This window comes from Luteirhabdus pelagi, assembly GCF_016827595.1.
Taxonomy (GTDB): Bacteria; Bacteroidota; Bacteroidia; order Flavobacteriales; family Flavobacteriaceae; genus Luteirhabdus; species Luteirhabdus pelagi.
On the sequence record NZ_JAECMS010000006.1, the window covers coordinates 1 to 57,671 of the forward strand.

The 57,671-nt window shown below is 36.2% G+C and carries 38 protein-coding genes (1 of these 38 running past the window's edge); 21 read left to right on the top strand and 17 right to left on the bottom strand.

Going from position 1 to position 57,671, the window contains the following annotated elements:
• Positions 1-101 precede the first annotated feature (101 nt).
• From I4Q58_RS13975 to I4Q58_RS14030, 12 genes are all read left to right on the top strand, one after another.
• Positions 102-488 (top strand): hypothetical protein, encoded by a 387-nt coding sequence (locus I4Q58_RS13975; RefSeq protein ID WP_203296524.1) that lies wholly within the window; start codon positions 102-104, stop codon positions 486-488.
• A 150-nt stretch (positions 489-638) separates the two neighbouring features.
• Positions 639-1,055: a hypothetical protein gene (locus tag I4Q58_RS13980; RefSeq protein WP_203296525.1), complete on the top strand. Its 417-nt coding sequence runs from the start codon at positions 639-641 to the stop codon at positions 1,053-1,055.
• 2 nt (positions 1,056-1,057) lie between these two features.
• Positions 1,058-1,459 (top strand): hypothetical protein, encoded by a 402-nt coding sequence (locus tag I4Q58_RS13985; RefSeq protein WP_203296526.1) that lies wholly within the window; start codon positions 1,058-1,060, stop codon positions 1,457-1,459.
• Positions 1,460-1,606: 147 nt separating this feature from the next.
• The gene (locus I4Q58_RS13990; protein WP_203296527.1) at positions 1,607-1,759 is read left to right on the top strand and encodes a hypothetical protein; all 153 of its coding nucleotides are present in this window, start codon (positions 1,607-1,609) and stop codon (positions 1,757-1,759) included.
• The gene (locus tag I4Q58_RS13995) at positions 1,760-2,131 is read left to right on the top strand and encodes a hypothetical protein (protein WP_203296528.1); all 372 of its coding nucleotides are present in this window, start codon (positions 1,760-1,762) and stop codon (positions 2,129-2,131) included.
• 155 nt (positions 2,132-2,286) lie between these two features.
• Positions 2,287-3,018: a YqjF family protein gene (locus I4Q58_RS14000; RefSeq protein ID WP_203296529.1), complete on the top strand. Its 732-nt coding sequence runs from the start codon at positions 2,287-2,289 to the stop codon at positions 3,016-3,018.
• A 227-nt stretch (positions 3,019-3,245) separates the two neighbouring features.
• Positions 3,246-3,956 carry a hypothetical protein gene (locus tag I4Q58_RS14005; protein ID WP_203296530.1) on the top strand — a complete coding sequence of 237 codons (711 nt, stop codon included), beginning with the start codon at positions 3,246-3,248 and terminating at the stop codon, positions 3,954-3,956.
• A 152-nt stretch (positions 3,957-4,108) separates the two neighbouring features.
• Entirely contained in the window at positions 4,109-5,545 is a 1,437-nt protein-coding gene (locus I4Q58_RS14010) for an AAA family ATPase (RefSeq protein WP_203296531.1), read from the top strand.
• Positions 5,545-6,381: an HNH endonuclease gene (locus tag I4Q58_RS14015; RefSeq protein WP_203296532.1), complete on the top strand. Its 837-nt coding sequence runs from the start codon at positions 5,545-5,547 to the stop codon at positions 6,379-6,381. Before I4Q58_RS14010 ends, I4Q58_RS14015 begins: the two co-directional genes overlap by 1 nt.
• 148 nt (positions 6,382-6,529) lie before the next feature.
• Positions 6,530-7,390, top strand: a complete 861-nt coding sequence (locus I4Q58_RS14020) for an FRG domain-containing protein (RefSeq protein ID WP_203296533.1) — start codon at positions 6,530-6,532, stop codon at positions 7,388-7,390.
• Between the two features lie 149 nt (positions 7,391-7,539).
• Positions 7,540-9,264: a hypothetical protein gene (locus I4Q58_RS14025; RefSeq protein WP_203296534.1), complete on the top strand. Its 1,725-nt coding sequence runs from the start codon at positions 7,540-7,542 to the stop codon at positions 9,262-9,264.
• Positions 9,265-9,932: 668 nt separating this feature from the next.
• Positions 9,933-11,174 (top strand): hypothetical protein, encoded by a 1,242-nt coding sequence (locus tag I4Q58_RS14030; RefSeq protein ID WP_203296535.1) that lies wholly within the window; start codon positions 9,933-9,935, stop codon positions 11,172-11,174.
• 39 nt (positions 11,175-11,213) lie between these two features.
• On the opposite strand, the gene I4Q58_RS14035 is transcribed toward I4Q58_RS14030, so the two are convergent.
• The 7 genes from I4Q58_RS14035 to I4Q58_RS14065 all read right to left on the bottom strand — a co-directional run bounded on the left by I4Q58_RS14035 (position 11,214) and on the right by I4Q58_RS14065 (position 31,984).
• Positions 11,214-12,179, bottom strand: coding sequence for an IS110 family RNA-guided transposase (locus I4Q58_RS14035; RefSeq protein WP_203296536.1), 966 nt, complete (start codon positions 12,177-12,179; stop codon positions 11,214-11,216).
• Positions 12,180-12,553: 374 nt separating this feature from the next.
• Positions 12,554-13,465 carry a hypothetical protein gene (locus tag I4Q58_RS14040; RefSeq protein ID WP_203296537.1) on the bottom strand — a complete coding sequence of 304 codons (912 nt, stop codon included), beginning with the start codon at positions 13,463-13,465 and terminating at the stop codon, positions 12,554-12,556.
• 120 nt (positions 13,466-13,585) lie between these two features.
• Positions 13,586-19,804, bottom strand: coding sequence for an Ig-like domain-containing protein (locus tag I4Q58_RS14045; protein WP_203296538.1), 6,219 nt, complete (start codon positions 19,802-19,804; stop codon positions 13,586-13,588).
• Positions 19,805-19,812: 8 nt separating this feature from the next.
• Positions 19,813-25,863 carry a hypothetical protein gene (locus I4Q58_RS14050; RefSeq protein WP_203296539.1) on the bottom strand — a complete coding sequence of 2,017 codons (6,051 nt, stop codon included), beginning with the start codon at positions 25,861-25,863 and terminating at the stop codon, positions 19,813-19,815.
• A gap of 80 nt (positions 25,864-25,943) precedes the next feature.
• A complete protein-coding gene (locus I4Q58_RS14055) occupies positions 25,944-26,612 on the bottom strand; it encodes a hypothetical protein (protein WP_203296540.1) in 669 nt (222 codons plus the stop codon).
• Positions 26,613-26,624: 12 nt separating this feature from the next.
• Positions 26,625-29,834 carry a hypothetical protein gene (locus tag I4Q58_RS14060; protein ID WP_203296541.1) on the bottom strand — a complete coding sequence of 1,070 codons (3,210 nt, stop codon included), beginning with the start codon at positions 29,832-29,834 and terminating at the stop codon, positions 26,625-26,627.
• Entirely contained in the window at positions 29,834-31,984 is a 2,151-nt protein-coding gene (locus tag I4Q58_RS14065; protein ID WP_203296542.1) for a hypothetical protein, read from the bottom strand. Before I4Q58_RS14065 ends, I4Q58_RS14060 begins: the two co-directional genes overlap by 1 nt.
• A gap of 505 nt (positions 31,985-32,489) precedes the next feature.
• On the opposite strand from I4Q58_RS14065, the gene I4Q58_RS14070 reads away from it, so the two are divergent.
• Complete coding sequence (locus tag I4Q58_RS14070; protein ID WP_203296543.1) at positions 32,490-33,851, top strand: T9SS type A sorting domain-containing protein; 1,362 nt, start codon at positions 32,490-32,492, stop codon at positions 33,849-33,851.
• 86 nt (positions 33,852-33,937) lie between these two features.
• On the opposite strand, the gene I4Q58_RS14075 is transcribed toward I4Q58_RS14070, so the two are convergent.
• From I4Q58_RS14075 to I4Q58_RS14095, 5 genes are all read right to left on the bottom strand, one after another.
• Positions 33,938-37,192, bottom strand: coding sequence for a P-loop NTPase fold protein (locus I4Q58_RS14075; protein ID WP_203296544.1), 3,255 nt, complete (start codon positions 37,190-37,192; stop codon positions 33,938-33,940).
• A 20-nt stretch (positions 37,193-37,212) separates the two neighbouring features.
• Positions 37,213-38,043 (bottom strand): OmpA family protein, encoded by an 831-nt coding sequence (locus I4Q58_RS14080; RefSeq protein ID WP_203296545.1) that lies wholly within the window; start codon positions 38,041-38,043, stop codon positions 37,213-37,215.
• 14 nt (positions 38,044-38,057) lie between these two features.
• On the bottom strand, positions 38,058-40,928 hold the full coding sequence (locus tag I4Q58_RS14085; protein WP_203296546.1) for a patatin-like phospholipase family protein: 2,871 nt from the start codon (positions 40,926-40,928) through the stop codon (positions 38,058-38,060).
• A gap of 402 nt (positions 40,929-41,330) precedes the next feature.
• Entirely contained in the window at positions 41,331-41,576 is a 246-nt protein-coding gene (locus I4Q58_RS14090) for a helix-turn-helix domain-containing protein (protein ID WP_203296547.1), read from the bottom strand.
• 32 nt (positions 41,577-41,608) lie between these two features.
• A complete protein-coding gene (locus tag I4Q58_RS14095) occupies positions 41,609-41,857 on the bottom strand; it encodes a helix-turn-helix domain-containing protein (RefSeq protein WP_203296548.1) in 249 nt (82 codons plus the stop codon).
• 479 nt (positions 41,858-42,336) lie between these two features.
• Here I4Q58_RS14095 and I4Q58_RS14100 point away from each other — a divergent pair, with 479 nt between their 5' ends.
• The 3 genes from I4Q58_RS14100 (at position 42,337) to I4Q58_RS14110 (ending at position 49,031) form a co-directional block, all read left to right on the top strand.
• The gene (locus tag I4Q58_RS14100) at positions 42,337-45,375 is read left to right on the top strand and encodes a SusC/RagA family TonB-linked outer membrane protein (RefSeq protein ID WP_203296549.1); all 3,039 of its coding nucleotides are present in this window, start codon (positions 42,337-42,339) and stop codon (positions 45,373-45,375) included.
• Positions 45,376-45,385: 10 nt separating this feature from the next.
• A complete protein-coding gene (locus I4Q58_RS14105; protein WP_203296550.1) occupies positions 45,386-46,786 on the top strand; it encodes a RagB/SusD family nutrient uptake outer membrane protein in 1,401 nt (466 codons plus the stop codon).
• Between the two features lie 208 nt (positions 46,787-46,994).
• The gene (locus I4Q58_RS14110) at positions 46,995-49,031 is read left to right on the top strand and encodes a zinc-dependent metalloprotease (RefSeq protein ID WP_203296551.1); all 2,037 of its coding nucleotides are present in this window, start codon (positions 46,995-46,997) and stop codon (positions 49,029-49,031) included.
• A 44-nt stretch (positions 49,032-49,075) separates the two neighbouring features.
• Here the strand turns inward: I4Q58_RS14110 and I4Q58_RS14115 are convergent, their stop codons facing one another.
• The 5 genes from I4Q58_RS14115 to I4Q58_RS14135 all read right to left on the bottom strand — a co-directional run bounded on the left by I4Q58_RS14115 (position 49,076) and on the right by I4Q58_RS14135 (position 52,440).
• Positions 49,076-49,336 (bottom strand): DUF6520 family protein, encoded by a 261-nt coding sequence (locus I4Q58_RS14115; RefSeq protein WP_203296552.1) that lies wholly within the window; start codon positions 49,334-49,336, stop codon positions 49,076-49,078.
• A 99-nt stretch (positions 49,337-49,435) separates the two neighbouring features.
• The gene (locus I4Q58_RS14120; protein ID WP_203296553.1) at positions 49,436-50,500 is read right to left on the bottom strand and encodes a hypothetical protein; all 1,065 of its coding nucleotides are present in this window, start codon (positions 50,498-50,500) and stop codon (positions 49,436-49,438) included.
• On the bottom strand, positions 50,490-50,945 hold the full coding sequence (locus tag I4Q58_RS14125; RefSeq protein WP_203296554.1) for a MauE/DoxX family redox-associated membrane protein: 456 nt from the start codon (positions 50,943-50,945) through the stop codon (positions 50,490-50,492). The genes I4Q58_RS14120 and I4Q58_RS14125 overlap by 11 nt, the downstream gene beginning before the upstream one ends.
• Before the next feature lie 100 nt (positions 50,946-51,045).
• Entirely contained in the window at positions 51,046-51,999 is a 954-nt protein-coding gene (locus I4Q58_RS14130; protein ID WP_203296555.1) for a helix-turn-helix domain-containing protein, read from the bottom strand.
• A 66-nt stretch (positions 52,000-52,065) separates the two neighbouring features.
• Positions 52,066-52,440, bottom strand: coding sequence for a DUF7793 family protein (locus I4Q58_RS14135; protein ID WP_203296556.1), 375 nt, complete (start codon positions 52,438-52,440; stop codon positions 52,066-52,068).
• A gap of 192 nt (positions 52,441-52,632) precedes the next feature.
• On the opposite strand from I4Q58_RS14135, the gene I4Q58_RS14140 reads away from it, so the two are divergent.
• The 5 genes from I4Q58_RS14140 to I4Q58_RS14160 all read left to right on the top strand — a co-directional run.
• Positions 52,633-55,035 (top strand): bifunctional aminotransferase class I/II-fold pyridoxal phosphate-dependent enzyme/GNAT family N-acetyltransferase, encoded by a 2,403-nt coding sequence (locus I4Q58_RS14140; RefSeq protein WP_203296557.1) that lies wholly within the window; start codon positions 52,633-52,635, stop codon positions 55,033-55,035.
• Positions 55,036-55,060: 25 nt separating this feature from the next.
• On the top strand, positions 55,061-55,900 hold the full coding sequence (locus I4Q58_RS14145) for an RteC domain-containing protein (RefSeq protein ID WP_203296558.1): 840 nt from the start codon (positions 55,061-55,063) through the stop codon (positions 55,898-55,900).
• A 273-nt stretch (positions 55,901-56,173) separates the two neighbouring features.
• Positions 56,174-56,458, top strand: coding sequence for a helix-turn-helix domain-containing protein (locus I4Q58_RS14150; protein ID WP_203296559.1), 285 nt, complete (start codon positions 56,174-56,176; stop codon positions 56,456-56,458).
• Between the two features lie 3 nt (positions 56,459-56,461).
• On the top strand, positions 56,462-57,214 hold the full coding sequence (locus I4Q58_RS14155) for a hypothetical protein (RefSeq protein ID WP_203296560.1): 753 nt from the start codon (positions 56,462-56,464) through the stop codon (positions 57,212-57,214).
• Positions 57,198-57,671: the 5' portion of a P-loop NTPase family protein gene (locus I4Q58_RS14160; protein ID WP_203296561.1), read on the top strand. The gene runs 189 nt beyond the window's last position; 474 of the gene's 663 nt are visible here — the first part of the coding sequence; its start codon is at positions 57,198-57,200; the stop codon falls past the right edge of the window. The genes I4Q58_RS14155 and I4Q58_RS14160 overlap by 17 nt, the downstream gene beginning before the upstream one ends.

The window sequence follows — 57,671 nt, forward strand, 5'->3', positions numbered from 1 at the left end:
ATTAAGGGTCCGTATTGTGGTAATTGAATTTTAACTAAATTTATCCAACGGGCAACGACATGTTATACAAATCCGTTGGCAACAATGTCGGAAAATCGATAATGAGAACAAAACTGAACATAGAAATCATAATTTTGATTGGAATTTTAATTCAAGCCTGTGACCCGACTTATCCTGTTTCAATAAAAAATGACAGCGAAACTGGAATCATTGTTGACGCAAAACTGACTAACAATTTTTATCCAGGATTGACTACAACATATATTACGGATGAAAATGATCGACTTCAGTTTAAAGTGGAGTCTGGACAGGAATTTCAATGCGGAATGACAATTGGCGGATTAAAAGATGATTTACCATTTTCGGATTTAAAAATCTTTACGCAGAAAGACACCATAATTGCTAAAAACAGAAATGAAGTGCTAAATTTATTTGACAGAAATTGGATTGGAAATTTAAAAACACCTTATACTCTGACAGTTGAATAAAACACAGTTGCCAACAATGTATAACAGCAATTGCGGCAGTTGGTTACCTGAATGAAAAATATGTCTGAAAACAACTAACTTGTCCAACTAATAAAAAACCTAGCCGAAATCACCGCAACTGACGGTTATACGGTACCGTTGCCCACAATTATGAGAACAATGCTAACCGAGAATGATATTGTCGAAAAATTAGCTGATTATCTAAAAACTAACGGTTATGTAATTGAACAAAAACTAACTACAAATCAAACTGGAATTGATCTGATAGCGGAAAATAATTCTGAAAAACTATATATTGAGGCTAAAGGGGAAACCAGCTCATTAAAGACATCAAATAGATATGGCAAACCGTTCAACCGAAATCAAGTAAAATCTCATATTGGTGTAGCTTTATTAGCCACAATGAGAGTGATTACATCAAAACCAGCAGGAAATAGAACTAAAGTCGGAATTGCCTTACCAGATAATGAAGAACAACGAAGAGTGATAAGTCAAATAATCGATGCATTAAAACAATTAGAAATAAAAATTTATTGGGTTACCAATGATACAATTACAATAGAATAAATATGATAGTAGAATATCTTGGAAAAATATTATTAGTTGAGTCAGTAAAAGAATCGGTTAAAGCAGTATCAAAGGAAATAGTTAAAGGCAAAATTAACCAAGCTCGGCGCGAACGAATCTCATCAGCTCTAATTGCAATTCAACAAGCATCAATTGAAACGAGAAAATTTATTGATAATAAGGGTTATCGAAGAAACACGGATTTATCAAAATTGTGGAATGATGCACTCAAAAAATCGCTTGATGCTGACTTAAAAGACTTGCCTCGATATTTACATAACAAAGCAAAATTTTGGGGTAAGCCAGAGGATTGGCGGAAAGAAAAAGCATCAATGGAATTAGTGCCCAAACTTTCATATCTGAATGACCAATGTGATATGCTATTAATCGAATTGGAAAAATAACTGTGGGCAACAATGTATATAGCCCATAGCTGGGATACTTGCTTAACTAAACTTGAATTCCTACAGAACAAATCCAAAACTAAACTGAATAATCCGTAACTTGAAACACGCTACGGGCCATATACGTTACCGTTGTGCACAATTAATATGAATAAAATTTCTGCTGAAATAAAAGAGCTTGAAGCAAAAAATGATTTGAATGAGTTAGGAAGCTATTTGACTAGATTAGCTAAAACTGATAAAAATCCAATTAGATATGAGAGCGAGTTTAAAAAGCATCTTTATTCAAACGATTGGTAATTGAGAAAAACCGCAATTTTTTGTCTATTATTTTCGCTTAAAATTGACAAACCGGAATACAGAAAAAAAGCAATCGATTTTATCAACGATTCGGATGAGGATGAGGAAGTAAAAAGATGGGCGATTTCTGGGCTTGGTCAAACCTATCAGAATAGCAAAGATCAAGAGTTAACAAAATTACTATTTAAAAAGTTTAATGATCTCAATGAGGATGAAAGCCTAATGAATGGAATTCTCAGTGCAATTTTAATGATAAATGGAATTGATAATCGACAACAATTATTGAGAACAAATAAGATAAATTGTTCAGCAAGTTTATTAATGGAATCATTTGAAAAGGAATTTGAATTAATAAAACAACGAGTGAATTAACTGTGCACAACACCGTATAACGCTCATAGCGTTGAGTTGGTTAAGTTTATTTAAATTCCTACGAAAAACTAGCTCTCCTGCCCTAACTGAAAAATACGTAAATTGAAAGCCAACGCTACGAGAAGCGTTATACAAGACCGTAGCCAATTTTGACAATGAAAATCAGGAAAATACTTGATACAACTTCTCATAGACCATGGGAATTACCTGATGGGGATTGGAAATTCTATCAAGAATGGAATCAAGCAATATTTCTACATTGGAAAGTTGATTTGGATAAGTTAAATCAATTTGTTCCCCGGGAGTTGGAAATTGATCTATTCCGTGGGGAACCTTGGGTCTCGGTCGTCGCATTCACTATGGAGAATATCCGGCCCAGAAGATTGCCCGCCTTTTATCCCATATCAAACTTCGAGGAAATAAATATTCGGACTTACGTTAAGTCGAATGGAAAAACGGGTGTTTACTTTCTGAGCATTGAGGGAGGGAAAAGAGTTTCCTGTAAAATTGCAAAGAGTATTTCGGAGCTACCGTATAGATTTTCAAGAATGAAGAGAAATGAGGGAAGTTATTACTCAAGCAACAAGGAGTATGGTGATGGATTAGGTTTAGAATTTGAATTGGGACCAGATTTAGATGCAAAAACTGAACTCGATAAATGGCTGACTGAGAGATACGCACTCTTTCAAGACTCCGGAGAATCAATTAATGAATTTGAAATCCACCACCTTGAATGGCCGATTAAAACTATTGAATTGAAAAAAATGGAGATAAGCTATCCTAGGTTTGATCAATTGATTCAAGGAAAACCTCAATTGACTCATTATTCTGATGGAGTCCAGGTTATAGCATGGAATATGAAAAAAACTGGCTGCAACAACGTATAATGTGTATTTGGCGCATTTGATTATGCTTGTGAAAATTCCGACAACCGTTCAAACAGCTTATCTGAAAATTCCGTAAATTGATCAAGCGCCAAATGCGGGGCGTTATACAAGACTGTTGGCGGTAATTTGAAATGAGTAAATGTCTTAACATAAGAAGATTTAGTAGAAATGTCTTTGAATTTTTATCAGAGACTTTTTCTTATGGACTTACATTTTCCGAATTAGGTATGACTGACCATTTAGTACTGAACATTGCACGTTACAGGAGAGTAACAGGAGATAATACTGTAGATATCTTCAAATTACCTTGGACAATAGAATCAGTATACGGTAATGATTTGGATTTATTCATCGAGAAATCAAACGGAACATTCGATTGGTATTCGTTACAAGCCAAAATAATGGGAACTAACGGAGCTTTTAAAGATATCAAGAACCCAACAGGTGGAAATTTAGCTCAATGGAATAAATTAAAAGTGCACGAAAGACTATTTGGAAGCAAAACATTCTATCTACTCTATTGTGGAAATCCGCAATTAAATAGAATAACTCAGAGCCCAACAAGAAGTGATTGCATAGGAATTCCAAACGTAGAAGAATACGGATTGACTATTGTGGAAACTGATATCATCAAAAACTTAAGAGAAAGAATTTTAAGTCCTTATGGACAGTTATTCTTTAATAATGTATTTCCGAACGACACAGATTCTATTCGAAAATTATTTTGCTGTTTAGGAAAGACAGTAAAATCAAAAAAACAATTTAAGTTCAATGAAATAAATACAAAAAATTATCAAAGAATATATTGGGAAGACCAGCAGGAATCGAGTGATAATCAGAAAAACCTGGAAAGTGAAGATTTTATTGAAACATCTGAAAATGGAGAATCAAAATATAGGATAATAATAAAAACTACCGCAAACAATGGTTATAAGTAATTGCTTGTCCTCGCCTACTTCTAAAAATCCGCGAGGATTTTCAGTTTGGTACGTACTTGCAAAGTTTAGTGCTAAACAACGCAACTACTCATAGCCGATACCGTTACCCAACATATCAAGAATCATAACAGATCAATAAAAGAAAAAGCAAAATGATTTTTTATTCTAGTATAATTAACGCACGAAAACATCGAGCTAAAATAAATTATTTTGTATTTACGAAAGATAGTTGGAATGATTACTGGGATTTTAAAACTTTATACTACTTAGAATATATTGATAACAATGGTGATAAATTCAATATAGGCAGCGTGAAAATACTTGATAAAAATCAAGGAATAACAGAGTTGCCTGAATTTTTTGAAGAACTTGAAGATAATTTCGCATCCTTAGGCCAAGAACTAAATTATTATCAGACTTTAAAAAAGTATTTTCCTGAATATTTCGAAGACATACTTTCGGCATTAAATGATTTGGCTTTTAATCCACCAATATTAGAAGATTTTGAAGATGAAAGAGGTTTAGGAGTTTCATTGACAAGGAATAGTGAAGCTGCAAAAAATCTAAAACAAGCACAAAAAATAATAAATGGAATAGATTATAAGTCTAACTTTAATTTTTCTTACAGTTGCTTATTAGTCGGAGCAGATAGAGAACATAATATAAATTTTAATTTTGATATCGAAAGTACTCTGCCAAATAGAATTATTTCAATAATCGGTAAAAATGGTACAGGAAAAACACAATATCTTGCTAAATTCGCTCTAGATTTAAGTGGCCAACAAAAATATTTAAAACAAGCAGGAAGTTTTGAGCCTCATAGACCACTTTTTAGCAAAATTATTGCCGTTTCTTATAGTGCATTTGATAAATTTACTAGACCAGCAAAAAATAAATCTTTTAGCTATAAATATTTAGGTTTAAAAGACCAAAAAGGTTTTATCAATCAAAAGAGACTCGCCGAAAACTATCAGGAGGCCATTGAACTAATTGAAAAAAGAAATAGAGAAGATGATTGGTACAATATATTAGAGCATATAATCCCTAAGGAGATTTTAGATGTGTTTTATAACGAATTATTTATTCAGCACGATTACAACTTAATTATTCAAGAAGGAAAAGCTTTATTAAGTTCAGGTCAAAGTATTATTATTTATGTTATCACTGGGATAATTGCGAACATTAATAATGAATCATTAGTTATTTTTGATGAACCTGAAATGCATCTTCATCCAAATGCAATAGCTAATTTAATTAGACTATTACACGCTCTACTTGACAAGTATAATTCATTCGCCATTTTAGCTACTCATTCACCAATAATAATTCAAGAAGTACCTTCAAAATTTGTTAGAATTTTAGAACGAGAAGGAAATATAACAACAACTCGTACCTTAGATATAGAAAGTTTTGGTGAAAATCTAACTACTATAACCACTGATGTATTTGACACAAATGAGATTAACGGAACATATAAACAATTTTTTAAGTCAATTTCAAAAATTTATACTTATGAAGAAGCACTAGATTTGTTTGAACACAAACTAAGTCTAAACGCTAAAATATTTCTAAATAGCTTTTATAAGTAATGCAAAACCTCACACATCTTGATATAGATTACTTTGATTGGTATAAAGAAATCATTAAATCAAAAAAAGAAAATGAATTTTTCATTAAGCAAGATTCTTTAGACTCAATCGAAAACAGATATAAAGAATATATGGAAAATTTTGATAGTTCAAACCTAATATTGATTAAGGATTCTATTTATTCAAAAAACCATCCTGAGCTTACAAGTTGTTATAAAAGTAAAACAAAAAAAGTATCAGAACTTATAACTAAAATTAAGGATGCTCAAACTACTGAAACCAAATCAAAATGTCAATATTGCGGAATAAACAGACCGAAAACTATGGATCACTATTTACCTATTTCATTATATCCAGAGTACGCAGTTCTAGCAATAAACTTATTGCCCTGCTGTAATGATTGTAATAAAAAAAAAGATAATTATTGGAAAGAAGAAGGTTTTCGTGGAATACTTAATTTTTATATAGATAATATACCAGATGAACAATTTCTTGTAGGTAATATTATAATTCAAAACAATTTACCCAGTTTCATCGTTAATTTTGACTTTTCAATGATTGATAAAGACTTTTCAAACATAGTTACGGCTCATTATAAACGACTTGAATTATTTGAAAGATATAGCCAAGAATCCGCTGATGAGATATCTGAAATCTCAAGACAATTAAGTATCTATTCTAGTGATAAAACAGTAGATGAAATAAGTAAATTATTAAAAACCGATGCAAATGATTTACAAATCAAGTATGGCAAAAATTATTGGAAAGCTATTTTGAGAGCAGCTTTATCAGCTTCAATCGTATATTTAAACAATTACAAAAAATACGTTGAGTAACACCGTATATAATTTATTCCTAGTTCTAGCCTATTTACTAAGTCCTCGCGGACTTTCTTGGTCGATAATTATTTACTAATTTAGTTGCTTAAACAAACAACAAACCATATACAAAACCATTAGTCTGCATTTAAATAAAAACGGCAGAATGAATGAAACGAACCCACTAGAATGGATGGTAAACTTGAAAAACTACAATCCTGATATTTTATTTCGAGGACAGAGGAAAGTTTACCCAACAATTAATCCTTCATTATTTAGGGAATCAGCGGACAAAATAGATGCAGTTCGACTACTCACTAAAAGGTTATCTAAGTATTCAACAGGAATTACAGGTTATAAAATAAGCAATAGAATACACGAGATTGGAATACTACAACATTATTTAGAAATTTCGCAAATGATTGATTTAACTGGCACACCAGAAGTAGCTATTTTTTTCGCTTTATTAAATTCAAAAAAAGAAGAAGAACAAGTAATTTATGCGTTCGAAAAATCGAGATTGATAAATAGTCACCTTTCAGTTCTTGAACTAGATTTAATCCTAAAACCTTTAGCAAACAATGGACTAAACTGTAGATGGTGGAGGCAAGATGGATACGGTGTATATAAAAACGAACTTTCTAACTTTAACATTCTGGATTACCCACACCAAGAATTTAGATTTAACAAAACTTCAATTGAAGAAAATATAGCTGCGAAAATAGGAGATTTGATGTCTGTCCAAGAAGATGAAATAGCAAATAGTGTTTACGCATTTCTTCATTTAATAACAGAAAAATACGAGCTCAATAAAGCATTATCGAAAGAATTGAACAACTTGCCAGTTAAAAATCCAAAAGTCACTTTAGTCGAAGAAATATATAACCTAAGAGAAAGATATAAAGAGAAGGGTTTGGATGTAACCCAGTTTGACAAATTTATAAATGCAGTAAATCAAAATTATTGGAATACCTCTTGGGACGCAGGATTAGATAAATTAAAAAATGAGATTAAAAACGTAGACTAACAATGTATAACCGTAATTGCGGTAGTTGGGTTAGCCATATGAAACTTCCTACGAAAATCACTAATTTGTCCAACTGACAAAAAACATAAGCCGAAAACACCGCAAAAGCGGTTATACGGTAACGTTGGGCATAATACATCAGAAAATTAATGGATAATCGAATTCCAAAAATCATTAAGGATTACCAAAAATCAAATACAAAAAATTCTGAAATAAATAATTTGTCATTTAATGATTGGCTAATTCAAAATAATGACTTCCAAGATGACTGGGTAATTATTTGTCAAACGAAAAAGCTTGAGTTTGAAGATTACTTTACTATAAGCTGCTTAATTCAGGCTGATGATGATTCGCTAAAAAATTTCCTATCTGATTCTCATTGGTTTATAAATACTGAATTTGGAATTCCTGAAAAATACCTAGAAGCTAATGAAGAAATTGATTACAATCAAATAATCAAAGCAGAACTGAACGGAGTCTTATACTATCCATTTACATTTAGAAGGCATTTCAATAACTATATCCAAGATAAGTTTCAAGTAATAGAACATTTTTTACTTTATTATAATTGCTTTTGGGTTCAAAAGGAAATGGTTTATAAAGCTTTTTACAGAAATGGAGAGTTAAAAACGATTGTAAAATGCTTAATTAATGAAAATGAAGAAACCTATTTAATCGATGCTCACGTTCTGAAGGATTACCTCTCAGTAAGAAAAGTATATCTTGCACGTTTTCATGACCATAGAAAAAGATCTAAGGTAGATATAACCGATTTTCTCAATAGCAATTTTCAAACATATGAACTTAAAAATGATAATTCCTTCTTTGACCTAGATATAAGAACAGACATTCAATATGATAAAATAAAAAGTATGTCAAGACTTTTGGGGAAAGATATTATTAAACCCTATGAAAATCCTGAGTCCTATTCTTGGTCACTACAAAATGAAGAAAATGAATATTTAGATTTTATTATTGGCAGAAATGAAAATGGTAAAGAAATAAAACAATCTTGCGATCCCGATGGTTTGAGTAGTTATTTTGTGGATAAAGGGACAACTCATTTTCTTACTCCAATTTATTTTAAAAGAGAATTACTCCAAAAATATTATGCTGAACCAAGAAAATATAATATTTCAGAACATTCTATTGAATATTTGAACTTTTGGCGCATTGAGATTGATATAACTAAGGAAAAATTAGTTCAAGTGTACCTGGGGGATATTGGAAGAAATCTACCATTTTCCGAGCAATTGCATTGGAGACAATTTAATGTAACGCCAAAAGGTAAGATTTCAAATCATAGATATAAAAGAGACTTCCTTGTAGAATTTGCTTCACCAGAAATAGAAGAAGCTCCAATAACATATTTCAAACAAGAATACAAAGAACTAAATGCTCAATTCAAATTATTACATGGTAGTTATTTATTTAAAGAATTAGCAAAAGATGATTACCATTTATTTTCAACATTACATATTCCAGTAACAAATGAATGGAAAGAGCTTGATGAACAGATTTTAGGATTAGCAAAGATTAGTACTGATTCATTTAATCTTAAAATTCTTTCAAGTATAATTGGAAAAAAAATTGGAGATAAAGGTAAAAATGGAAAATCAATTAAGGGATCACTTGCTTTATTTTATGAATATCTTTCTAGCTTAACAAATGTAGAGGAGTTAGAAGTGATAATCACTCCTTTTAACATGCTTCAAGCTTTCAGGTCATCTAGTGTAGCACATAGAAAAAGTAAAGCCCTAGAGAAAACTTTGAAGAGATACAATCTAGAAGGTTTAAGCAATGAAAAAAAGTTTGAAACTATATTAATGGAATTAATTAATTCTTTTAAAGTAATAAAAGAGAGATTAGAATAGATGTGCTATACCCAACAATGTAAAACAATACATTAGTGTCATATTGGTTGATTGTCTGAAAAATGTTACAATGAAATCACCCTTCTATCTTAACTGAATAATTTGTAAATTGAAAAACGGCACAATGCACGTTATACAAATCCGTTGTGTGTAATGTTTGTAGACCTAGATAACTTTATTGATTATTGAGGAAAAAGTATAATATTGAAAATGATACTAATAAAATTAACTTGATATTAATAGAATTGTTCTTTCCGGAAAAATAGTTTTGGCAACCGTATTTAGGATTTTAAGAGCTCTTTCCATTTTGCTGTTCCCATTTTTTAATTGGTAGTGATGATAATAAAACTTTGATTCTTGGATTTTCTTATTTGGGATTATTGATCGTTTCAGTTTTTATCATTTATCTGATTATAAAAAAAGGAACTGTAATCAAAATGATTTGGACTGATTGTGAATATATCGGATTTTATATTCGATTCACTAAAAACACTATATACAACAACGTATAACGGCACATAGCGCTGGTGAATTCAATGCTATTGAATTCACCCAGAAACAACTCCTTTCCTTCTCTAACTGAAAATTACGTAAATTGTCAGTCGCGCAACTCGCGTTATACAAATCCGTTAGGCTATATTGAACAGCATCACTAACTCAAAGTCACAATGGAAGAAGAACAAAATTTAGGAAAAGGTAATGAAGATGCGATAGAACCCAGTTCCGTCAATCAAAAGATAGATATATTAGAAAATCAAATACATCTAATCAACTCTAAATTGCATGAACCTGATAAAAAATCGTGGTTTAGCAAAAATGCCTCTCTTCTATTAAGCGTCATAGCATTAATTATATCAGTTGGATTTAGTATTTATGGGATTCAAAAAGAAATCCAAAAGGAAACGGAGGAAGAAGAAAAGTTGCAAAATTTGTCAAAAGCTCAAAAAGCGAGTAAAATAGAAGAGTTAACTATTAAACTTACCGATTTAGCAGAAAAGAATACAAAGTTGGCATCTGAGAATCCTAATGTAAATGTGAATATCCTTTCAGTGCTACTTAACTACCAAAGGCTCATTTATATAAATGAGATTATAGAATTAGAAGAACAAATAGATGAGGATTTTCCGCCAGATATTTATGCCTTGATTGCCAACGAATTAAAAGTAGATGGTCAATTTGAAAAAGCTCTTAGGTTCTATAGAAAAGAACTGGAGAGTGCTAAATCCGCAAATTCAAAAGTTGTCGCCTACAGGGATTTAGGTCAAATTTTTAGGATTAGAGAAACTCCAATATTCAATTCAGACTCTTCGTCATTTTACAGAAAACTTAGCATTCAATATTCCGATAGTATATACGGAGACCAGAGGGCAATATTTAAGGGATATTCATACCAACTTTGGGCTGCTGACGAACTTTATTTTGATAATTCTAAATTAGGTTTTCAATTAATTGACAGCGCTCGACAGGAATATATGAAATTACCAGATAATAATAATGCTAAAAACTACAACCTGAGAATGCTAAGTCAAATGTTAGAGTATGAGGAAAGAAAAGAATTGTTTAAAGTGCTCTTCAAATTGACTGGTGAATGGAGGAGTGCAAAAAATTCTGGAATTGATTCCAAATTGCATTTTTTTCAAAATGGCAGCTCTTGGGTATGCAATATGGAAATCTATGAGAATAGCATCATTACTTTTAACTTAGTGGGATCAATGATATCTATCTCAGATAATCATATTACTTTCTCTCTTCAAGGAATGAAAAAAATGAATTTGAACGAATATAATGATAGAAAAGGAGCCAGTTCAACTTTGAGACTAACTAAGTATAAGGACAGAGATGATTTATTAACAGCAACATTTAATGAATTAAATGAGGAAACTAAATCATTTATTATAGTTAAAGATTAACATGACCTAACAAAGAACTGAGTTAAAAAAAAAGTCTTTTTAGGCTAATTTTGATCTATAGTCCTCATCGTATGGTCTTCCAGATTTTGCAATTGCAAAAGCCTGTTTTAAGAGCTTGTTTGCAACAGCGATCAGTGCTAGTTTTTTACTCTTTCCTTTGGCTACAATCCGCTGGTAGATTTCTCTACAAGCCTTGTTGTATTTTGAGGCTGAGAACGCACATAAGAACAGTAAATTCCTAAGCTTTTTATTCCCCACTTTGCTGATCCTGCTCCTACCTCTCACACTACTCCCAGATTCTCGTATTGTGGGTGTGATCCCCACATAACTGCACAACTGTCCGGCACGTTCAAACTTCGAAAAACCTTCTGTGGATACAATCAAAAACCACGCTGTCTTCTCTCCCATACCAGGAATACTTTTGAGAAGCGTAAGCTGTTCCTGCTGGTCTCCCTTGACGAGTTCGAGCAAACGACCTTCTATAGCCTTTATCTCTTTTTTAAGGTGCTTCAGGTCTCTTTTCAATGAACGGTAGACAAATGGTGAAGGGATCCCTAAAGTCTCTTCACCGTGCATCTTATTCTTTGTCGCAGTGCTCTTTTTTAGATAGCTATCCAGTAATCTGAAAAGCTGGAGGCATTCTGCCTGAACATCTGTAACCGCACTGTACAAGGGAACTTCATTCAATTGCGCATATTCACATATTGCTTTTGAATCGCTTTTATCCGTTTTCACCTTCGCTAATTTCATCTGTATAAAGCGCTTCACAGACAATGGATTTACAACAGAAACAGCAACCCCGTTCTTGTCTAAAAACTGAGCCAGACGATAGTGATAATACCCCGTAGCCTCCATCACCACAAGTACGTTTTCAGGCAACGCTTTCGCGAAAGCTTTAAAGCCAGTCTCCCTATTTTTAAACTGGAAATGACCTCGGTTGCTCCCATAAGCATCAAACACATCTTTACTGATGTCTACACCATAAATTTCATTATATTTAGTCATAAGAACTGATTTAGGAAAGAACAGGCTACCACGTGATACAACAACTTAAAATCGAGATCTAGGTCTCAAAGAACTGAACGTATTCTAGGTAGTAAAAGAGAGAGGATTATCATTGTTGTCGAAGTCTAAAGCTTCACCGTATATACTAACCTTAATTCTCTCTTTTGTTCTTTCTGATTAGAATACTAATTTAACTAGATTTCAAACTTAAGACGTATATAGCCCATAGCTGGGTTGGTAACTAAAGTGAAGGCTTCGGCGCATTTACGATTACTCCCAAATTTTTAAATTTGGCTCGTTAGTAAACCGAAATAATAAGAAAATTTAAAAATTCGGCGCACAGCTCAACCGAAAAGCACATACTTAAAATCAACCTAAAGTCCGAATGATTGTAATCCAGCACTAGATGAAATAAATATCAAAACCCAAATAATTAGCCCAAACATTGATTTCACAATACTAGAACTACTTGTACGATCAAATTTTTCCAACCAAGTTTCGTTTTCTTCTTTGAAAAGCTGGACTTCCGATATCCCTACAAAAATCCTATAGATTCCCATTCCTAGAATTAGGAAACCTGAAATAAATAAAAATGGGCTTTTTGAATTAATTAAAAAACTAAAGGAGAGCATTACCGCAACAAAAATTATACTCCCAATGAGTTGAGCATAAAGCCTTCTGAAAATTGGAAGAAAAAATTCTTGAAATGATTTCTCTTCCTCTTTAAAAATATCGGCTATCATTCTTCTATCATAAATGGAAATCCAAACTTGGCGCCCTAAATCAAAACAAAATATACCGGATACAGGCAAAAGAGCAACCAAAAAATTATAAGAATATGAATTGTTTTGCAAATCGAATGATCCAACTAAAATTGAGGTAATTAAACCTACGAAGATTCCCCAAAAAAGGCTGAAAATCCCCGTCTTTTTATAACCATATTTATAACTTATTTCTGCTGATCTAAAAAAATAAATGCCCAATAGAATATAAATATGCTTCCAGTGATTATTTATCACTAACTGGAAATCAAAAATTTCACCAAGTACATTCAGTAGATTGTTTAAAATGGGATCTAACCACCCCAATGTTACTTCTACGATTCGCTTGTAATAACTTAATATTATTTCAAAGACTTTAGCGAATCCAAAAGAAAAACCCGTTTTTAAAAGTGAAAGAACAGATAATAAACCCAACAATCTTCCTAATTTCGCATACACTCTTTCTGGCCAGAGCAAATCAATTATTACTTTACAAAAAGCCGATTCTGATTTTTTATTCGCCATTGGTATTTTAACATACAAGCCTTATTGGTTTCTTCCCAAAGTCTTATAATAAAGATGATGAGCGGATATATGCTGTAATAAAATTATACACAGTTAGATCCCTATCACCATAGAAAAAATCTAACCTTGAGGTATCGTCAAAATATTTTCTTCCGTACTGAGCATCCCAGAGGTATTTTCAGCAATTGCTTTGAAATGATGATAAATCTCCTGTCCATCTTGATTTTCAATTATTAAGGTACCTGATCCTAAATCAGTTTCCATAAGATCTACTTCAATATTTTCATCATTAGAATTAATTTGATAAATCTTATACCAATTACCTTGGGAATTCATTTTATATAGGTGATAAGTTCCATTATATAGCGTCTTATTCCATATCAATGAAACATTTGTGAGTTCTGAAGGATCTGCAGAAGCTGTATAGTTGTATCCTAATATGGGAGAAATAGGATTTTGATTTTCAACTATGACACTAGCCACGATTTTGGATGCAAGGGAGGGGGCATATTCAACGATAATATTTCCATCCTTATCAGCATATTCAACTTCCCGGTATACAACAACCCGATAAAATAGAGGATCCCCAAATGGAATTTCATCCAAATCACTGAAATCATCAGTAATTGTCCATATCGGTTCTTCAATCATACTGGCAGTTACCAAATCCGTTTCACTAACCCTCTCCATGGAATGAATGGAAGAAGCCAAAACACGAGTAGTACTTCGGTAAACGGCTATTTTCTTAATATTCTGTACGGTAGGATAAGCATTTATCTCCAAATTGACTTTGGGTTCAATACCTAAGATCTCATTCTGTAAGGCAGGAATCACCCTTTTGATCTCAGGCGCATCAGGAGCATTTGTATTAACAAGTTTCACTGGTCCTAGGAATGGGCTAAACTCGCTCATTGTCAATTTTGTTCCTAATTCTTTAACCCCATAAAAATATAGGTTGTTAGAAGTACCATCCAATTTGAAGTCTGTAAATAACGTTTCATCATGGGCATCATTAGGAGTCATTTTCTGAATCTTAGCCATCGGGCCCATCCTAAAACCATTATCATCTGAGGGAGGTTCAATTTTGGGATCGAAAGGGGGAAGTGTATGTCCGTTCTCACCCCTTATTACCTGAGGCCGGTCAGTAAGTTGATAATTCGGGCCGTTTAGAAATTCAAATAGTATTGGGACCTCTGTCAATGGCACGAAAGCGTTGTAAATAATACCTTTTACAAACCCAAGAATTTTTGGGTCTCCAACAGCTAATGAACCAGGCGGATCGGTTATTTGAGGTTGCCCTAATTCAGACAATATTTCATTTGCCCAATCGAAAAAAGCTTCTTTATCTGGATTAGGAAATTTATACCCATTAGGATCTACCCCTGGAGGAGGATATACAGTAAAGTCACCATCATTCGAAAGTTCCTCAAAATTCAAAAAATTCTGCCATCTATTTGCTAGGTATTCCTCATTATTGCCACCCAAAGCAGCCAACGCATCCCTTATTTGAAGGACGGTAGATTTCTCATACAGGGCATTTAGCAATGCTTCATCGTTGGATCTATAAAACAAAAGCCCGTGTGGTTTATGAGTATAACGAGTGGCAAATGTATAAGTAGCTTTTCCAAAATAATCGGGGCGTGTGGCATAAAGAGGTCCGACAGGCTGTTCCGGAGTTTCTGGCAATACGATCTCTTGCGCAAACATTGTAAATGGAACACTGATTTTCGAAAGATAGTTCTCATCCGTGTCTAACGCTCTTAATCCAAAAATGGAATGCCTCATTCCTTCCCCTTCATCGGGAAGTATGGTATTTTCATTTAGACTATACGTATCATTATTATAAAGATAAATTTTGTATCCTGGATAAAAATTAACACTGATTGATTGACCCGTCTCAATGGCATCATATCCAGAATCATTTGGGTCAAAGTTTGAATCTTGCGCGTAAATGACAAGATCATTGCTGTTCCCAATATTTTCAATCCTAATAACTGCAAGACTCTTTCGTTGTCTGTTAGGTATTGTTCCAGTCAATGACCCTTCCGTATAGACCCTTGCAATACCACCGTACCAATCAACTGAATTATTGTTCGCCTGATATTGGGAGTGATGATCAAGCGTTGTGTTGTCAAATTCTATTCTATACAATCCTTGAAATGTTCCATTGGGCTCATTGACTTCTGTTATACTAGCCGTATCCCAAATACCACGAGATTTTGCTAATATCCGACTTATTGAGCCATCATCCTCTTCATAATGAATAATTTCTCTCCGAACATCAGCAAAAGAATCGACTCTCACTTTGAATGATAGTGGATTTGGACTACCCCAGTTATCGGGAGTCTGCATGTTCTCAAATGCCATGAAATAACCATCTCCTTCAATTGAAGGTGAAATCAACTCATTATTGTCATTAATTGTCGGGAAATCGCCATCCGTAATGGGAAGATCGATAGTATGGCCATCTTCATCTAATAAAGTTCCCCCATTTAAAATGGAATCTGAAACCTGTTTTTTGTAGACCGTGATTTCCGGCCCTCCTGTCCCCTGTGCTACTTCATGGATAATAAACTTATTATTACTTATAACGATTACACCTCCCACAAAATTAGCACCTGAACCCGAGGGGATTTCCGGCACTATTGTTTCTCCGGTACTTGCAATGACGTAATCTCCTGTTTGAAGTATCGATAGTGCTTCGATAGATGGATGATCTGACACCGAGACAATTTTTCCCTTGATATTTAGTGGTATCTCCCCTCTAAAGAAAACCTCTACTTCTTCTGCAAATATTTCATCATCATCAGGGAAAATTGTGTTTTCTCCATTTATGATCTCTGTATCCGTGAGCGGTGAGTCTACGGGAATGCTATGTGTTTTTAATTCATGAAACGAGTGATAATCGAATATCAATCTAATGAGTGTCTTGTCGCCTGAAATGTTAGACAAACGGTTTTGCTCCTCCTGTGAAGTAAACATCAAAGGTTGTTCCTGTCTTATTAGGAATGCACTAGTATTGGAAGGTGGTCTTAATGGGTTCTTAGGCTTTAAAAGTGTATCAATCGACAAAACAGTATCGAAATTTCTAGCTCTTGAAAACCAATTTATGGCGTAAGCTGCATACGAATGAAGGCCGCTCATTGTTTGACGATGAACGAAGTATGCCTTTTGGGGTTCGGGAAGCAATATAAATCTTGTTTCGGCATAAGGCGTTCCCGAAGAAACCTCGTTTAAATATTCAGGATCATTCGAAAGTTCTGGCTTGTCCCATTCACCTAACCCTATTTTATGCTCTAAACCTCCGAAAACAACATTAGTAACGGCACTAAGGTTTTTTTCTTCAGATGACGCAAAAAATGGTTCATTTAATGGCGTTTCCGGTTGTTCTTCTATATATAAACTAATATAGCGTGAAAGGCCATCGAAAGTATATCCATCTTCATCAGTAATTGGAGAAGGCTCACCGCCTCCACCCAAAAATACTCCAGGCACTAAACTATCTAAATCCAATGATGTTGGAAGTCTTCTATCGGTATTGGAAGTTGGCAAACTCATATATAGGTGATGTACATTCCGAACTCCATTACCATCCTCCAAATCGGCATCAGTGTAGTATTCAGCTATGTATAAATATCTCGGGTTCAAGTCAAATTTTTTAGTCTCCTTACCTTCAGATATTAAGCCAGTTGCATTGATATCCAAAATACCCAAGCCCAATAATCTGGCAACATGATAATCCATCGCTGCAAAATTCAGTAAATCCAGGTGGGAGACCTCCATCACATCACTGCTATCACTAGGATTGATGCCAAGCGGAATATCTTCAAGGGCTGTGGGATTATTTGCATTGTCGCTCAATTCAATATAACGATCAACCACTTGCTTAATATTCTTGTCACCTAACCCAGGGGTTGCATTCCATTTATCCTCATAATTTGAAATATTGACATAGGCATTCTCATTAAATCTCTTCCATACCCCATTTACTGTATCATTGGTAGGTTCCAATTGAGAAAAGGCTGTTTCATCATTTAATGTGAGCGCATATTCTCCCATGGAATACCAACCTGTAGTATCATTAATCTCTTTAATTACGTCTTCATAAAACTCGAACTCAAGTCGTCTGATATTAAGATTGATAAATTGCCCTCTTAACGATCTTCCATTCTCACAATAAAATTTTCTTACGGAACCAATACTTGATCCTTCTAAAGAAATACGGTTGGAAACAATTTTGTTACTGGTAATAGTGTTTTCCTCTACGGATAATGTTTCAGCCTTAAATTCAGGAATTGATGCACCTATTGAAATGGAAGAATCTGGAAATCTTACGGTAACCGCAAAAAATAATTTTTTAATGTTTTCAATTTCTATAATAGAACCTGCATATCCACCTAAAAACTGAGTAGGGTTCGTGGAAGGGTTAATAGACTGAAGAACAGTATCATATTTTGCGCTATCATAGAACCGTATATAAAACTCATCACTACCAATTCTATAAATCCATAAGTAATTATTATTATCAATAACTTCAGGCGAATCACTAAAAAAGTCAAGGGTAACAACCTTTCTTCTGTAACCGGCTCTATAGATTTTCACAAAATCATTATCCTTATTAAAATTTACCTGATTAGACGCATAATTGCCCTTTGGCAGATGTTTTTCTCCTAACGCCTTGCGAAAAGTCCATCTAAGATGTCTTCCCTTCGTACTATCCTCTCCAGTAGAACCAACGGCTTGTAGATATAGGTGAGGGGATTGTAGTTCTGTCTTATCATTTATTATGATGGTTTCGGTGACTTGTGTGAACTCTACTGTAGCAGTATTCTGTGATAGCGGTGACGGTCCATTAACCGAAAAAGTCAATAATGCACTTTCCAAATTAGTCGAAGACCTCAAATCTGTTTCAAACTTTCCGTCACTTGAACTACTATTACCAGAAGGATTAATTAAAGTTCCAGCAGTTGTATAAACAGTAACTGTATAAGGTCCGCCAGTAACTAATGGCATATTATTAGTGTCCATAAGAGCAACTGTAATCACTGATTCGGAAACTCCATCGGCCTGTATTTGGGTAGGCTCTGCTGTTATGGTACTTTTATCAAGATCTAATTCCTGTGAATCACAAAAAACCTGAATTGGGTTCAAATTAAATGAAGTAAAACCGTAAACATTTGTGGCTTGTAAAAAGTCGTATGATTGAAGATCGGTTGAGGCACCCCCGGCTGCTCTAAAATATTGCGAAAATTGAAGTAAGCGTGATTCTGTAAAACAGGTCGAAATACTAGCATCCGACACCAAGATACCATGGATCAAATTTACATGGCTTATTAACTCGGTCCCATTAAAGCTAGAGACTTCCGTATATAGAAGCCCAGAGGGAATATAAACTGAGACATCCGCTCCTTCATCCAAACCATTGGATTCTATAAAATTTAGGTTCGAATCAAAAATAGCAACACCGTTTGCGTTATCTGTAGTTACATCAACATATGAGATGTGAAGCTTGTTATTTTGTACCAAAACACAACGTCTTCCAAAATCATATCTCGAATTAAATTCAATCCCATTGAATGATAAGGGTGTAGTGTTAATATCCCATTTAACCAAGTAATGTGAGGCCTGGTTGTTAACACCTATAGATCCCAAAAAACAAAAGTCATCATTATTCAGAAACCCTCCATCGATTTCAAATAAATTGTCAGCTTTTTGTGGTATTCGAATGGCACTAATTTCATTCAGGTTTTTGTCCGTAGATATTAAAACAGTACCCTGGTTCGGCCCGGTTGAATTATAATCATGACAAGTAAATACAAGGCGCTGTTCATTGGGGCTAGCATATACACCATTGGTCAACAATTGTCCATTTCCCACTCCAGGAGACTTCATTCTGAGTGATAATTGACGCTGACCATTATCATTGAAAACATGAACATAACCAAACATGCTTTTCCTAGTTAAAAGAGCATATTTATTAGTATCAAACCGCACAAGCTGTCGATATGCAAGTAAGGGCCTTCCAGCGGAGCTCTCCATCACCTCAATCCATAAAATATCGTTGGTGCTACTTGAAAGTTTAAATAAGAATGTCTCATTAGCATTGGTATAACCACAGATAACTATATTGCCATCTGAAGCTAGAACCATATCAATTAAACTGACCTTTGAATATTTTACTTTTATCGTTTTGGAATACACAACTTCACCATTCGAATCAGTTTTAACAATACAACCATTGTTGAAAGTATTGTCTTTACTCCCTATCGAGAAGTAGTGACCATTGGAAAAAATTGTTTTAAAAAACCTTCCTGATTGATATGATTTAAAAAATCCCATAGGTGTAACTATTCATTAATGATTATATCCCCAGCAAATATTGTCTCTTCTTCTAAATATTCATTTCCATTCCATGCTAGATATTTAAACTTAAAATGCATTCTAGGTGCGGTAATATTCTGGCTCCCCCTCATGATTATAGCGCCTGAATAATCCTTATTATGTAATACATGATAGGAGCCATGTACATTTCCATTACCAAATGTGACTTGTATAGTATCCCGGGCTATATCAATTGGTATTCTTGGAATGTTAAAGGGCTCGGGGTTGCGAATAATGATTGCAACGATATTCCCGGTATTAGTATTTATTACCTTATGAAACTCGGTTCGCTCAGGTGGGTCTTGGGGCTTAAGCCCAAGTACGCCCTCCGTTACTCGATCATAAAAATGCATATATTGGGTCTCCAATGTATCCCCTATTTGACTATCAGAATTTGCAATAATCTGGTATGCTTCATCGAGTTCATTTTGGGAAACGGAAATATTTAATTCGTAAACAGCCTGAATTGGCTCAACCATTTCCTCATCTTGAATTAAATAGCTGTTCACTTGTTCAGTGAAGCTCTCATATCGAGAGGTCTGGAATGTATATTCATGTATTGGTTCACTTTTTACATTTCCAACAGTGTGCTCAAATGCATTATATAACAATGCTGTATATAGCTTTCTTGGCTTTAAGTTAACAGGCGTAATGGTAAAGTAAGAGCTTTGGGGAACAAGAGGAGATCCCAAATCTATCTCACACGGTAATTCACCATTTTCAATCATGTTATTGATGGCAATGATATGTGGCGGCAGTGATGGATCATCGTCAGACTGCCATGCATTCGATAGGTCAGATACTGGGACGGTCTCATCATAATCTACAGGAAGCGGGTATGGAATTATCACGTCTGTTACAGGATCTTTTATGGCAATATGTATAGCCCCTTCCAATGTAGGCATGCCATTGTAATCGTACCAATTATTTAGCATGTGTTCAACAAAATATTTCGTAAAGTAAATACTTATTCGGCATTGACCATTTCCATAGAATAAGGGTTTTGAACGCAACAAGTTACCGCTTGCCTTAGGATATGATCTATTATAATCTATATAAGAAGTTAAAGAAGTAAGAGGGTATTCCTCTGGTTTGGCATCTTGTGGAAGATAGTCAACTTCTGGATTCCTGTGATAGTGCCCTACTGGGCCAACCGTTTTAAAACCATAGTAATAGTCAAATTCACCAGGAGGGCTATCTCCGTTGTCTACTATATCTTTTAATGTAGCTTTGATGTAATAATGTGTATTTGGCCGCCAAATAGGCTGAAGCTGTTGGGTTACCCCTTCTATCATCAATTGATATTCTTCCTCAATTGCTTCGGAACCAGGAATTGTTTCATTCCATTCATGATTTTCCACACTTAACCAACAGACCTCCTGAAGTGATGTCTGACATTTTTTATTTGGTTTAGGGTCACAATCACAATTACCAAGATTATATATGATTTCCAAAAGCTTTATTGCAGAATTTTCTAAATTTCTAAAGCGTAGAATTTGCTCATGGTGTCCTATCAATTGTTGAATTTGTAAGAAAACATCCGTAAAATAAGAGAATTCATCTGAAAAAGAAGTATCGATAACTATAGCATCCAATTGTACGAGAAGATTGAAGAACTCTTGAATACATCCAATTGAATCGTCTACATCTTGACTGGTTTGAATAGGGACGAAACACTCATTATAAATCTGAAGTAGTTGATCATATAAAGAACAGATTACAGGGTTTTGCTCACAATTTCCAGCTTTTTCCTTTGGCTTTTCACCAGAACATACCGCTGACATCAAGTTTTCAAGTTCGGACAGCAATTGATTATAAGCGCTCGTATCCGTTGGTTCTGTAATGGTTACTTCGCCTGTAGCGCCATCATATGTTATTTCGAATAATTCAGCAATCTGCTCCAATATATCTAAAATCTCTGCTATATTGGTATCATTCGGCTCAATCACAATTTTCGAAATCGCCTTATCTTCATTTTGATAAACCACTTCCGATGAGAGTTCAGAAGCTAGTTTAATTACTTCTGTCACCAGTTCATATTCTAATGTGCTTGTGGTATCATCAATGATTGATTTATAATACCGAATCGTTACTTTCTCGGCATCCGTAGTCAATTTTAGTCCTACTTGTACGGATGGCTCTGGCAATACTATTACCATGCTATTGTAATTATTGAAAGAAAGAGATTTCGCGAAACTAAAATTATTTGGCACATTGGTAACCTCCATATATTCACTCTCAATAAGCACGATGTTACCATCGATAAACTCATATCCCGAAATATTGGAAAGTGTAAAATAGGCGCCATTAATAAAATGGCCGTTATATTGCGTTGGTGGGTAATATTTTATTCCCAAATCCTTGTTCAGCACATTAGAACAAACAGGAGTTCGAATTTCTTCTTGACAATATAAGGTTGAAGGTGTAATACCATATTGCTCAGGGATTACCCATCCCGGCTCCCCTGAATCCATATAGGTAAAAGGAGTAGTAGCCAAAAGACGAAGCGTATCATACTGTTTGCCCTTTATTTGCCAATATCCCACCTTTAAGTTAGCTACAGTAGGTCTATCAACTTCTTCCACCAATGCTTCGTATGGATGATATTCTTGCCAACTGGAACCATTCCAAGCCTTAATTTCAATATTCTCAATGGAATACTTGTGTTTAACCTGTCTGATTTCATGACCGCCCAAGACAATTTTTTCTGGCGGAACCAAATCGGTTGTATTTTCCGGTGGGAAGGTATAGCCCCCTATTTTTCCCGACACCGCTCCCGGCACAAGCCCTTTTTCCGTCTTAAATTCAATGTAGGTATCTAGTGGTATAACCTTTGAAATGTCATTTATTGTTGGTGGGTTTGACATCCCAAGGAAATCGAGCTTAAAGCTTTCATTCGTAAGCATATGAATACCTGTAACCAATTCTTCGGTTCGGTCTATTTCTGTTTGATTTGTTTGATATGGCAATGGAGGGATTGGAGAGCGGTCCACTGTATTATTTTTCTCCCACTTCAATTTTACAGTGAAGGACTTACATACCTTTACAAATAATACCTTAACACAGGCCCGGAAATCTACCTCCGCATAGATTAAGAAGGGCTTTGCAGCTTCTACTGTAAAAATAGCTTCCAACGACAATGAAATTCCTATAATCCAAATATCAACATCTATCCCTCCTCCTGCTGCTATGTATCCGCCAATCTGTGGGCTTTCGAAACTGACAAAACCGCCTACCTCCAAATATGCATAGATATGGACTTTGGCGGGACCGAACTTTTTACGTAATTCAAAATCCAATCTGGCGCCCGCTTCCATTCCTTGCGCGGATAGCATCAGGTATGATTGCGCCGTGAACAGGGTTAGTACTCTAGCCGTAACAGGATTATCCCTAGTCCCGAAATTGAGGTACCATGCACTTGAGTTATCGAAGAAGAAGCCAGCCTGTGCTTCTGCCTGTAGGTCCAAGATCCAACCATTGGATTTGGGAAGCTGATAATCTGCTCCAAAACCGAACTCTAAACTATTATCACCAATCGCTACAAAGGCAAAGAAAGGTGGCTCTGTTGAATCCAGCATACCAAGACGGTTTGCCAAAACGTTTGCCCTTCCCTCCAAAATAAATACCGAAGGTATAGACAATACCGCCATTAATCGTGTAGAGAATGTAAAGCCATCATCGAATAATGTTGCCAAAACCGTACCTGCTCCAATAGAGAAGGCGTCCGTCGGATTGCCCTCGTTCAATTCAGCTGGCGTGATAAATTTATCAATATTCACGCCCCGTTGTGGGTAGGTAAAGTAATCGTACCAGGTGGCCTCTGGAGCAAGCTGTGGGATAGCAGACTTACTAGCGATATACTGATAGCCAATTAGCCCGCCAAAACCATAAAAACCTAATCCTGTAGCACCCAAAGGAATAGGTGTAGGGATTTCAATACCAGCTTCCAGAATAAAGGCTGGATATCGAGGTTGAAGCCTCATTGCTGCCCCACCGGCCATTCGAGCTTTAGGTAACTTAACCGAAACTGAACCCCTGTATTCAGGTGATTCTCCGGGGTCTGGAATTGTAAGCGACCCATGAATGATTGCCAGGGCAGTTTTGGGATCAGCTGTCCCTGGAATTATTAAATCGACCTCAATGGTTTGGATACGGATAAAGTTATTACCCTCTCCTTCAAACTCATCATTATCTACTGTATAATAATACTTAATACCTTCCCCCCGAACATCCAATCCTAATGGATCTAAACTTATGGCGCCATCGAAGCCCCAATAGTTGTACTTACGCATATCACCTTGATACTCTTGTTGAGTAGAGCCGAGATGTATTCCTGTAACAGCCATTTCAATAGGGCCAAGGTTTAGGGATATGTTGGTTGGAATCGAGGTCGTTCCCCCTACGATTTCCATCCTACCTGTATCGTATATGCGAAGTCTTGGAATTTCAATTACCTGATCTCCCAGCAATTTTTGCATGGTAGCATTCAGAAATGAGATTTGGCATGACGTACCGATATAAAAATCGTCATCCTGTCTGCCCAACTCCAACGTTAAGAAATTGAACTTCACAAAATTCAACAATGTAAATGGAATTCCATCTGGTTCCGAAGCGGTTAGGTTGAAATCACCATTTTCATATAGATGACCGCTAATATCTATTTTTGCCTGTTCGTTATTATTGTCCTTCAGCTTAGGGATCTCGATGTAACCCAATATACTCGACTCAATAATGATATTTTGCTTAAAGCGTAAATCAAACTTGTTGAATCCAACTCTCCAATCGCCTATTTGAGCAGTAAGATAGCTATTGGGGGGTATAGTGCCACCACCAACAGCTTGAATGCCAAATAATCCTGAGATGCCACCAGTTCCTACTAAAAACTCTTTACCAAAAAGTTCCACTGTGGTATTGTCAACATTATTAAACCATTTTTTTGGGAGGGTTACAGAAACCTCATCGGCATATACCCCCATAAATTCAACAGGCCGATTGTCAGCATCTGCTTCTGGAATGTTTTCCTGCGCACTTAAATCCAGCTTAAGTCTTTCAACATTTATTATTAGTCCTGTTTTTCCAATTTGTGCAGGCTGTGATTGCGTAAGAGCTAAGTCCAACTCATAATTTATGCCTGCTTCAGTACCTGCATAAAATAATGCCTCTCCAAATCTAAAATTCACTCTAGGATATCCAGTATCCCCTACTTCAGGGATTTCCTCCAACGTACTTTCATCTACCGGAACCAGCATCCATCTTGGAAATTCTATTGCAGCAGATAATTCCAATGTTGCTGAAAACCTTGGCAAAACCAATTCTTTAATATAGGACTCAACATTATCCGTAGGTAGGAGGCTCTTAAAAAATACATTTAACTTTCTTTTGGTTTCAGCCGTGTCATTGTTATTGAGTATATATGTTTCGTAAATGGAAATAGCTGGAGGTTGTCCAATAGCACTCTGCATTTCTATTAGCAGTTGAGGCATCGGATTGGGATCATTAGGAACGGAAATGGAAACCCCATATTGCGCGTTAATATCTAATACAAATTGCTCAATTAAGGTATTACTATTGGGTTCAGTAAATGTGTTAATACCATTGGCGACAACTTGACCTTCTGGAATTTTCAAAATTTGAAGAGCAAGATCATAGAATGCTTCAGGAGAGAAATTGAAATTATCAAGATTAAACGAGCGTAGATAGGCTAGTATAGGCCACTGATATTGAATGGTAATTGGAAAAGCTGAAACTCCTGCATCATCAACAGTAGGGTTGAGAACTATAAATATATCAGCTCCTGGTAGCTCGATATCCAAGCGTTTTTTACTTACTATATCAAGGCTGTAAAACGCAGTATCTCCGTTAGGGCTTTTTGAAAACTGTAGATTGCGGTAATGTATTTTTCCAAAAAGTGATGCCAACCCGTCCCTAAGGAAATTTAAGAATTCAGGAAATTCATCCAATGTCACCACCGTATCCAGGGTGGGGTAGTATCTTGCTATAATCTGTTCCTGTGGCATCTTAACTTATTTTAATCTAACAATTTTATTCTTCTTTGAAACTACATCTTAATTGGGCATATTATTTTTTATTGAAATAATTATAATTGGGACAGTCTTTCTTTAAGGGCATTGAAAAAATCAACTTCTAAAGGCTCAGGTCTGTCATTGGTATAGTAATCTATTAGACTGTTTATATAATTTTCATATCCTGAATCATTATTTAGTTTTAAGATTATGGCCCATTTGTGAGGTAGAGGCTGTGATATAACTTTTCTTCTTTCTGAACCCGGTAAATCTTTAAAAGCCAGGTAAAGGTCTGTATGTGTCTTATATTGGTCCGAAAAGGCAAGGCAATGGTCTATGGCCTGTTGCAGATGGGGTTTTACCTCCTGAAAATCGGCATCGGTCTCAACATCTTTATCTGCCAAAAAATTGAAAATGGTCTCTCCGTAATCCTGTTTAGTTAAAAATGCTGTTTCACACGTCCTATAGTATTCTCTGTATTCGTAACCTTTTAATGGAAAATGGCGCAATACCTCACTGAACAGTGTCTCGACATCGTAGAACGTGATAATTATAGCAGCACCCCCATATCTGGCAGAATCCGGAAAGTATAAAGAACTTGATATAAATATCTTTAACAACCTGTCTGTTTCCTCTTTGTAGAAATAGCCATCCCTATTATGAAAGGAATAGTCTGCGGGGGTCAGCTGTGCCATATGGCGCAGGTAATCTTCTTTATTATATACTACATCGTAATTGGGCATAGTCTCTATTTTTTAAAATAACTTTTCTAAATCGTTTATGGCCGTACCATCAGTAAAATCGTATAGCTTGAACAGCGAAATAGAATTCGGCCTTAATTCATCATTTTGTAATAATATGGCATTATCCACCAAATTATATTTACCTTCTCTATCAACATTTCTTACTTTAAGCCTTTCAAAACCTCCGTTTTGTAGACTCTGTAAAAACTGGGTCTGCCGTGTGGACAAATTGGTGCCTTGCTGTAATTTGGTTTCGAGTATGATAATGTCTTCTATTATTTTATTGTCGAAATCGTCGAAGCCCCATTTTACAAACATCTGGTCTGCTACAAAATAGTTTGCGTCGTTAAAGTACAGTTGTACATTATTGTAAAACTGGTAGTTGTTGTTGATATCCTTTCCCGTTTCGATCAATATTTTGGATTGTACGGGATTAAACACGCTGCCCAGCCTTTTTTCCAATCCAGATGTAACAATATTCTTTTCAAACTGCCTGCCAATTCGGGTCACATACTTAAAGAAACGAGTACGTACCCATCTGTACCATTGGGGGTCATCCTCGTAATATTTTGCGTATTGCAGGGCCTCGTCTGGATCCTGTATTATTTTTTTTACAAGCGTACCTGTTTCTTCCGGGTAACGCAACAGTAAATCTCTAAAGGTCTCGCCGCCCGAGTTACTAGATAGCTCGTTCTTAAATACGGTCAAGTTATCTGTAGTGTAATCTTCCAGCCCCTCGACTATCATACGATTGCTATTGATATTAGGAAAATCCTTAATGGCAACCCATTTATCCAATAATACCCCGTCCGGTCGAAGCATTCCTACCACATCCGGTCTATTTGCTTCATTAAAGGCAAATATAAATATGTCTTGGTCTGTGCTGTTTAAATTACTGGTAAGAACATTAACTTGGGCTGTATCTAAATTGAACCTTTCAGAAAATCTTAAAAGCCTTTGCGAGAGGTCGGTTGCATTTTCTGCAAATTGGCCAATAGTGCTTACAGCTTCGTCTTTTGTCGCTGGAGAGGTATTGGCACCGTCAATATCGTCAAATTTATTCCTTAGCACGACAGGGTTACCATTTACCTCTCTCATAATTCGTTTTGCATAGCGTTGCAACTGCAAATGAGCGCCTATTTCTATACTACCAAAAGAAAGAGCAAGAAGATTTATAAAATTTTTGATTTGTTTACAGGTCTCATCATTAGGTTGACATTCAACTAGATTAGCAAAGAAATCTACCACACCAATTGAAACCTCCAAACCTCCTACTATAATTCTAGCTCCCTGCCAGGACATTATGGATAAACCACCACCAAACCATCTTAGGTGTCTTAGTTTTGCTAAATTACCTACACCACTAAACGTTAAAACCCCATCTACCAATAAGCCTACGAAAGTTTCTATATTACTATTACTTCCCGTTTTGTCAATATGATACAAGACAAATGCCGGCACCAAGGAGTTGATTTCTCCGCTTTGAGCATCAATATAGGGTATAGGAGTAGCAGTATCTATACCCGTATCAATCATAGTCAAGGGTTGCAATAAATCGTAGGTTCCATACAATAGATTTCTGTAAATGGTCGTACCATCGTCCCCATAATCCTCATCAAAAGAAACAGGTAACCCTTTTTCAAAAGCAAGGATTTTACTTCCTTCAAGCGAGAAGTTGAAATTATCTAGATAAAATCCAAAAAGCTTATCACTCCTATAAGAAATTGTAATTGGCGCTGCCTCTTGAGAATAAGAAGCGTCTCTATAAAAGACAGTGTTGTAACACGTTGAACCACAAGTGGGTTCTTCGCTTGCGGGATATGTTTCATATCCTGGCATATGAGAATAGTAAAAAACGTAATTTCCCGCAGGTTGAGAAAACGGGGCGATTTGGTCTTGGACTGGAAGTTGGGGCTGAAGCTGTTTATATCCAATGGTAAAGTCCTTTAGATTGTCGTTTTCATCATAAGGATTAAATTTTGTGTAAGACCATAGTGTATAAAGGAGTTGAATAAACTTATCTCGGGTATTGGTAATAGGGCTATTCGAATTAAAAACTGCATTGTTCAATTCAATAAAACCCCTCGTAATATTTAACGTTGAGCTCATCCTTTTATAAAGTAACTCAAACAAAGTTATTCTACCTTCATCAGCCTCTGTTTCTCCTGAAATTAAACTATAATTTGCTAGCCAACCTATGAAGTCTTCTACTTTCTGAATATTAGAAGCACCGCCTTCAACTATATGCTGTGAGAATGAATCAATAAGCCTGAGCAGCATATCTTCCCAAGCATCTTTTTCAAAAATTGTACTTAAAAAATCTTTGTTTATAAGATCTAAAATGACTTGTTTCCTAATTTCCGGAGTGAAATAACTCAGTCTTTTTGAAGATAGACTACTACACAACCAAACATATTTTTCATCATTATCTGCAATTTGTATTTTGTATCCATTTATTTTAAGTACACTATAGAGTCTATTAATGTCTGAAAGATATGATTTGAAGTTTTCTATTGGTACAGGAGTGCCAGAAAACATTGGTTCTGTTTCCCATTCATCTTTCTGTTCTTGGCTTATCACATCAAAGGGAGGCTGATTAAAGTAAGCATCAAAGATTTGTGTGTCAATATTTGCAATTACAATTGCGCTTAAGGCGATATTTGTAATTATCTCTATTTTTTCTTCCTCTGAAAGTGTTGGAATTAAATCAACATATTGATATTTGTTCGTAAGATAGAATTCATTTGCTGTATTATTTGTTAAAGCAAACAAATAAGTTAACGCTGCATCAGAAGGCAAAATAATTGATTGTACAATAGGGGTGAAACCTAAAAATTTAATATAATTCTTAGTAGAATCAAAGTCAAACGTATATGATACTAACCAAGGTGTGTAATTCCCAGAATCCTCAATTATTTCAAGTTTTTTGACGACAATTTGGTCACCATCCTTTGCGGGGTTTGAATTTTGAATAAAATCATACTTTGAATTGATGTTTAACTTATAAGAGCTTAAAGCCAAATATTTTAAAAAATCATCCTCATACCAATAACCTCCAGGCAGAAATTTATCATTTGATTTAAAATCTTTACGATTAACAGACACAAATTTCTTCCCGTTCTTTTTAAAGCTAACCACAAAACCTGTGTTGACAGAGTATTTAACATCAGTCCAATCATCTTGAACAATTATTCCAGATTTTAATATATAAGCTTGAGCCATTATAAACTTAGTTCTAAATTGAGTGAAAGTTCTTCTTCCCCACTATTACTCATAAATTGAGTGAAAAGTTTTGAGTAAAACCAATACTCATCCACTGAATAGACTAGTATTTTCTCTTCAGGTCTTATTAATTGTATAGTCCCGGTTGAATCCTCCCCTATTATTCCTAGTTCGTAGATATAATATCTTTCTTCCAACCTGAAAACACCTGTTTCAATCTCTTCAAAATATAGCCTAGTATTTCTTAAAGGGTTTATTTGTAATGCTTCCACCAATAAATTAAATTCATCATTATCGATTCCCACAAACATTTGTGGGTTTTCTTTAATGTTTTTTTCTTTTTGGTGAACAGCAATAACAAAATCATTTTTTGTTTGAAGTGTGAAAAATTCAACTCCAAAGGAATCGATAGTAATATATGACTCTCCGGGTTTATCAGTAATTGGAATTTGAAAAGAAGTATCACTAAAATTCTTATTTTGCGAATTAAAAAAAAGACCTTTCCCTATTCCATTTTCGTAATTAATTTCAATAATTCTTCTTTTCTGTAACTTCTCTTCTATTCCGTCACTAAAAGAAAGATAATCTTCTATCATCATTGCTTTACCAATAAATGAAACACTATTATCCAAATTCTTATCATAAACACGAATAATTTGCCGTCTATTGTAAGAAAACCCATTTATAGTAGACTCTTCAAATTCAATTAAATTTTCAGAATTAAGAAGTCCAAATATTTGGTCAAATTCTTTTAAATTGGAATGATTATTTCCATCAATTAAACTCACAAAGCTTCCTTTAAAAAGTAGAACAGCAAACTGAGATACATTTAAACTATTTGAGTTTTCATTTACCGCAGAAAAAAACAATTTGAAGGACGTAGTGAATTTTCCAGAATTTACAAGTTCATTTTCAGAAAGTGTCTCAATTTCATCTGTGAGAAAATTATTCTTAGCATCCATTCCTAAATTCGCTAACTGTCCATACAATATTGGAGAAAAATCATTCTGATACAAAAGTTGTAAATGAATTTCATTGACTGAGTTGTTGTGAGATTGAATTTCATCGTGGATTATTAAAGGCCAACCGCTGGTACCATATATTTGTGCAGGTGGCATATTTTCGGCATCAATACCTATTTTTATCGTTTCGTTTCCTCCAACCAAATCTGAATAAGTGCCATAGTAATTGTAAGACCTCCCTAAATGCCCTTGTATATGTATATAAACTTTGTTTCTCGTAAAATAAGTGGATACTATATCCTCATAAATAGCTTGCCCTTCTTTAAGAATAGGTTGGCTGGATAGTTGAGCGAGCCATACTTTACCATTATCCTTAAAATGGAGCCCATAGTATGCAGCTGGGTCCATAAAAGTATGTATTGTTTCCCGATATTGCTTTTCAGCAACATCTGGGGGGAGGTTTTCAATATTTAATATTTGGTTATTCGCTCGCGCATAGGATAAGTCAAAATAAAACCCAGTATCTGATACGGTTTCTTTGTAATCGCCTTTATTCAAGACAATCTCAAAACCAAAATCGTTAGTAAAATTACCCAAATGAACACCTTTAGATATCATTGGCATTTCAAAACCATCTATTTCTGTTTGGGTGGATTCGTTAAAACTGCTCTGTTTAAAAAAATAATCATCTATCAGAGACGAAGGTTGCTGGTTAGAAGGGTCATAACCAATCCAGGCAGCGGGAAAATCGTTTGCATCTGCTGTGGTTTCATCCCAATCATTAAAATCCTTGAGGTGTCCCCAAATAACATTTAAAAACTCTGATGCACCACCTAAATCATTATTGCCAATTAAAATGGAATCTCCAGTAGGGATAAAGTCTGTTTTATTAAGCCCTCTATAAATAAAATATTTAATTGATATGCCTTTGATGGGTTGGCGATAGGGTCGTAAAATAAGATTAACTTTTGAACTATCATCACTATTTGGTTGAAGAAAAACTTGACCTGTGCAAACTGCAAATGCTTTTTGCGTACCAGAAACTGAAAATAGTGAGCTGGTGCGATATTGGGTCGTTTCATTACCAACTACAGGACCAAATGCCTGAGAAGATGACTGAGACAAGGTAGCGGGATTGTCCGTAAAGTAGAAAGATTCTGGATACAACTGTGGAACTCTATTTTCCATAATTTTATTAGTAATTATCTAGCAATGTGGGCCTAATCAAAATGACAATCTATTCTTGCAAATGGGGAACTTAATGAATCAAAACAAATTATGATATCTCATTTCGCAAACTAATAGTGTATATTATCTCGGCAAAGCTTTACATGCACTGAAAAACAATAAATTCGCAGATATTGAAAAATCAATATCCTTTCCAAGCATCTGTAATAAATAAAAAACTTAGACTTAACTAATTTCGGAAGGGGAGTTGAATAAAATGAAAGGAAAAAGCTGGCTTTTTACATTTCTTATTATAAAGAACGTAAATTTTTATGATAATCGTATATAAATGAGTATAAAATTTATGTTATGAAAATTTTACTTTTGTTTAATTTGAGATTTACTAGCCTTTAGAAATATAGAATTAGATGAAGAAATATAAAGGTTCTAACTATTATACATATATTTGAAACCTACTTACTTCCCAATTTAATACAATTTTATTCCTCTAAAAAATTGGATGGTTATGCGACATTTTTTATTCCTTTCGGTATATTTTCTATGTATATCAATTTCATTTGGGCAAACGTTCGTTCCAGATGACAATTTCGAACAGGCCTTGATCGATTTAGGGTATGATACTCCCCCTTTGGATGATTTTGTTCCAACCGAGAATATAGAAAACGTTCTAGAGCTCAACTTGAATGGCGCAGGAATTAGCGACTTGACTGGAATCGAGGATTTCGCTGATTTGCAGGAACTAATATGCCCCCTTAACAACTTGAGTAGTATTGATGTTTCACAAAACCTAAATCTAACGGAATTAAACATCATTGATAACTTTATTTCAACCATAGATTTATCGAGCAATTTACAGCTTCAAAATTTACAATGCGGGGGTAACAATTTGTCCAATTTGGATCTGAGCGAGAATATTAATTTAAAGATTTTGAATGTTCAAGATAATAATCTCTCCGAAATAGATATCAGCTCTAATGTTGAGCTAGAATGGGTGATATTGAATGATAATAATTTAGAAGCTCTAAGTATAGAAAGTAACATAGCATTAGAGTCATTAGCCATAGACGATAACAACCTACAGTCGATAGATTTAACACAGAATGTAAACCTATTAGGCTTGGACATCCGGAATAACAGCGAAATACAGGACATCGACTTATCCCAAAACCCAAATCTTGAAAGTCTAGATATTACGAACTTAATGATTAGCAGTATTGATTTGTCGAATAATCCTAATTTGGTTCTTCTTCGAGCTGGAAAAAATAGTTTTTCCTCTATTGATATTTCACTTCAAACAGGATTAACTACGCTAGAAGTATTTGAAAACAATTTATCTGAACTAGATATCTCAGCGAATTTAGATTTACAGTTCTTCTATGTTTCTGATAATCAAATCACCCAATTGGATTTATCCAATCATCCCGATCTTTTCGCTATAAACGTTTCAGGTAATGATCTGGAGTACTTTAATATAAATAATGGGAACAATGAGGACATAACTTTCTTTGCCGCTAGCGACAACCCAAATCTATTCTGTATCCAGGTTGATGATGTTGCCTATAGTGAAGCAAACTGGACAAACATTGATGAGCAAACTGTTTTTAGTACGAAATGTGAACCTCTCAATACTTCAGTAATTCCAAGTGAATCCACATTCACCATTTATCCAAACCCATCAAAAGAGATTTTTTATATTGATAATAATAAAAATATAGCGGAAGTAGTAGTATTTGATGCCCTAGGAAGAAAAATGTTATCTACAAATACGAATTATATTGATGCTTCTGGGTTGGTCAGCGGAACGTATTTTCTCAAAATAATTACTAAGAGCGGTGACAAACACTTTCAGAGGATCATAAAACAATAAAATTGACATTGAATGTTGTCTTGATCAACTAAGAACAGTTATCTGAGTAGCAAAAAGACTTAATTTTTATGCTATTATATAATTTATCACTCTCCATCATTATCCCAGTTATGCTTCTTGGCAAGTTCAGCTAGTATTTCATTTTCTAAATAACTATCAGATTTATACCTAGTTTCAAGTTCCGATAAAACAGATTGATAATGGTCTTTAGATTTACTAGCCACTTGTATTAATGTATTATAATTTTTTAAAAATAATGGAAAGGTTTTATCATACTTGATTAACGGAATAATAATTTTCAAGGCGCTTCCTTCTGTGTTGGATTCGAGGTTACCATATTTCAATAATGCGTCAATTAAAAACACAAGTTCATCTTCCTTTAATTCACCTCGGTCGGAGATTAGAATATCCCGCACACTATTAAAGGTTGTTTTAAGCTGTTTTTTATCCAATTTGTCAATCAATCTTTCCCAAAAGGCAAGATTCATATTGCTTATTTCATTTTTGGCTACCCCGATAAAAAAGTCACTCACCGCACTATAAAAAGCAGCCTTGAAATCAGGTGGACTATCGATTTCGATTAAGCGGCTCAAAATTTTGAAATTCCTGTCCTCATTTAGAAAGGATTGATATATGTCTTCTTTAGGTAGTGAGGCTATAAAATCTCTTGCCTTTGACTTAATCTCTCCCATAAGCTCATTATCGGATTTATCGAAATGATTAAATACCTTAATATCAATTCCACCTATTTCTGTTTTGAAATATGACAACCATCCATTCAACCTATCAACGAATTTAGATTCTCGAGATTCATTATTTTCAAATACTTTGGCAATGATTTTGGTGAAATTTTTTAGAACCCAATCTAAATTTAACCTGGAAACCCCATAACTATTTGCGGTAAGATTATTGGCTATCCCTTTTAAGCTTGCATATTTTGAGGCTTGAACGTTAGTAGTAACCAGTTTAAGAAGATCACCGAAGGAAATATACCATTCAATTCTCTCACTAATTTTGGTAATATCATTTTCTTTTAGACTTTGTAATAATGACTGAAAAGATCCATGAGCACGTGCCGTTTGAAATTCGCTAAGTGCTATACAGAGAGCATCAAAATAGATGTCATCTTTAGTCAACCTCGAAGTTGACAGTTGGGCGTAAAAATTGGATGACAACTTTAAATCTAAAGGCTTATCATATAACTCTTTAAAAATTGACAAAATATCTTTCAACTCATTAGGCTTGTTATACCCCAAATTTTCAACTTTTGCATGTAGATTTCTATAAACTTCAATGAATTCCAACTCCCTTTCTTTCTTTATAGTTTTAATGCTTTTAAGATGAGTCTTAATTCTCGTTATGCCACTTTCTCCTTCAGCATCCAAAAGATACTCTTCCAAATCACTTTCTTTACAAGAGATTTTATATTTGAGCAATTTATCCGGTATTTCAGCAGCAAACTCCAAGTATATCTTCGGCTTAAAATAATGGGCTTCAATCATTTTTAATAAATCAATGCTTTGAATGCCTTCATCATTTAAGAAGGTATCAACGGAATGAATTTCTTTATAATATTTTACTTGAGATTCATCAGAATCTCCTGGTGAAATCATCTCGACGAATTTAGCCAGCACTTTTCTGCTATTACTTGGGTCCGCATGTGATAGAATTTCTTTGTGGTTATTGTTGAACTCTTCAAATTCCGAGGACAGTGTTACTATATTTTTTGCAAAGTCATTCCAATAATAGGATATAATTTGAGTGGGAAGTGCATCCGTGAGTGCTTTAAGTATAGCTGACAAGCCATAAATTTTATGCTTTATATCCACTGCTTCATAAGCTCTACTGAAATAATTTCTAAATGCCGAGTGTTTTGAAGCCTCTTTTAGCTTTACAGACTCCCCGTTTTTAAGATTATTTTCAAACTCTCGCAGCAATAAGACTTCATTTGCTTGTTTCTTTTCCACACCAAAAGTAAGAGCTGCAATACACTCATCAAGCTCCTCCTTATTCTGAAATAAATTGTCAACCTTTTTTAAATAAGATCTAGAAGGAATAACCGAGTAGGGATCTTTAAGTATATTGTTTTTTGTAAAACTAAAAAGCGCTAAATACTTCACCTTTATTTCATCAGCCTTTATCTGATCTTCCCATTGAAGATATAACGAAACTAAGCTATTCACGTAATTGATGAGCTTTCGAGGAAGAATGACCGTTTCGCCATACAAAGTATCGAAGATCGAAATCAATTCATTTCTTTTGTCGATAGAAATTAACTCGCCAAAGGAAAATATCAGCTTTTTGTTCAGGAAGTTCTCCCAATCGGTTACTATGGGTGGCGTTACTCGAAAACTAATTGGAATGGACTTTTCTATAAATCCGATGCCAGAATTCCCATCGCCGAGGTGACTTACTAATTCCTCTCTGTTATATGGTATAATAATATAGGATTTGAAGTTGTATTTACTATCGGCAAAAAAAGTATGAATAGACGACCAAAGAGCTTTTACTTTGGAGCCATCTAATCGGTCAAGGTTATCAAAAACTATCAGTAGCTTTCCTTTCCCGCTAATACCCTTTTCAATTTCAGAAAAGTACTCCCTAAACATCAAAACTGAAGGTTCTTCTTCAATAATGTTCTCTGTTTCCGTACTTTCTATGTCGTTACCGCTAAACCAGTAGAACATCTTTCCTATAGTTTCAGTTCTTGACTCTTTGTCAACCGCCTTCACCCCTTTATTCTCATTTCTTAAGAAAATATAATCTTCTATCATTAGCCAACCTCCAATAACCAACAACACTATTGGTAAAAGATAAATTGAAACAATAGGTTTCCAATTCCCTAAACTTTTCATAATCTCATTTTCTTCTAGTGCAACCTCGTATAACCCATGTAGAATACCTATCATGATAAAAGCAAGCATTATGAATATCCAATAGCCTTTGACCTTCGGATATTTCTGAATAATCTTCTTAGAGCTATTGCCTAAAAGTTGTGCTTTCTTTTTTTTCCAATTCCTAGTATCACTCAGTAATTCCTGAGCGAATAATTCATTAATGAGTTGCTCTAAAAATGATTTTCTAGTAAGGTCTACTTGATTTCCCCAAGCATCGAAAACAAACGTATAGTATTCCTGACTCAACTGTTTCTGAATCATGCTAACTACATTGGACTTCCCGCTCCCCCAATCTCCTTCTAATCCGATAATTTTAGTATCCAATAAATCGCCTTCTATAATTTTGACAACATTCGTCGCTATTTTTTGATGAGACCCACCTGAAAAGCTGTCTTCTCCCGTGGGAATGTTAGAAATGAATTTGGGATAATTATCGTTACTCATAAAACTATTCTTTGTTTTAGTTATCCATGATTATTATTGAATACAATTACTTTTACTATGGATTTAATTTCGTAGAGCCTTTCCTTTAACTCATTGTCAAGATCGGTAAGGACTGTTTTATTAAATGCGGATTCACCCATACCTTCTGTGGAAATACGTGCTGGACTAACTCCATTGGATACAAGTGCATCGTAAACAACTGTGGCTCTTCTACTGCTTAGCCTTACATTATAAGCTTCTGGACCTATTTCTGAGGAGTATCCTAAAATCTTTATCTCCAAGTTAGAATTATTTAATAGGAATTTTGATAGTTTTTGAAGATATTCTTTAAACTCACTTTGTAGCGAACTCTTATCATATTCAAAATAAATCGTTGCAACTACAATGCCTTCAGATTCAGCATTTTCACGAATGTCCCGTAGCTGTTCCTTAACAATCTCAATCGATTTTTGCTTTTGCTCCTTAATTTGCGCTAGAAAACGTTCATTTTTAACCCTAACTTTTTGAATACTATCCAGAATTGAGTCGTTGACTGTTATTAGTTTAGCCACATTTTCATTAAGTAAAAAAAGCTCTTTTTCCTGCTTGGCAATTTTCAGTTCTTTTTGAATAATATCCCTTTTATAGGTAGGTTCAATAATTGTCTGCAACACACCCAAAAAAGCTATACCGCCTATAACTGCCCCTATAACAAGTTGAACAAACTTCATCCGTTTGAAATAGGGGCGTTGCAATTCATGTCGTTCTAAATCAATTTTTCGACGTTCAGAATTGATTTTTTGTTCCTCAGCGTAAGCTTTTCGTAACTCTGCCTCTTTTATTTGATGATCGATATCGTGGTCATTTTCCATAAATGATATTTAGTTTATTTCAACATTTTTAAATCTAAAGATTCTGTCTGCTCCCTAAAATACCACCCCTCCCCTAACCTATTTACATCAATTTCAACCAATGGATTTACATGTGCGTTAATATTTTTTACGGAATGGTGGAGTGTCTGAGAGTCATCATTTAAAACATTCACAATAAAAGGAAGGTTTACCCGATCTATTCTTATCTCCTCGACAATTTTGGTATAATTCTTTTGAAGTGCCAACTGCTTTCCTTTCACATCAAAGTTTCCATCAATATCCTTCGGTAGCTTAACCCTTTTCTCCATCGAAATCCCCATACGCTCAATTAATTTGTTTTCAACGCCACCCGATGAAAGTGCTTTACTGTCGACTTGAGCCATCTTCGCCTTCTCAACATATTTTAGTAAATACAGCTGGAAAAGATATTGATACCTCTTTTGCCCCTCACTTTTAAAATCATTCTCATGAGCTGTTATCTTTATAGGATCATTGCAATCACTACATCGAACAAGCACTTTCTTTCCAATTTTTTTATCGGAGAGAATAGAAAAGTTTATTGGTGTTAGTGTAACATAGTTTACTTGGCTAGATCCACTATCAATAACTCTTTGAAGTATATTAGAGCCTCTCCAAGGAGATTTGCTGAAAATTGATTTCCACAAAGACACAATAGAAACTACCGGCATAGCTAAAGTTCCGAGTAATGAGGTAGCGACAAATGGAACCTTTAAAAGTAAAAAAGAAACAAGTTTATTTTTCAGTAGCATACCCTTGATTCTATTAACCGAAGGCACAAAAAGGTTATTCTTTAAGTTACCCGAATAATCATTCTCCTTATCATAAAAACCAATTGACCGGATCTTATTTTCAATTCTTTGCTCAATATGATTAAGATTGTCATCCAACAGGAATGAACCTTTCCGGAACCCATCCTCTTCACTAAGGGATTTCAATGCACTGAGCCTTCCATACTCAAATGCATATTGGCGAGCAGCTAAAGAGGCAAAACCACCAAATGCTTCTAGTTCCGAGCCTGGAAGGTTTATAGTATTAAGTTCTTTATTAATAGGAAGAATTGCAGCACGAGTTGCGTTTGGGTTTTTACCATCGGTGTTGAGGGAAAAATCTATTATCAATTTGAAAACCGTTTGCGCAAAAGTATTTTTGGCCTCGTCGTCAGTAGCAATTCCTAAAATCTTATAGACTTCAGCCATATCGTCATCCCCAATCTCGCTCTTATCAATCTTTTCCTTCACATCCTCTAAGTCAGTTGGTGAAATAGCTAGGCAAGCCGATTGTTCAATACCCTTTTCATGGCAATTTTTGGCTAATTCATTCAAAAAATACGATATGGGATTTCGGGTTCCAGAAGAAATTACCTTTGCCCAAAGGTTATTATATATTTTGGCAAACGCTGATTTCAATATAGGGACAGTCATAGTATCTCCCAGCTTTGGATTTTTTTCCAAGTACTTAAAAACAGTATTTCGCAATTCAAAGTTCTCTTTGGTATCCAAAATTTTATGTTCCTCCTTTATACTCCCCTGATTAGCGAGTAAACCAATAATGCCTGAGGTGGCTCCTATCAATTTGTTAATTTCAGAGTTTGGCTTTGCCAATTCCTTATCCGATTTAATGGGAGTGAAAGAATCTACCTTAAAGGAATGGTTTGTATCCTCCCGAACGATAGGATCCACAAAAAGAATTAAACGATCCTGTTCCTCTCCAAAATTTCCAAAATCCTGAAAGGCTCCAATTCTAAATGCTTCCTTTATAGGTTCGTTATTAAACGTTCCACCATCTATATAGGGGAAATTAAAGCTTTTATAGTCTATTGGCTCACCGTTTTTTTCAGCAAAAAAGCTATTGTCATTATAGTCATTACCATACCTATTCTTCGAGTTAGTTATGGAGTTCTGTAAATCCAAAAATGGTGTTGGCCATTGGTTAAATGGAGAGCCTTTCCCATATTCGGAATCATAGCGTTTTAGAAGAACAGGTTCGAATGCTATTGGAAAGGCACCACAAGCTAATGCCGAGGCTGATATCGTTGCCCAGGACTCCTTCCCGGTAAGTGAAAAATGCGTTTCCTTATCTTGATCAGGCTGATTGGTGAATTTTAACCAACGGTTATCCGTATCCTTATTACCAAGTTTTGATTCATCGAACACAAAATCTATAACTCTAATTTCAGAATGGTTCTGTGATCCTACAGACTTTAGTACATTTTTTTCAAGTTTCGACAATCCCTCATGGTCCATTTCAATTTCTATGGGTAATAGATTGGTTAAAGAACAAGCAAAAACCACACGCGTTTTATCCAACACCTTTCGGTTTGAAATATCTATTCCATCGGATTTCATGAGGTACTTCTTTGTAAGACGCTCCAGTAATCCCCGATCTAACAATCCAAAAGAATCATGTATGTTGGCACGAAAGTCATCTTTTCCTTTATCGCCGTAAAGTTTCTTTGAGTCTACCTCTTCAACCCATATCTGATATTGTATTAGTTGCGCAACTTGTAATGCCTTAAGTGTTTCGATTCTTTCGTGATTCTTTGCGCTAGAAATATTTCCCGAAAAGTAATCATTCGCTAATTCTGCTATTAACTCGTCTTCCGAAGGGGTCTTTTCCAATAATGGCAGCATAGAGGTGTAATCTATTAGGCATTTCAATAAAATAGTTAACGAAATAGCACCGGCACTTGCGCCACTCATACCATCTACGATTATTTTATCGTAAAGAAGTTCCGACTCGTCTTCACTTTTATACTTTCCATAAAGCACTAGAAGCTTGAGGGCTTCTGTTAAAGCAGAGCCAGAAAAAGAACCTAGCGACACACCGCCGCCCATTGCCAAACAAATACGTAATGACCTCCCCATAAAATGAAGTGTTAAAAATTTAAAAATGGGGGGAGTTAATTCTTAAAAATAGAACAACCCATTGGAAAAATCAAGAAAATAGCTGAATTAAAACAATATTCAAGGAATGCACAATTGCAAAAACACATAAAATTAAAGATTGATGCTATGTATTTCAATTACTGAGATAAGTATATCTAAAAGCATATACTTTTACGTATTTACACTATTTTATATTTATTAGCATATAAATAAATTGCTAGGAGAAATTATAAAAATAGAGTTGTAAAGTAGTAAACTCAATACAGGAAGAACTTGCCTAGCCTTCAATAGTGTACATGAGATCGGACATTAATGATAGCCGAAAAATACGCTCAGAAGGAAATTGATTCACAATTGAAGCTTCTGAAAAATTAGGTCGAATTATTCAAACAAATCACTATTAAAAAAATGGGATAGTGAAATATCAATCATGTTGCAGAATTTTTGAATGGTATGAATCGTGATGCCTCTATCGTCTAAAGTATTCTCCCACATATTTAAAAGTTGTCGGTCGATAAAGTGTTCCCGAGCAAATTTTGACTGCACTGGCTCTATTTCTTCACGAAGTTCCTTAATCCTATGAGAAATTTGAGCGTTTAGTTTTCGTTCTGTTTTACTGTATTTCAATTTTATCTACTTTATTCCTAATCATAGTAGAATTAACATTGATCCCCTAACGTAAAGTCAAAATCCAATAAATCTTTCACTGGTATACCTAGTCCACAAGCCAGTTCAAAAAGTGTAGTAATCTGAATACTAACTTGTCCTTTTTCAATTTTACTAATCTGGCTATAATCTACATCGCAACGCAAGGACAATTCACGGTAACTTAACCCCTTTTGCTTTCTTTCCCTAGAAAGGTTTTTGCCAAAAGCGTTTAGCAATTCCTGTTTCTGTTGGATATTCATTTATATGGTTTTCGTGGAATATCCAAGATTTCGTTGTTTATTTAGTGGTATTTTAATACCACATTAAATAGATTTTATATATATTTGAATGATAATTATAAATTTGCGATTCTTCGTATAAATATTATTTGAAGCTATCGCTTTGATTCTCAACTGGAAAACTGGTAATTTTTTGCAACGAGATGATAAGTAGATTGGCTCACGACCCGGGCGTGGGCTCTCTTATCGTTGCTAGGTATACCAGTACCTCCAGTTGATAAGTTGAGTACCGCGCCTTTTTTCTCCCCTTATTGGCAACCGCTAACGCCAGGTACAACAACTAAACCATACATTGCTTTCCATAATGGAAAGTGCAATGGTATGCCAAGACAATTATGCGAACCAAAACCAATAGTATAATGCACTAAAAAACCTCCCAATATGGTAAAGGACATTCTGGGAGGCTATCATTAATAACTAAACTAACAACACTTAAAGATATGAAAAATACCCACACAGCACGGGGAAGGGTAATCCTATGCCTAATTCTAGGCTTCTGCATATCCCTTTCAATGCTCGGCAACACTTCTTACAAGCCCAAATCACCACATGTAAACTCGTGGCTACAGACATCGGTAGAAGGTCTTATAACCAATAGCGAGGGAGCGCCATTGCCAGGAGTACTTGTTACCATTAAAGGCACCCTAAGGGGTACGGTCTCAAGTTTAAATGGCATCTACACTTTACCTGCACAGCAAAACGATACCTTAGTTTTTTCCTCGCTTGGATTTATCACTCAAACCATACCACTAAACGGTAGGGCAACACTAGATGTCCAGATGAAAGAGGATGTTACGCAATTGGAAGCCGTAACCCTGAATGCTGGATATTATTCCGTTAGTGAACAAGAGCGCACAGGAAGTATCGCTAAGGTTGATGAAGAAACAATAGAACAGCAACCCTTAACCAACCCGCTTTCAGCTATTCAAGGACAAATGGCCGGTGTTGAAGTGGTACAATCATCGGGAGTTCCAGGATCGGGGTTCGAAATCAAGATCCGCGGACAAAATAGTATTCGTGCTACAGGCAATGATCCGCTCTATGTAATCGATGGTGTACCATATAGTGGAAGCTCCTTGGGAGATAGACAGACCTCCGGTTCCATAATTGCTGGAGGTGCCGTAAGTCCCCTAAATTTTATAAACGCGGCCGACATTCAGAGCATAGAGGTTTTAAAGGATGCCGATGCTACCGCAATTTACGGTTCCCGTGGTGCCAACGGTGTAGTATTGATAACCACCAAAAAAGGAAAATATGGTGCTACCCAATTAACTTTTTCAGGCAGTTCTGGACTCGGTGCGGTAGCTAATAGAATAGATTTACTGGAAACTCCTGAATACCTTGAAATGCGCCGAGAAGCATACCGAAATGACGGAATTGACCCTCCCCCACCGAATGCCTATGACATAAATGGAACCTGGGAGGAAGACCGGTATACCGATTGGCAAGATGAATTATTTGGAAAGACAGCGTATTTTACAAACCTTCAAACTTCCGTTACGGGCGGCAATGAAGAGCTGCGGTATCTAGTAAGTGGAAACTATCAAAAACAGACCACTGTTTTTCCTGGCAATTTTGATAATGATAAACTTTCGGTTTTGTCAAACCTTACGCATAATTCCAAGGATGATCGTTTCCATTTACAGTTTTCGGGCACCTATACATTAGACAAGAATAACCTTCTGGCGACCGATTTGGTCCGCGAAGCCATGTCATTGGCCCCAAACGCACCAGAACTCTATAATGAGGAGGGCAGCTTAAATTGGGAAAACTCCACCTGGCAAAATCCCTTACGTCAGTTGGAAAGCAAATATGAGGCAGAAGGATCAAGCCTTATCAGTAACCTTTCATTGGAATATAAGTTTTTCAAGGGCTTTAAGGGAGTAGCCAGCCTTGGATACACACAAAGTGACCTTACCGAGCTTCGAACCGTACCCTCTACGATTTTGGATCCTGCGTTCGGTTTGGGAAGTGAGGTTTCCTCTGCCATCCATAATACAGGTTCACGGAACTCATGGATTGTGGAACCGCAACTACATTATTCATTTTCGCTTGGGAAAACGGAATTCAAAACCCTTATTGGAAGTACCTTCCAAGAGCAGAACAGCGAGCGGCTTTCGCAGTATGCCAGCGATTTTACCACCAATGCTCTTATCGAGAATTTAGCGGCGGCTTCCAATCTTTTTCTACTTGCCAATACTGATACCCAGTATCGCTATCATGCCCTATTCGGACGTTTGAACATTAATCATAAAGGCAAGTACATCATAAATCTTACGGGAAGACGGGACGGTTCCAGTCGTTTTGGTCCCAATAACCGATTCTCCAACTTTGGAGCGCTCGGGGCTGCATGGTTATTTTCGGAAGAACCCTTTGCTCAAAAATCCCTACCATTTGTAAGCTTTGGAAAAATTCGTGGAAGTTATGGTACCACGGGTAATGATCAAATTGGGGATTACCAATACCTAGATACCTATGCGTTGAGTGCCACCCAATATAATTCCATAATTGGCCTTCGTCCGAGTCGTTTATACAATCCTGACTATAGCTGGGAAAAGAACAAGAAATTGGAAATAGCATTAGATGTGGGCTTTTTGGATGATAGGATCTTTTTTAGGGGAAGTCACTACCGAAACCGTTCCTCTAACCAACTTATTGGTATTCCGCTGCCTGGCACGACAGGTTTTAGCAGCATTACGGCCAATCTTGATGCCACCGTAGAGAATACCGGTTGGGAATTCACACTGAACACTAGGAATATTGAAAATACAAATTTTTCATGGAGAACCAGTTTCAATATAACCGTTCCCGATACGGAACTGTTGGAATTCCCAAACCTCGAGGGATCAACATTTGCGGAACAATTGGCAATCGGCGAATCGTTAAATATCATTAAGGTATATCAGTCACAAGGCGTTGATCCTGAAACAGGGCTTTATGAATTTACAGATTTCAATGGTGATGGCGTTATATCCGCACCCGACGACAGACAGCTAATCAAGGATCTATCTCCTTCTTATTATGGTGGGTTACAGAACACGCTATCCTATAAGAACCTGTCCTTGGATATTCTTTTCCAGTTCTCAAAACAATTGGGAAGAAGCTTTTTTGCAACTGGAGGTTTGGTTGGATCGATGCGGAACCAACCCGAAAGTGTACTGGATCGTTGGCAGGAGGTTGGGGACCAGACTTCCGTGCAACGTTTTACCTCAGGTTTAAACGGGGAAGCCCTGAATTCCTATGTTAACTATACAGAAAGCGATGCCACCATTGTCGACGCATCGTATGCACGATTGAAAAACCTATCCCTGAATTACCAAATCCCCATGGGACGAAATGAGGTTCAATGGGATGTGTTCTTGCGCGGACAGAATCTTTGGACGATTACAGACTATGATGGTTTAGATCCTGAAACAAGGTCAAGCACCTCCTTACCTCCATTGCGCATCGTCACTTTAGGAACTAAAATAACCCTATAAATACATTATTATGAAGATTTTATATATACATATGATTTCAAAAGGAAGGTTACCAATTTTGATGTTCCTTGTAGCAGCATTTATCTGTATTTCCTGCGAGGATTTTGTAGAGATTGACAACCCCGATAGTGAATTGACCGGTGACGTCGTATTTGATGACCCAACCACCGTAGAAGCTGCCATCATCGATATCTACAGCCAAATGCGCGATAATGCATTGAGCAGTGGTGGGAGCTCTGGAGTTGGCTATCTCATGGGACATTATGCTGATGAACTTACGCTTTTTACCAATGAACAGCCAGCCTTGCTTTCGTTTTATGAAAACTCATTATTGCCCTCTAATGATATCGTGCTCAATGTATGGAACAGCAGTTATAACCTGATCTATGCAGCGAATGCCATAAAAGAGGGAGTGGAAGGGTCTGATGCCCTTTCGGAAGAAGAAAGGAGTCAGTTTCTTGGGGAAGTACTTTTCATTCGGGCTTACCTCCATTTTTATCTCACCAATTTATATGGTAGCGTTCCGTATGTCCAGACTACCGATTATCTGGTAAATAGTGAAATCCCAAAGTCTAGCACTGCCGAAGTATATGAGAACGTGGTTTTGGACCTATTGGAAGCGCGAGAACTCTTACCTACCACTATCGATGCCACTAATACAAGGCCGAACAAATGGGTTGCTACTTCACTCTTGTCCCGGGCCTATCTCTATTCACAACAATGGGAGCTAGCCCGAACAATGGCGGAGGAAGTTTTAAACAGTGGTCCGTATAGTCTCAATGAGTCAGTTTCGGACGTTTTCCTAAAAAACAGCAGTGAGACCATATGGCAATTCGATGCCAGTATGCCCGGTGCCAACACTATCGATGCACTGACCTATGTTTTTGTCTCTGGCCCGCCACCTAACACTGCTCTTTCAGCCGAATTGGTGGAAAGTTTCGAGACTGGTGATGAACGCTTTGCCGATTGGGTTGGAACTGCTTCCAATGGTACCGAAACCTGGTACCACCCTTTTAAGTATAAATTAAATTCAAATACTGGTGAGACCCAGGAACTATCTATCGTCATTCGATTAGCGGAGCTATATCTGATTTCAGCTGAAGCAAATGCCCGATTGGGGAATATAGCTATTGCACAGCAACGCTTAAATACGATACGAAATAGGGCTGGCCTCTCCCTTTTTTCCGATACGGACACTACTGCTCTTTTGGATGCTATTCTACATGAAAGACGAATTGAACTGTTCACCGAACATGGCCATCGTTGGTTTGACCTAAAACGCACCGAAAGGGCAACTGAGCAACTCACCCCAATTAAGCCTAATTGGGATCCAACGGATGTAGTATTGCCCATTCCTGAAGCCGAACTATTGTTGAATCCTAATCTATTGCCTCAAAATGATGGGTACTAAAGAAAAAACAAAATTACTCCTCAGGCTTGTCCAATCCACGGGGCTAGTTTGGCCTATTCTTTGCTCCGTGGTATTTTTTTTGTTAGCCACCTGTCCCCTATGGGGGCAGGCTAACAAGAAACCGGTATCCTTATGCGATAATTTTCAGGTTGTAAATACCGAAACAGGATTAATATTAGAGTTTGACGAATCAATTCTAAAAAGACCTTTGCTTCTCTCTAAGGGCAGTTTAAACTATGAACAAGTACTTTTTACTGTAAATGACTCCCTCCTTTATATAGAGGAGACAAATAAAATAAATGATGAAGGTTCCCCGAAACTTCTTGCATACCTTCCTATCCATTTCGGAAATAATGATTTCTACTCGATAGGACTGAAAAGCTTTATTAAGAAAACTGGGTTTCTAAAAAGTCATAGTCTGAAAACATTTTCAATTTCAAATATTCATTGTAAGGGTAATGAACTTATAGTGGAAGTATCGGGAATTGAAAGTGGAGAGCAAGGTGAATTTAGTTCTGTACATTACTTAAACATATCGCTTATGCCCTCTCCGATGCCTGTCCGTCCCTTCAACTACAGAATGGGCTTTTCCTCGGAGAACGTGTATAGTGCTATAAATCATTTTCCAAAAGAAGCCACTGGAAGAACAGCTAGGTGGCGGCTGCAGAAGAAACATCCTGACAAAGAACTCTCTGAGCCCATCAAGCCTATAACTTTTTATCTTGATAAGGAAATTCCCAAGAAATATATCCCCTATGTAAAAAAAGGATTACTGGAATGGGAAAAGCCATTTGAGGCTGCTGGTTTTACCAACGCTATTCAGGTAAAGGAATTAGAGAAAGATGACCCATTCCTTCGTAACAGTATTAATACCTCACTGGTTCAATGGCAAATTGAAGACTATGAAAAGGGAAAGGAACCTAGAAGCGGCTCTACCGCGCATATTATTGTAGATCATCGCACAGGGGAAATCATCAAATCGGATATTGTACTAAAATCCTCATTTCAGGCTTTATGGGAAGAGTACTTCATGCGTTGCGCCATTTTGGATCCAAGGGCTCAAAATTTTCCATGGTCCGACTCCCTTATGGGTGAGCTTATCCAGTCACTAGTGGCGCACGAAGTAGGTCATGCCCTTGGGTTACGGGATGGTCACTATGGTGAATATGCCTATCCGTTTACAGAAATGCGAAATACACAGTGGCTAGAGAAAATGGGCCACACCCCCAGTATCATGACATATTCCAGACACCACTATCTTCCGCAACCGTCAGATTCTATTCCCGTCTCCTTGCTCATGCAAAAAGTCGGGCCCGCAGATAGCTTTATGATAGAATGGGGCTATAGGGAACTTGATCAGGATTTATCCCAGGAAGGGGAAACTAAGTGTTACAACGAAATGGACAGTATCCAGAATTCAACCCCATGGTTTCACTTCAATATAGGACAATTTGAAACCAAGGGACCACAGTATTACAACGAAGTCACCGATAATAAAGATCCTATAGCCAGTGCAGCATTGGGGTTTCAAAACATCGAAAGAACCCTTGCGCTAATTCAGCAACTTATAAGAATTAGAAAAATTCCCAAGGATATAGGAGAAAGATTATATTCAAGAACAATTGATTTTTGGTATAAACAACTGGGATACGTTTCAACGCTAATCGGGGGATATACGGTTTACTATGGTAAAGATGGAACGTCCAGCATTTCATACACCCCAATTCCTATTGCAAAACAGCAAAAGGCATTACAGTATTTGGCAAAGGAACTGCGAAGGGATAAGGATTGGATTTTACAATCTCCAGGTTATTATTCTTCGGCGCAAGACCAGGTCCTGGCAAACCAGATTGAAGTTATAGATGATTTGTTCAAGCCCATGCGCATAACGAGAATGGAAGGAATGGAACAACGTCTAAACGAATTCTTTATCGAATCGATGTACTTGAATTTTCAAAAAGAAATGTGGGATAAAATCGATACAGAAAATGAACGAGTTTTATTGCGGTGGCAGAAACTTCAGTATCAATACATCAAAAAGCTTAAAGAAATATTGAAAGCAGACGGTTTTTCTCCTTCAATTCCAACTCAAATAATTACTACAGGCTATAGTGACTACTTTAAGGGCATTGTTTCAAGATTACTTTCTGACCTAGTTGAAAAAATCCAGCAGGATTTAGATAGGAAAATGTCCTCTACTAAAAGAACCCATTTAGAATGGTGTCTTCATTTACTTTCTAAATAAAAAAGGGAGCCAAATTGGCTCCCTCCTTTCGGTTCTGTTTCACCTTAATTCTTATAAACCTCCCTTGGACAGGTGGTATCATTAGGGTGAAATTTTCCATAGGCTTGCGCCCCACGTGCATTGGTACACACAACAGTACCAGACGGTAAGCAACTTACCGACTGCATACATGGCGAAGGTGCATCCAAATAACCCAGGATGCTAGCACTTTCTACCTTTGAAGTATCAGCGGTAGTAAAGGCGCTTGTTACGGCAAAAACAATTGCCAATAACGGAATCATGAATTTTAATTTACGTGTTTTCATAATAGTATATTTAAAAAATTATGATCTACTTTTTTCTACAGGTTTTCGATCTATTTCCTGTTACTGGCCAGTAAATTTTAATTTCTTTTAGTTCAAGTATCAATCTTCAAAATGTTCTGGTTTTAATCTATAAACGGCGAGGTGACTTCCAATTAATGAGATTAGGAGATCTCCATAAACATTAAATTCACGGGGTTTTTCATCTAAAATTCCATATAGATAAAAACTAAATTCATAGGTTTCGTTCTCCCAATCGTAAACATCAACTATCGAAGCTTTCTCCAACATTTCCTTTGGCTCGTATTTACCCAATCGGTCTGATTGAATAAATAGTAAGTTTCGTGAAAGTGCCGCCCACTTATTTACCATCAATGGCGGCTTATTCATTTGTATCTCCCCATGGGAATTGATTTCTGAAAGCTCAAGCCTCGCCTTATGTATGGTATCAACTGTATGTAAACGTTTCATTAGTTTTAAATCCCTATCCATTATCATAAACTCATTTCGATAGTAATAGACATATCCCAATTTCTGATTTGCATTATCGCTGACCATTATCCCATCTACATCAAATACTCCATCTACCTGACGTTCCAAAACATTTGGATTCATATCAACCAAGAAGTTTTCATTCTTTTCCACTACTCCCAAAACAGATTCATTTGTCTTACTGCTTATAGTCCTTACATAGATAGTTTGGGTATCGATCGGCAATGCACTCGAGAAGAAAGCCTCGTCCTTCATCCAAGTATCGGCCTTCCAGTTACGTAAACTTCCCTTTAGAATAATGGGAACGGTTCCATCCATCACAAAGAAGTATGGCTTTACAACCTTGATTTGGATAAATTTGTAGGGGAGTTCCTCGTTCTCCATTTGAACCCTAATATGGGTTGTATCCTTTGATCTCAGGTTTACTCTCACAATATGCTTTGGGGCGGTAGTGTTTCCCAGATACACAAAAGGCTCGTCATATCCGGCTAGATAATAGGAATCGAATCCCAAAGGAATGTCAAATAATTTAGTGGTTGGATGGTGTGGATATCTTCTGGTAAAAGCATTATTGCGATGGATCTGGTTTTCAGAAAGTAGAAATAGTAAAATAACTGCAGCTACACTTAAACAGCCGACAACACTAAGCCTGATGTATGGTCCCTTAAACTCCATCCTTTAATTTTTTAAGGTTACCAAATGATTTTTCCAAATACAGAACACCAAATGTTGCCAGCAAAACAAAGGCTAGATTAAAAATTATATGCTCTGACCAACCAAGATCTTCCAAAACCCCACCGCAGGAACAGGGAACATAATCGCTGAAGTTTAATGTCAGCACTATATATGTTGTGAACATCAGAAGAATCGAAAAACTTGCATAATACCCGAATAGCCGCCAAGGTTTTATTAAAAGCAGTACTACAATCGCAATCTCAGATAAGGGCACAGCTAAAACGAGATAATCGGCAAAAGCTGTCAACAATGGAGATTGCCCCAATTGCACCCCGAACTGCTGAAAATCCACTAACTTACTTACGGCGGCGTATGTAAACAAAATTATAAGGAGAATCCTACTTACATATAAAACCCACGAAACAATACTACTTCTAATCATCATATCATAAGAGTTAGTTCGATATGGTAAAGATCAGCAGACTAATTTGTGTTTCTAGGATTTAAAGTTACCTAAGAAGGAATAATCCTATCCGCCAGAATCTCTAACTATTGGATCTCTTCCGATAAGTAGTGGGTGAGTAACCATACCGTTTATGAAACGCCCTTGAAAAATGGGGCAGACTCTTAAAACCAGTCATATTAGCTACCGTTTTCACGGGTAACTCCGTAAACTGCACTAACATCTTCGCTTTTCGCAGTCGTTCTTTCTTCAAAAATCGAAACACACTGGTACCATACAATTGCTTAAACCCATATTTCAACTTGAACTCATTTGTTCCCAACTGAAGCGCAAATTCTTTAAGTGTCGGGAAATCCTTCTTTAGGTTATTGCGAATATAGTCGTGCCCTTTACGAATTTTCTGGATGTCCTCATAACTCAGTTTTGGTTTGACCTTCTTTTTTCCGACATCCTTTTTGCGATATGGTACTTTGGTCAGCTTTTTGCGTAAATCCCTTTCCAGTTCAGTTTGATCACTTGAGTGCTTCACGACGGTAACAATAATCTCATCGATTTCCTTCGACTTATGACTTTTTAGTTTTGCTATATAACAAGCACTTGGAAGCCTTAATTCGCTACCTGTTACAAAAGCGAGATTAACGGCCACGCTATCGGTTTTGGAATCTAATTTTTCAAATGCCAATTGCCAGGTTTCAACGGAAGATTCCTCTAGAAGATTTTGAAAAGGGGCATCTAGAACATTTTTCAAATCCCTGTGCAATAAAGTCGAAACATTTTTATTGACTTTTCTCACTATCCCTTCGTTATTTAAAATGAAAACCATTTCAACAATATGCCTTATGGTAGTGTGCATATTTACATAGCTTTGGTGCACCAAAGCCTCCTGAATCTCCTCTGCGGTCATATTTAGAGCAACTACCAAGGCATCCAAGGTATCATTCTCCATAGACCTCTCAATTCTATAGAAAAAATTCCCCGCGCTCATTTCAATAAGCATCCGGTTAACCTTTTTTAATCGTTTTGCATTTTCGTCCATGATTATCTGAATTTGAGAATTACATGGCTTAAAATTCAATTGGAGAGTACTATAGAATTACGTATATTATATTGATTTTAGGTATGCCATTGCCTTATCCCTTTCCTTAAAAATTTTATACGGAATAGTGGGTTGGCTCGTTCGTAAATAAAATTTTGAGAATATTTTCGATACGGGATTTTCTGCAATAAAAGCAACAGCTTTTAACAGGACGGAGCCCTCTAGCGCAAGGTAGTCCCTTGCCTCCTTATTGATGTCACGTACTTTCCCTATTTCACAGAGGACCGCATAACGCTTTCCCTGCTGAATCAACAACCTATCCTCTACCACCTTTGTAGCTGCAGCTAAATTCAAACTGACATCTTTGTAGGTGACTATTAATATGTTATCGACTAACTGGTACGTTGCATAATCGTTTTCAAGAAAATCCAACATTGTCATTAGAAAACTGGTATTTAAATAAAGTTACAAAAATCTCAATATCCCAATCTATCGCCTCCACCTAAAAAGTGTCTAAATTCATGATTTGTTTGCCCACAAAGGATTAAGAATTATCTGAAAAGGATTAATAATAATTTTGATTTTCATTCCATATCATTTGCCACTAATTTTTATGTTCAATTACACTAACAGATGGCAAAGATTAAACACAACAATTTTTTGGATACCGTACACGAAGTCTTTACGGAAGCCAAAAAAGAGGGAATACTTCATCTCTATGCCGATGGAGAATCCTTTTCAGGAAGAAAGATAGGAATAGACAAGCGATTGCTTTTTCATTTTGGGACAACGGGATATTTAGGGCTAGAACAGGATGTAAGATTAAAAAAAGCCGCGATTGGGGCCATTGAGCGATACGGCACTCAATTTCCGTTATCGAAATCCTATATTTCAAACCCTCTCTATGAAGAACTTGAGGATAAGATCTCTGAAATGTATGGCAATCCTATCATCATTACCAAAAATAGCACCTTGGGCCACATCGGTGTGATTCCTACCGCTGTAAAGGATGATGATGCCATTATCTTAGACCATCAAGTTCATTGGAGTGTCCAAAATGCCGCAAAGATCCTCAAGACAAGAAGTATACCCATTGACATGGTTCGCCATAACAATCTTGATATGCTTGAAGACAAAATAAAGTACTATCGGAACGAGAGAAAGAACATATGGTATATGGCAGACGGAATATATTCTATGTACGGGGATTATGCACCAGTAAATGAGCTAATGTCGCTATGCAAAAAATATCCACAACTCCATCTTTATTTTGATGATGTACATGGCATGAGTTGGACGGGTAAAAACGGCACTGGTTATGTCCTTAGTCAGCTCAAGGAACTCCCGGAAAATGTATTATTATTCGGAACGTTGAGCAAAACCTTCGGTGCTAGCGGTTCATTTCTTGTTTGTTCAAATCCCACCCTTCATGATGAGATAAAGACATTCGGTGGTCCCTTGACTTTTTCGGCACAATTGGATCCAGCTTCCATCGGAGCTGCGATAGCATCTGCGAAAATCCATTTAGCACCAGAGATATATACGCTTCAAGAAGAACTGAAGGACAGAATTTCTTATTTCAATAGCCTTCTTTCCGCTACGGAACTTCCTGTAATTGACAACAATCCCTCGCCGGTCTTTTATATTGGGACTGGCACGCCTAAGACGGGCTATAATTTTGTAAATCGTTTGATGAAGGAAGGTTTTTACGTGAACCTTGGTCTCTTTCCTGCGGTACCGGCTAAAAACACCGGAGTACGGATAACTATTTCAAGGCATAATCAGAAAGCTGAGATCAAGGAATTGGTTGATGCCATGGAATATCACTTACCAAGGGCTTTGGAAGATACAAATACTAACATTGGAAGGGTTCGAGAAGCCTTCAATCTACCAACCACAGAAATGGATATATCTAATAAAAATGAAGGATTAGTAACTACTTGGGGAAACACAATTTCAGATATCGATGAGAAGTTCTGGAATCGCTTTATGGGTGCGGAAGGTGTATTTGACTGGGAGGGCTTGCATTTTCTAGAAAAGTCGTTTTCAAATAATCCGAGAAAGGAAGATGATTGGAATTTTCAATATCTCATTATTTCAGACAATGATGGTAATCCCGTGTTGATTAGCTTTTTCACTATCTCCATTTGGAAGGATGACATGCTCGCAAAACCAAACGTGTCCGAGCTTTTTGAAAATGAACGTTTGACTAAACCATATTCCCACACCTCCAAAGTTCTAAGTATGGGCTGCTTATTTACCGAAGGCGATCATCTCTACGTTAACCAATCACATCCAAAATCAAAATTCGCTATAGAACTGATGCTAAAACACCTTGAGGAATTAGAAGCCAAGCATCAAGCGAAAATGATAGTTTTAAGGGATTTCTCAGCCGATACGGCGCTGCAAAAGGAACTTCAACATCATGGTTATATCAGATTGAAAATGCCTGAAATTTCAATTTTAAAACTTAATAAAATAACTAAAATTGAAGAGCTAATAAGTACGCTTTCATCCCGGAATCGACGTCACGTAAGAAATGAAATCCATAAAACCGCGCCGGAAATAATGGTTACCGTTACGAATTCCCTTCAAAAGCAAGAGCTTGATATAGCATACAAGCTTTATAGAAATGTCCAAAAAAACAATCTGGGTCTTAATACATTTCCTTTTCCATTCAAGGTCTTCGAGGAGATGAACAGGCAAGACAATTGGGAGTTCATAGCAATCTATCCTAACGAAAATACGAAAAAACTATTGGGAATTATGTTTTGCTATAAGAACAAAAGTGATGTTTACGTGCCTTCATTTGTTGGCTTGGATTATCAGTATAATGAGAAATACCACATATACCGACAGCTATTGTACCATACTATCAAAAGGGCTATTGAATTATCCATGAAGAGCATCTCATTTGGGATGACAGCGTCCTTTGAAAAAAGGAAACTTGGCGCCAAAGTGCATCAACGGTTCGCCTACTTGCAGACTTCGGACAATTTTATTTTGGAGCGAATGGGAGTGCTGGAAACAAATTGAGCTAGATAAATGAAGTTTAAAATAAATGGAGTATCAGAAGTTCATATCGGAACTGGAAACCGAATTGGATCAGCTTGAGATCCGGACCGATGATATATTATTTAAAGCGGAAGCGGGAATTTCATTATCCAATAAGTACATCAAGCAACTTCGAAAAAAAGTAATTTCCAAAGGATTTGAGTCCGTTGATGCCGAAATCAAGTTCTTTAAATACACCAAACCACAGATATTGAGTAAGCTGATTTACTATGCCAAATTATTTAGTATTGAGAGTAAAAGGCCGCGAAGCAGTTCCAAATTCCAACTTAAATACCTAAACCAAAACATCAATAAGCTTCAGCAGTTCTTCCACGACAACCTAAGCTTCTACAACTACTACCGCCGGGGTGCCAGTACATTGGACGAATTATATTTCGTACGTGGCGAAACGGATATAAGAGCATTCACCGATTACATAAATATCCAAACAGATATCCAGTTTTCTACCCCTCAGGACATTACGGTAGCAATCATTATCGCCTATGATATGCTAATCGTTTATTTACAACAAGAGATCGCTAAACTTGAAAACCAATATGATTCCTCAAAAACCAAGAACATGAAACAATCCTCCAATCTCTTCTGGACGGGAAGTAAAACCGAACTAATTGAGCTAATCTATGCATTGCATAGCAGTGGAGCAATCAATAGTGGAACAGCTGATATTAAGGAAATAGCTACATTCTTTGAAAGCAACTTCAATATAGAGCTAGGCAACTACTATCATACTTTTATAGAGATAAGAGCCAGAAAATGCAGCAAAACCAAGTTCTTGGATCGGTTGACACAGGCACTCATCAAGCGGTGCAATGAACTGGATGAATAGACCCACTTGACCCCATCTCTGGAAATTAAATAATTACAATCAATCATTCAAATCGCTACAATTTGGAGCGCTAAATGAGGTTGTAAGCATATCAAACTGTAACATTCCCTTTAAAAACCAATGTGTTAAAATTTAGCCCAACATGGGTTTCTATATTGATGTAATGCCAACAAAGTGGTCCAATTTTGTAGAACGAAAGTCAAATCGGGTTAGGGGCTGTCAATCTAAAAGAAATAACCTTTGGCAGTCCCTTTCTTTTAAAATCGCTCTATTATGCCAACATCTATTATCACCACAGACGATCTCAGGGAATTCAAAATGGAATTACTTGATGATATAAAGACCTTACTTCAAAAACAATCCTCAGGGCAAATCAAGAAATACCTAAAATCCTCTGAGGTCATGGACTTATTACAAATAAGTCCTGGTACTCTTCAAAACCTAAGAATAAACGGCACCTTACCATACACCAAGGTTGGTGGTATCATCTTCTACGATGCAGAGGAAATTCAAAAGGTCATGGAATCCCATCGTGTACACCACGGCTTAAATTCCTAGAAAATGAATTACATAAAGCTACTGAATGCGGCTTTTGAAAGATTCTATTATGACGATCGCCTAAATCCGACTCACATAAGTTTATATATGGGCTTATTTCAGGAATGGAACAGCAGTCGTTTTGCTGATGAATTCTATGTAAACCGTCGGGATCTGATGCGAGCCGCCAAAATAGGATCCAAATCTACTTATCATAAGTGTATCGTAGAGTTGGATACTTGGGAATACCTATCCTATATTCCATCACACAACCCATATAAGGGGAGTAAGATTAAGATGTCCATTATAAAGACAAGTGACGAACCGGTTTCGGAACAGTACAATCCCATTTTGGAACAACTTGCAGAACAGTACTATCCCAGAGGCGTACCGATAAAGGGACACTACCATCCCAATAATGGACAGGATGTATACCGACACCATCCCATAAAGGGACAAGCATTGGTATCCAATACAAACTATTCCAAACAGGAAAACCTTATAAAACAACCAAAGGACTGTCAGGTTGTAATCGACTTTTTTGAAGAAAAAAATTTTGATATGACTGAAGCTAAAAAATTTTATCAGCATTACACCGACCGGGAATGGCAAACTGGTGACGGGGAACCAATCCGTGATTGGCGAGCCGTGGCCATAAACTGGATGGACCGTACTGAACTTTTTGAATTGGAAAATAAGCCAAAGAAAAAACAGCCATCCCAAATTCAGGACAACTTGCGAACCACTAAAACAAAGGATTATGGACAACCCCTCTAAAATTGTTGAAGGAGGCGTAGAATATTCCATTGGAAGATTTGATGGAAAGGAAGTGGTCTATGATTTTGACAGAATCCTACTATACCTTAACGCTAAGGGCAAACTTATGTTCGGCAAAAGGTTTAAGATATATGAGGAGGATCGAGCAGTCCTGTTCAAGCTATGCAATTATTTTATTAAGGATAAAACAAACTGTAAAAAACATGATATAGATCCAGAGAAAGGCCTTTTATTATCCGGACCTGTTGGTTGTGGAAAGACAAGTCTTATGAAGTTATTAATCCATATAGTTCCACACCAAAGACCCTATTTAGTGATGCCCTGTCGCAACATTGCCTTTGCCTTTAATCATTTAGGATATAAAACAATTGAAGATTATGGCAACAGCACCCCTATATGCTTTGACGATTTGGGAGTAGAACCTATGGGCAGACACTATGGAAAGGACTGCAACGTG

Excerpts from the sequence above, each read along its gene's own strand:
- I4Q58_RS13975 (WP_203296524.1), top strand. The coding sequence starts at position 102 with ATGAGAACAAAACTGAACATAGAAATCATAATTTTGATTGGAATTTTA.
- I4Q58_RS13980 (WP_203296525.1), top strand. The coding sequence starts at position 639 with ATGAGAACAATGCTAACCGAGAATGATATTGTCGAAAAATTAGCTGAT.
- I4Q58_RS13985 (WP_203296526.1), top strand. The coding sequence starts at position 1,058 with ATGATAGTAGAATATCTTGGAAAAATATTATTAGTTGAGTCAGTAAAA.
- I4Q58_RS13990 (WP_203296527.1), top strand. The coding sequence starts at position 1,607 with ATGAATAAAATTTCTGCTGAAATAAAAGAGCTTGAAGCAAAAAATGAT.
- I4Q58_RS14000 (WP_203296529.1), top strand. The coding sequence starts at position 2,287 with ATGAAAATCAGGAAAATACTTGATACAACTTCTCATAGACCATGGGAA.
- I4Q58_RS14005 (WP_203296530.1), top strand. The coding sequence starts at position 3,246 with ATGACTGACCATTTAGTACTGAACATTGCACGTTACAGGAGAGTAACA.
- I4Q58_RS14010 (WP_203296531.1), top strand. The coding sequence starts at position 4,109 with ATGATTTTTTATTCTAGTATAATTAACGCACGAAAACATCGAGCTAAA.
- I4Q58_RS14015 (WP_203296532.1), top strand. The coding sequence starts at position 5,545 with ATGCAAAACCTCACACATCTTGATATAGATTACTTTGATTGGTATAAA.
- I4Q58_RS14020 (WP_203296533.1), top strand. The coding sequence starts at position 6,530 with ATGAATGAAACGAACCCACTAGAATGGATGGTAAACTTGAAAAACTAC.
- I4Q58_RS14025 (WP_203296534.1), top strand. The coding sequence starts at position 7,540 with ATGGATAATCGAATTCCAAAAATCATTAAGGATTACCAAAAATCAAAT.
- I4Q58_RS14030 (WP_203296535.1), top strand. The coding sequence starts at position 9,933 with ATGGAAGAAGAACAAAATTTAGGAAAAGGTAATGAAGATGCGATAGAA.
- I4Q58_RS14035 (WP_203296536.1), bottom strand. The coding sequence starts at position 12,179 with ATGACTAAATATAATGAAATTTATGGTGTAGACATCAGTAAAGATGTG.
- I4Q58_RS14040 (WP_203296537.1), bottom strand. The coding sequence starts at position 13,465 with ATGGCGAATAAAAAATCAGAATCGGCTTTTTGTAAAGTAATAATTGAT.
- I4Q58_RS14045 (WP_203296538.1), bottom strand. The coding sequence starts at position 19,804 with ATGGGATTTTTTAAATCATATCAATCAGGAAGGTTTTTTAAAACAATT.
- I4Q58_RS14050 (WP_203296539.1), bottom strand. The coding sequence starts at position 25,863 with ATGCCACAGGAACAGATTATAGCAAGATACTACCCCACCCTGGATACG.
- I4Q58_RS14055 (WP_203296540.1), bottom strand. The coding sequence starts at position 26,612 with ATGCCCAATTACGATGTAGTATATAATAAAGAAGATTACCTGCGCCAT.
- I4Q58_RS14060 (WP_203296541.1), bottom strand. The coding sequence starts at position 29,834 with ATGGCTCAAGCTTATATATTAAAATCTGGAATAATTGTTCAAGATGAT.
- I4Q58_RS14065 (WP_203296542.1), bottom strand. The coding sequence starts at position 31,984 with ATGGAAAATAGAGTTCCACAGTTGTATCCAGAATCTTTCTACTTTACG.
- I4Q58_RS14070 (WP_203296543.1), top strand. The coding sequence starts at position 32,490 with ATGCGACATTTTTTATTCCTTTCGGTATATTTTCTATGTATATCAATT.
- I4Q58_RS14075 (WP_203296544.1), bottom strand. The coding sequence starts at position 37,192 with ATGAGTAACGATAATTATCCCAAATTCATTTCTAACATTCCCACGGGA.
- I4Q58_RS14080 (WP_203296545.1), bottom strand. The coding sequence starts at position 38,043 with ATGGAAAATGACCACGATATCGATCATCAAATAAAAGAGGCAGAGTTA.
- I4Q58_RS14085 (WP_203296546.1), bottom strand. The coding sequence starts at position 40,928 with ATGGGGAGGTCATTACGTATTTGTTTGGCAATGGGCGGCGGTGTGTCG.
- I4Q58_RS14095 (WP_203296548.1), bottom strand. The coding sequence starts at position 41,857 with ATGAATATCCAACAGAAACAGGAATTGCTAAACGCTTTTGGCAAAAAC.
- I4Q58_RS14100 (WP_203296549.1), top strand. The coding sequence starts at position 42,337 with ATGAAAAATACCCACACAGCACGGGGAAGGGTAATCCTATGCCTAATT.
- I4Q58_RS14105 (WP_203296550.1), top strand. The coding sequence starts at position 45,386 with ATGAAGATTTTATATATACATATGATTTCAAAAGGAAGGTTACCAATT.
- I4Q58_RS14115 (WP_203296552.1), bottom strand. The coding sequence starts at position 49,336 with ATGAAAACACGTAAATTAAAATTCATGATTCCGTTATTGGCAATTGTT.
- I4Q58_RS14120 (WP_203296553.1), bottom strand. The coding sequence starts at position 50,500 with ATGGAGTTTAAGGGACCATACATCAGGCTTAGTGTTGTCGGCTGTTTA.
- I4Q58_RS14125 (WP_203296554.1), bottom strand. The coding sequence starts at position 50,945 with ATGATGATTAGAAGTAGTATTGTTTCGTGGGTTTTATATGTAAGTAGG.
- I4Q58_RS14130 (WP_203296555.1), bottom strand. The coding sequence starts at position 51,999 with ATGGACGAAAATGCAAAACGATTAAAAAAGGTTAACCGGATGCTTATT.
- I4Q58_RS14135 (WP_203296556.1), bottom strand. The coding sequence starts at position 52,440 with ATGACAATGTTGGATTTTCTTGAAAACGATTATGCAACGTACCAGTTA.
- I4Q58_RS14140 (WP_203296557.1), top strand. The coding sequence starts at position 52,633 with ATGGCAAAGATTAAACACAACAATTTTTTGGATACCGTACACGAAGTC.
- I4Q58_RS14145 (WP_203296558.1), top strand. The coding sequence starts at position 55,061 with ATGGAGTATCAGAAGTTCATATCGGAACTGGAAACCGAATTGGATCAG.
- I4Q58_RS14150 (WP_203296559.1), top strand. The coding sequence starts at position 56,174 with ATGCCAACATCTATTATCACCACAGACGATCTCAGGGAATTCAAAATG.
- I4Q58_RS14155 (WP_203296560.1), top strand. The coding sequence starts at position 56,462 with ATGAATTACATAAAGCTACTGAATGCGGCTTTTGAAAGATTCTATTAT.